Here is a 57671-nt window from a genome sequence, read left to right as displayed (position 1 = left end):
GGGCGTGATCTGCCAGATCCCCCGCAGCTGCTTGCCGTCCGGTGACTCCCAGAGCACCTTGCCGGTCACGACGGGCTCACCCGAGACGATCTGCGCGGGGTCGAGCGGTTCCGGTTCGAGGTCGGCGTCCGGGATGTGCACGGCGAAGGAAGTGGGAGCTTGATCAATTGTGGTCATGGTCGGTCACCCTAACGACCACATCGGGCGGTCGTGCCACCAGGACCGGTGGAAGGCGGCCGACCCGCCCGGCTCGCGCGGGTGCGCCGGTTGTTGCGGTGGTGTCGACGTGGGCCCGTGTCGAGGACGACGTCGAACCACGCGCCGCGGAAGGGCAGGCCCGCACGTCGGCGGCCGTTCGGATCCCGGGAAACGTTTGAGGCCGGGCCGCCCGCGACAGGGATGTGGACATGTCACCGAATCCGCCGCACCGCGCCCACCCGTACGCACCGGCCCTCTCCACCGAGGTACGGGAAGCTCTCGCCGCGCACCGCCCGGTCGTGGCACTGGAGTCGACGATCATCGCGCACGGTCTGCCGCGACCCCGGAATCTGCGGGTCGCGGAAGAGCTGGAAGAACTCGTACGGTCCGCGGGGGCCGTCCCCGCGACCATCGCCGTACTGGACGGAAGGGCCCATGTCGGCCTGGACAAGTCCCAGTTGAAGCGGGTCGCCGGGGATCCGACGATGCGAAAGCTCGGGCACCGGGACCTCGCTCCGGCGCTGGCGACGGGAGCGAGCGGGGCGACGACCGTGTCCGCGACGGCGTTCCTCGCGGCCCGCACCGGGCTGCGCGTCTTCGCGACGGGCGGCCTCGGCGGTGTACACCGGGAGTGGACCGAGACCCAGGACGAGTCCGCGGATCTCCGGCTGCTCGCACGGACCGGCATCACCGTGGTGTGCGCGGGCGTGAAGTCGATCCTGGACGTCCCGGCCACGCTGCAGCGCCTGGAGACGCTCGGGGTCGGAGTGCTCGGCTACCGCACGGAGCACTTCCCCGGCTTCTATCTCAGCAGCTCGGGCGAGCCGGTGGACTGGACGGTGCGTACGCCCGAGGAGGTCGCGGAAGTGATGCGGGCCGGGAAAGCGCTCGGCGGTCCCCCCGCGGCGCTGATCGTCGCCAACCCCGTACCGCACGAAGACCAGCTGGATCCCGCCCTGCACGACCGCGTCCTGGCGGAGGCGCTGGACGCATGCCGGGAGCGCGGCATCGTGGGCCAGGCCGTCACACCCTTCCTGCTTGATCACCTGATGCGGCAGACCGAAGGGGCGTCGCTGGAGGCCAACGTGGCGGCGGTACGCGGAAACGTATCGCTTGCGGCGCGGATCGCCGTCTCCTGGGCCAGGATCCACGAAGGACCGCTGGAGCGGGACCTGGCAGGATCCCCGTGACCGGCGGCGGCCTTCTCGTCGTCGGGGACGTGGTCACGGACGTGGTGGCCCGGCATGTCTCGCCACTCGTCCACGGCACGGACACGGTGGCGCGGATCAGCACGCTGCCGGGCGGGGCCGGCGCCAATGCCGCCTGCTGGGCGGCACGTTCGGGATGCCGGGACGTGCGGCTGGTGGCACGGGTGGGCGCGGACGCCGCGGCCTGGCACGAGAAGGTGCTGCGGCGGGCGGGGGTGCGTCCTCTGCTGGTGGTGGACGACGAGGCACCGACCGCCACCGTCGTCGCGCTCGTCGATTCCGCGGCCGAACGCACCTTCCTCACCGACAGCGGCGCCGTGCTGCGCCTCTCCCCCGCCGACTGGTCGCCGTCCCTGCTCGACGGCGTCGGGCATCTGCATCTCTCCGGCTACCTTCTCTTCGCCGCGACGAGCCGCGCGACGGCCCTGCTCGCCCTGCGGGAGGCCCGACGGCGGAACATCCCGGCGAGCGTGGATCCGGCCTCCGCGGGCTTCCTCGCCGCACTCGGCGTCGACACGTTCCTGACGGCCGTGCAGGGAGCACACCTGCTGCTGCCGAACGCGGACGAGGCCCGGCTGCTCACGGGACTCCCCGAACCGGCGGACGCCGCGTCCAAGTTGAGCCTGATGTTCCCTCAGGTCGTCGTGACCCTCGGCGAGGAGGGTGCCCTGCTCGCCACCGGAGGGACGGTGACCGGACGCGTTCCGGCCGTTCCGGTGCGCGCAGCGGTGGACTCCACCGGGGCGGGCGACGCGTTCACCGGAGGGTTCCTCGCGGCGCGGCTGGCGGGGGCGGACGAGGCCACGGCCGCGGCGGCGGGCTGCCGCTCGGGCGCCGAGGCGGTCGCAACGGTCGGCGGCCGACCCGGCGGGTGACCTACCCGCCCCCGGGCAACCCGGTCCAGGCGGGGTGGAGCGGATCGTCGGCCCGGACGACCGCGTCCGCACGCCCCGCGGGCTCCACCTCGTCCTCGTACCGCGCGAAGGCCGGCAGTGTCCACCGCTCTGTCTCCTCGGTGCGCCGCCGCAGCGCCCCCGGCGAGAGCCGAAGATGAAGACTCAGGTCGAACGGGAACCAGTGCCCCAGCAGCAACGGCCCGTGCATCACCAACACACCGCCTTCGGGCAGGTGTTGATACGGGCTGCGGGTGGCCCGGTCCGTCACCGGGTCCCACAGATCGGGCAGTACCCGCCCGCTGCCACCCGCCTCCAGCGGCCCGAAGACCTCACGCCAGAGCGCTCCCGTGTCGAACCAGCTGTCGACGTACGAGTCGGGGTCCTGCTTGCCGTACTCGTAGCGCAGGCTCGCCGGGCGCAGGAAACCCTCGGTGGACACGACGAGCACGGCACGGCCGCGGATCCGCAGCTCCTGGGCGACACGCCCGGCCACATCCCCGGTGCGCGCGGCCGGAGCGCCGTCGACGGCGACCTTCAGCCAGGGGCCGCCGTCGGCCGGTGTCAGCCCGTCGGCGTGCGCGGCAAAGGATTCGGCCAGCCGTTCCCAGGTGATCGCTTCATATCGCACCCGACCATCATCACTCCCGGCGCCGGTTGGTCAGCGCCGGTCCGTCAGCGTCGGCCGTCCCACCAGCGGGGCGCTTCGTCGTCGGGCACGCCGGGGCTCGCGAAGTGGAACGGGACGCCGAACCGCTCGGCGAGCACCCGGCCGGCGCGTGCCGCCTCATCGCTCCCCGCATCACCGATCCGGAAGTCCGCGAGGGTGGCCTCCTCCCACGGCTTCGCCAGCACGGCCGTCAGCACGACGATCCAGCCCCGGGTGTCGCCGTCCCGGACCGCCTCGAAGGCCACCGGCCTTCCGGCAGCGCGTCGGCGGCCGCGACGAGGGTGTCCACGTCATGGCTGGGCGGGGGCGGCATGCGGTCGGCGAGCGCGGTGTGCCGCGCGCTCAGTACATCCATGCAGTCGTGCGGCCCGGGCGTCGGCTCGATGCCGCACTCCCGCATCACGCGCACGGCCTGGATGTTCCGGCCCCGGACGACGAGGACGTCGACCTGCTCGCGCACGGCAGCGGGGAGTGACCGCCAGAGGAGCTGGGGAAGCTCCTCCGCGGCCAGGCACATCACCCGGTCGGCGAGCGGCCGCAGACCCGGTTCGCGGGCGGCTGCCGCCTCGGCGAGGCGTGTGATGACGGCGGCCCAGTCGCCGGGGCCGGTGGCCGAGACGGTCTCCGGTGCGTCGATGCGCCGGAAACCGCGCTCCAGCAGTCCCTGGGCGATCCGCGTCTGCCCGCGCAGTACGGCCTTCCTCGCGGCGACCGCATGGGCCGGCGCGCTCGCGGGCCGCGACCAGCCGTCACCGCGCGCCGCAGGATTGTCCCGGTCGTAGTCGGGCCGGTGGGCGACCGATGATGCGCCGATCTCCAGATCCACGCGCCAGAAGAGCGGAAGTCCGCGGAAGGCCGCGAAGAGCAGGCGGCGTTTACGGGAGTGCTGCAGATCGGGGTCGGAACGCAGCGATTCGAGTGGCCGCACCGCGGCAAGAATCTCCGGTGCGGCAGCGACAGCGGCGTCGAAGCGGTCGTCGGGCACGGTCCAGGCGATGTCGATGTCGCTGTAGGCGTCCGCCGTTCCGCAGGCGAGCGACCCCCGCAGTTCGGTGCGGGAGCCGGGGCACCGGGCGCCGAGCGCCCGCAGCAGTTCCTGCGCGAGGACCGCACGGCGCGCCGGGTCGGGAGCGCCCGTGTTCTCCTCGTCCTCCGCCTCCGGGTTCTCCGTCACAGCCCCTCGCTCCTGCCCTCGTGCGGGGAGACGCCCGCCGGCCGGCGTCGGCTGCGGGCGGGCCTCTCGCGCTACGTCACTTCTGCGCGCCGCAGTCCACCGCCTCGGCGTCCTCGGACAGCGCACTCCCCTCGGGCAGCAGATAGGTCACCCAGAGTACGACCGGCTCGGTGCCCAGGTTCCGTCCGATGTGGCGGTGGTTGGCCCCGGACGGTTCGATGAACGAGGTTCCCGCGGGTGTCACCTCGACCGAGCAGTCGTCCAGTGTGCGCGTCAGCGTCCCCGACTTGACGACGGCGATCAGCTGGCCGCTGTGGGTGTGCCAGCCGGTGGAGCCGCCCGGCTCCAGGGTGATCGTCCGGAAGGTCACGTCCGTACGGCCCTTGGGCGTCTTCACCTTCAGCTTGCCGACCGATGTGCCCTTCGCGACAACCGTGCCGCTCACCCCGCTGCCCGGGGTGGCGAGGGCCGCCGACGGTACGAAGCCGAGCGCCGCCACGCAGCCGCCGATGACCAGGGCCTTACCCATTCGCCCCTGCGGCCCCTGCTGTTCCTGCGCCCCTTGCCCGCCTTGCAGTTCCTGCTGCCCCTGCCGTCTGCCGACTCTCACGCGAATTCCCTCCGCCTCGGTGTCCCGACATCCCAAATGACCCGACGCTACCCGGGAGTTGTTCCTCGGAATCACCTCGATGCAGAGGTCTTCAAGAAGGTCGCCACGAAGGTCCTCGCCAAGACCGCCGCAACGGCCCCCGCAAGCGTCATGCGCCGCGCAGCTCAGCGGCCAGCGCTCCCTCGCCCGCGACCTCGATCCGCCCGTCCTCCACCGCTTCGGCAAGGGTGAATTCGCCTCGTCCGAGCGCGAGACAGACCTCGTCGTCGAGCACGATCCGGGCATCTGCGTGAGCGGCGGGTCCGTCCCCGTACGCCCCCTTGCCGTCGGCCGGTCCGCTCGATCCACCCACGCGCACGTGGAACTCCCCTTCATCGAGGCGGACTTCGACCACTCCCGCCTGGGTCAGCCCGTCCAGCGCGCACAGCAGAGGCAGTGCGAACCAGTGCGCCCGCACCGCATCCGTCGGCCGCCGCTCGCCGATCGCCGGCGTGCCCCACTCGGCAAGCGCGGCAAGGACCGGCAGCAATCCGTGCCCGCGCTCGGTCAGTTCGTACACCGAAGCGGCGGCGGGCGGCGGCAGCCGGCGGCGGGTGGCCAGGCCGCTCTGTTCCATGTCCTTGAGCCGGGAGGCGAGGACGTCCGTGCTGACGCCGGGAAGGTCGGCGTGCAGATCGGTGTAGCGGCGCGGCCCCGCCAGCAGTTCACGGACGATCAGCAGGGTCCAACGGTCACCCACGGAGTCGAGGGCCCGGGCGGTGGCGCAGAACTGGTCGTAACTTCGGCGGCGCGCGGGGCGTGCGGGCGGCTGCTGCGGACGTGGCATGCGACGCAGTCTAGACATGTTGTTGGACTTTCCAAGTCCGAGCTTGGTAAAACCAAGTATCACAATCGGGTCGGGGAGGCACCGCATGGAATTCCGGCAGTCCAGCAAGCTCAACGAGGTCTGTTACGAGATCCGAGGCCCGGTCATCGAGCACGCCAACGCCCTGGAGGAGGCGGGCCACAGCGTGCTCCGCCTCAACACGGGCAACCCCGCGCTCTTCGGATTCGAGGCGCCGGAGGAGATCGTCCAGGACATGATCCGGATGCTCCCGCAGGCCCACGGCTACAGCGATTCGCGCGGCATCCTCTCCGCCCGCCGCGCCGTGGCGCAGCGCTACCAGGCGATGGGGCTGACCGACGTCGGGGTGGACGACATCTTCCTCGGCAACGGGGTGTCCGAGCTGATCTCCATGTCCGTACAGGCGCTGCTGGAGGACTGCGACGAGGTGCTCATCCCGTCGCCCGACTATCCGCTGTGGACCGCGGTGGTCACCCTCGCGGGCGGCAAGGCCGTGCACTACACCTGCGACGAGGCGTCGGACTGGAATCCGGACCTCGCCGACATGGCAGCGAAGATCACCGACCGCACCAAGGCCGTCGTGATCATCAACCCGAACAACCCGACCGGCGCCGTCTATCCGCGCGAGATCCTGGAAGGCATCCTCGACCTGGCGCGCAGGCACGGTCTGCTGGTCCTCGCCGATGAGATCTACGACCAGATACTGTACGACGACGCCGAGCACCACAGCGTGGCAGTCCTCGCCCCTGACCTGGTCTGTCTCACCTTCAGCGGTCTGTCGAAGACGTACCGGGTGGCAGGGTTCCGCTCCGGCTGGATGGTGGTGTCCGGCCCGCAGCAGCACGCCCGCAACTATCTGGAGGGCCTGACGATGCTCGCCTCCATGCGGCTGTGCCCGAACGCTCCCGCGCAGTACGCCATCCAGGCCGCGCTCGGCGGCCGGCAGTCCATCCGGGAACTGGTGGCCCCGGGTGGCAGGCTGTACGAGCAGCGCAACCGGGCGTGGGAGAAACTCAACGAGATCCCCGGGGTCTCGTGCGTGAAGCCGAAGGGCGCACTGTACGCGTTCCCGCGCATCGACCCGAAGGTGCACAGCATCGTCGACGACGAGAAGTTCGTCCTCGATCTGCTGCTGCGGGAGAAGATCCAGGTGGTGCAGGGCACGGGCTTCAACTGGCCGCGTCCCGACCACTTCCGGATCCTGACCCTCCCGTACGCCGACGATCTCGACGCGGCGATCAGCCGCATCGGCCGCTTCCTGAACGGATATCGCCAGTGACCTGCCCCGCCTGCCGGTTCGCCGTGCATACGCAGTTCGCCTCGCCGGAGCTCGTGGGCCCGATCGTCGAGGGCGGACTCGATCCGGCCGCCGACCCGGGCTGGACGGACTCGGGCGCGGACTCGCCCGCCGAGTACGCGCGCTGGGCAGGTCACCTGTGCGGTGTGACCTGTCTGCGCATGGCGCTCGGCGCCGGCTCCCCGCCCCTGTTCGCCCTGCGTGACGGCGCGCTCAAGTACGGCGCGTACACGGAGGATGCGGAGGGAGTGATCCGAGGTCTGATCTACGCCCCGTTCGCGGAGTACGCACGGGAGGTGCACGGCCTCGACGCCGTCGTCCACCGGCACCTGTCGACGGACGAGATCGTGTCCCTGCTGGACGAGAGGCGGACGGTGATGGCGTCGGTGCACTACGGGATCCGGCATCCGGAGCGGCCGGCTCCGGGCCGGGGCGGTCATCTGGTGCTGGTGACGTCCCGTACGCCGGACGGCGACGGCGTCCACTTCCACAACCCGTCGGGCACGACGGCCACCACGCGGGCCGCGGAGCTGCCCCTGGCGGACTTCGAGCAATTCTTCGCCGGGCGCGGGGTATCGCTCGCCAACAACGCCCGACGGGGGCCGCAAACGGGAGCGGGCCCGGGGGCGTAGCCGGCCCCCGGGCCCTGAGTGATGCCGCCCATGCGGCACGCCGGCACTTTTAAGAGCCCGGGTCAGTCGTCATATCGCCGCGTCCTTCCTTTAGACGACCGCAGATCGAAGCTCCGCGGGTTGGAGTCGAACCAACATCTCGACGCGCATGGGCCCGAGCCCGTTTGATCCGGCGATCGGCGGCGAATGCTGAGTCTGGAGCAAGAGTCTGAGATTGATCGCGGTCTGCCTCTGCCATTTGGGCTACCCCGGCCCGTGCGGTCGCACCGACCGAATCGGTGCGGCCCGAATGCCGGGGGGAGGACTCGAACCTCCACTGGAACCGCGTCGTCACGACAAGCTTCAGTTTCAGCTTGCGCTCCTCGCGCACCCCGGCCGTGACAATGTGGCCGGGGAATCCATGGTCGGCTACCCGAAGAGGTAACCGAATACCGCATCACCCACCCGCTGGTCGGTGACTTCCACGCCGTTGGCCTCCTCGCGGGCGAACTTCACGGCCTGCTGGAGCTTCTCCACCCGGTCCAGGAGTTCATTGATGCGCCGCGCGGGAAGAGCCCCGGAGAACTTCACGGTCGTCCAGTACCCGATCGGGACGTCCTCGTAGTACACCTCGACCTGCGCCGGGTGCTTCTCGGTGGCCTCCGCCTTCACATGGTTGCGGGGCACCTTCTTCGTACGGAGGGTGCGGACCGGCTCGGTCTTCCAGGAGTCCGTCGACGGGTCCTGGGTCCACGCCTCGGCGGTGTCGAGCACCGGCAGCTTGCGCACGAACGTATTGATGTCCGTCAGCTGCTTCTCCAGGAAGAGCAGATACGACACCGGCACCTCGGCCACGAGCACCCGGCCGTCTACCTTCACGTCCGCGCGGGCCGCGCAGTTCGCCCAGTCCTTCGTGGCGGTCACATCGAAAAGCCGGGTCAGCGTCGCCGCGGTGTTCCGGAGCACGTCCTCGGCCTTGATCTGCACCAGCGTCGACTCGGGCGGAAGCTGCTCACCCTCTTCGTCCTTCGGCTGGTAGGTCCGGGAGATCCCGGCCAGCAGCCCGGCCTTCTGGAGGCCGTGATGCGCCGCCGTCAGGTCCTGGTGAGCCTTGGACTTGACGCCTTTCTCCACTGCGATGATCTGATTGAGTTTCGCCACGTCAGGGACGTTAGCACCGCCAACCCGTCCGGAACGAAGGGTTTTTGGCGTAGGGAAGTTCGCCGGCACCACTCCGTTTCCCACGCTGCCCCTCGACCGTACGGGTGGTTTCCCCCGCCTGGCCATGTCCTGCCGCTCTCCGGCGCGGGCCCCTTGTCACAGTGAGCCACGCGCGGTCCGCGCCCGCCCCCTCCTCCCGACGAAGGCCACCCCTTGTCGCTCCTCCCCCACTTGACCGGCCGCCTCAGCCGCCCGAGCCCGACCACCGGCGGCAACGACAGCCCGCACGGCCCTGGGCGGCACACCGCACTCACGGTGGCCGCCACTGCCCTTGCCGTACTGGCCACCGGCGTACCTGTCGCGTACGCCACCCTCGGCAGCGACACGCCCGCCGTCTCGCAGCCTGCCGCGTCGGCCGCCCTCGCCCGTGGCAAGGCCTACATCGAGACTCGGCTGCTCTTCGGTACGGAACGCCCGGACGGCGGACCCGCTGTGACCGACCGGCAGTTCCTCGCGTTCGTCGACAAGGAGGTCACCCCGCGCTTCCCGAACGGCCTGACCATCCAGGACGGCCGGGGCCAGTGGCGCAACTCCCACGGGGTGATCGAGCGGGAGCGCAGTTACGAGCTGATCCTGCTCTACCCGGCGACCGAGTCACGCGTGCGCGATGCGCAGATCGAGCGAATCCGCGACGCGTACGAGAAGGCGTACGCGCAGGACTCGGTGGGCCGCCTGGAGGAGCGTACGACCGCCGATTTCTGACGACATCGCCTGTCCTGGGCCGCACGCCCGGTCAGCCGCCCTGCCTCCGTCGCCGTACGGGCCCTGCGCGCGCGGGGCCGGCTGTTCCAGCAGGCCGGACCGTGGGACTCCCGCCGCGTCCCCCGGGAACAGCGCCGGCCGAACGGCCGCCGCGACGACTCCGGGCATGCAAACGATCAGGTCTTCACCGTCGTTGGGGGGCGGGACTTCCGGTACGACCCGTACCGCGACTCTCTTGTCTGCACACATGGCGACTGGTCGCCGTCGCCGCTGACCATGAAGAAGATCATCGAGTTGGCCTGAGAGCACCGGGTGGCGGCGCACGGCGCCGGCCGCGGGCCGACCCATCAGGAGACGGGTCGTTCCGGAAGGCGCGGCTGATCGTTCCGCCGGTCGCCGTTGTGCTGCTGATCGCTGTCCTCGGCCACCTGCGGAGCCGACGGACGGCCGGGAAGGCCGGCCGGAGCCGGTGTCAGCGGCCGAGCAGAGCCATGAGTGCCCCCACCGGGTCGGTGTCCGGCATCGCGCGGGGCCACCAGTCGTCCTTGTCCCGGTCCGATTCGTAGCCGTACCAGCGGCCGTCGTGGCCGAAGCGGAGCTGGAGCGTGCCCTCGGGGTGGGTGAGGTGGTTGCGCCAGGGCTGGAATCGGGGGAAGTCGCCGGCGGCGAGGGCGGGGCGGGCCCGGTCGAAGGGACCGGCCGGGGGGTCCCAGGGAGTCTCCAGGACGTCCAGCCCTTCGGCGCCGCCCTGGCGCCAGGCGGCCACGGCGCGGGCCAGGTCGGTGGTGGTGCGGCCGGTGGCGTAGGCGAGCTCGCGGTAGAGGGCGCGGGTGGTGGCGGTGAGCCCGGCGGTGGGACGGGCGGCGGCCAGCCGGACGGCGTCCTGCCAAGGTGTGAGCCCGGCGAGCGGATCGTGTCCGGTGGTCAGGAGCGTGAGTGCGCGGGCCGCCGCGTCGGTGGCGAGGTGGTCGAGGGCGAGCGGGTCGCGGGTGCCGGGCAGTTCGGGGTACGCGGGCGGCTGACCGGGATGCGCGGGTTCCGGGAGCGGGGAGGGCAGCGGCGGCAGGTATCGGTCGGCGAACGCTTCGCGGGCCGCCACGGAGGGGGTGGCGGCGGCCGTGGGCCGTTCCCGGGCGGAGTGCGCGGCGTTGCGCCGGCCCAGCTCCTCGACGAGTTCGCGCTCGCCCCGGCCGCGCAGCAGCAGCAGGACGAACGGGTCGGTGTCGAGCAGGCGGGCCATCTGGTAGCAGAGGGCGGCGACGTGCTTGCACGGCCAGCCGTGGTCGGGGCAGGAGCAGCTCGGGTCGAGGTCGTTCGCGGCGGGCAGCAGTCCGATGCCGGTCTCGGCCGCCGTGTCGACCAGGCCGTGCGGCATCTCCTTGGCGAGCAGCGCGGAGAGATGGCCGGGCCGTTCGGCGGCGGCGTCGAGGAAGGTGTCCCATCCGGTGTCGGTGAGGGTCCGCAGCCGCAGTTCGGTCCGGTACGGGCGGGGGCGGCTGCCCTGGACATAGGCGACGACGCGGCCGGGAGTCACGGTGATCGCGGCGACATGGCCACTGTCGGCGTACGTTCGGCCGCGGGCGAGGCGTCCCTCGTCCATCGACAGGGATTCCAGCGCCGCCACCCAGGACCGGCCCCACCAGCTGTCCGCGAACGGTTCGCCGCCGTCGGACGTGCGGGGCGGCACGGCGTCGAAGGTGCGCCGCAGGTCGTCGGGGCCGGGGCGGGCGCGGACGTACGACACGGGCTGGGAGCGGGGGCTCATGACGGCCTCCGGAGCGAGACGAGGTCGGCGAGGTCACGGTCGCTGAGTTCGGTCAGCGCGGTCTCTCCGGTGCCGAGCACCGCGTCGGCCAGGGCCTGCTTGGCCGCCAGCATCTCGCCGATCCGGTCCTCGACGGTGCCTTCCGCGATCAGCCGGTGCACCTGGACGGGCTGGGTCTGGCCGATGCGGTACGCGCGGTCGGTGGCCTGCTCCTCGACCGCCGGGTTCCACCAGCGGTCGTAGTGGATGACGTGGGCGGCGCGGGTGAGGTTCAGTCCGGTGCCCGCCGCCTTGAGGGAGAGCAGGAAGACGGGTACCTCGCCGGACTGGAAGCGGTCCACCATCCGTTCCCGTTCGGCCACCGGCGTACCGCCGTGCAGGAGCTGGGACGGGACGGCGCGCGAGGCGAGGTGGGCGGAGAGGATCCGGGCCATCGTCACGTACTGGGTGAAGATCAGCACGGAGCCGTCCTCGGCGAGGATCGTGTCGAGGAGTTCGTCGAGCAGGGCGAGCTTGCCGGAGCGGCCGATGAGGCGGGTCGGCTCCTCCTTCAGGTACTGCGCGGGGTGGTTGCAGATCTGCTTGAGCGAGGCCAGCAGCTTCATGATCAGACCGCGGCGGGCAATGCCTTCCGAGGCCTCGATGAACGTCATCGTCTCGCGTACCGCCGCCTCGTACAGCGTGGCCTGTTCGCGGGTGAGGAAGACGGGGTGGTCGGTCTCCGTCTTGGGCGGCAGCTCCGGGGCGATGCCCGGATCGGACTTCTTGCGGCGCAGCAGGAACGGCCTGACCAGCCGGGAGAGACGCTCGATCGCCTCCTCGTTCCCGAGTCCTGCCGCGGTGCCGGTGTTCTCGACGATCCGGGCGTGCCGGGCACGGAACGCCTGGAGAGGGCCGAGCAGCCCGGGGGTGGTCCAGTCGAGCAGGGCCCAGAGCTCGGAGAGGTTGTTCTCCACCGGGGTGCCGGTGAGAGCGATCCTGGCCGGGGCCGGGACGGTGCGCAGCGCCTTCGCGGTGGACGAGTGCGGATTCTTCACGTGCTGCGCCTCGTCGGCGACGACAAGTCCCCAGCTGTGCTGGGCGAGTTCGGCGGCGCTGGACCGCATCGTTCCGTACGTGGTGAGGACGAATCCGTCGTCGGGGTCGTCGAGCGTGCGGTCGGTGCCGTGGAAGCGGCGGACGGGAACCCCTGGGGCGAAGCGGTTGATCTCCCGGTGCCAGTTGCCCAGGAGGGAGGCGGGGCAGATCACCAGGGTGGGTGCGGGGTGCGCGCGGTGCAGATGCAGGGCGATCACGGTGATGGTCTTGCCGAGTCCCATGTCGTCGGCGAGGCAGCCGCCGAGTCCGAGCGATGTCATCCGGTCGAGCCAGGCCAGGCCGCGCAGTTGGTAGTCACGGAGCGTGGCGTCCAGTCCGGGCGGCGGCTCGATGGTCGTGTCGTCGGCGAGGATCCGGGTGCGGAGTTCGGCGAGGGCACCGGCGGGCACCGCCTCGACCTGTTCGCCGTCCACCTCCGCGCTGCCGGTCAGCACGACGGCGAGGGCGTCCACCGGGTCGAGCAGGCCCAGCTCACGCTTGCGCGCCCTGCGTACGAGCGCGGGGTCGACGACGACCCACTGGTCCCGCAGACGCACCACCGGGCGGTGGGCCTCCGCGAGGATGTCCATCTCCCGCTCGGTGAGCTGCTCGGCGCCCAGCGACAGCTGCCAGTTGAAGGAGAAGAGCTGCTCGGCGTCGAAGAACGAGGTGCCGTCGGTGGCCGAGCCGGGCGCGGGCCGTACGACGGCGGTGGCAGTGAGGGAGCGGACGAGTTCACGCGGCCAGTGGACGCTCACGCCTGCCGCAGCCAGCCGCGCCCCGGCGTCGCTCAGCAGCTCGTACAGCTCGCCTTCGGTGAGGGCGAGCACGTCAGGGACCGGCTGGTCCAGCAGCCGGTCAAGCGGTGCCCAGACGCGGGCGGCTCGGCGCAGCGCGAGCACGGCGTCGATCCTGGCCCGCGGCCCGAAGGGTTCTCCGCCGCCGCCGTTCCACAGTGCGGCGGCGTCGATGACGTACGTCGGGTCGGCCAGGCTGTGCACCTGCGTGATCGCCGCGGCGGCGTGCCGCGCGGCGCCGCCGCGGTGCACGTCCGCGGCGTTGGCCGCGGAGTCTTCGGTGGTGTCGTCGGCGTCCGGGCCGCCGTACGTGTCGGCGGTGTCGAAGAGTTCGTACGCCGACAGGTCGAGGCGGAGCGACACCCGTACGCCCGCGTCCAGACCGGCAGCGACCTCGGCGGCCCAGTCACGGGCGCGGGGCAGATGCTGGGCCTCGCGGGCCGCGAAGGGCGCCCCCATCGCATAGGCCGCCGCAGGTGTCCGGGGCAGGGTGTCGGCGACGGCGTCGAGGAACGCGCCGACCAGCGACTCGGGGTCCGGGACCCGAAGCGGTGTGCGGTCCGGGAGCGGGACGGCATGCGCCTCGGGTGGCATGGCCGCGGCGATCGCGCGCAGATGGGCGATGTCCTCCGCGTCGCGCGGACCGGCCCGCCAGGCGTCGTGGTCCCCGGCCGTCAGACCGGGGACCAGCCGGCCGCGCGCCACCAGGTTGAGCGCATGGAGTGCGGCCGTTCCCCAGCAGCGGGCGGCCGGATGAGCGGACTGCCGGTGCCGCACGCGGACCAGCAGGGGCAGTGCGTCGGCGACGGGCAGCAGGACGGCGGGCACGGCACGAACACGGACATCACCCCGCTGCCCGTGACGTCGCACGACAGTGATCTCGGCGCCCTCGGCCGACCCGGCCGAGGGCGCCGGAAGCGGGCCGTCGTCCGGGTCCCAGAAAGCGACTCGGCCGTCCCTCGGCAGCGACGCGGGCAGGAAGACGGCAGCGCAACGCAGGAAGCGGGCCGTGGCCGCGTCCTGCGCGTCCTGGTGCACACGTCCTGCCGAGGTCATCGCTCCCGTCCCGCGCTCGATCGTCCTGATCTCGCTGACTCCACGAGTCTAGGCGGGGGGTCTGACAGCCGGTCCTCGACCGGCATTCGCGCAGGTCAGTGCCTGGCGAGTGGCTTCGTGCCAGTGACCCGCGCGGGCCCGGACACCGGCGGAGCGGCGGCTGGTACAGGCGGCGGAGGCGGAGGCGCGGCCGCAGGCACCACGGGCGGCATCTGTTGCGGTTGAGCCTCCGGCTGCGGTTGCTGCTGCGGTTGCTGCTGCGGTTGTTGCTGCTGCGTCTGTCCGGGCTGCTGCGCCCGCTCCAGGAAGCGGAGCAGCTCCACCGGGAACGGCAGCACCAGTGTCGAGTTCTTCTCCGCCGCGACCGCGACCACGGTCTGCAGCAGTCGCAGCTGCAGCGCGGCCGGCTGGGTGGACATCTCGGCGGCCGCTTCCGCCAGCTTCTTCGATGCCTGCAGCTCCGCGTCCGCGTTGATGACCCGCGCGCGCCGCTCGCGGTCGGCCTCGGCCTGGCGCGCCATGGACCGCTTCATCGTCTCCGGCAGCGATACGTCCTTGATCTCCACCCGGTCGATCTGGACGCCCCAGCCCACCGCGGGGCTGTCGATCATGAGCTCCAGTCCCTGGTTCAGCTTCTCCCGGTTCGACAGAAGGTCGTCGAGGTCACTCTTGCCGATGATCGACCGCAGGGATGTCTGCGCCATCTGCGACACCGCGAACCGGTAGTCCTCGACCTCCACGACCGCGCTCGCCGCATCGACCACCTTGAAGTAGATGACCGCATCCACCCGCACCGTCACGTTGTCCCTCGTGATGCCGTCCTGCGCCGGCACGGGCATCGTCACGATCTGCATATTGACCTTCCGCAGCCGCTCGATGCCGGGAAGGATCATGGTGAATCCGGGGCCGCGCACATCGTTGCGCAGCCTGCCGAGCCGCAGCACGACGCCCCGTTCGTACTGCTTCACGACCCGCGCAGCGGCCATCGCGTAGACCACACCCACGGACGCCGTCGCCGCTATCGCGACCACCAGTTCTTCGACCATGACGGCCCCCTGAAAGCCGGAAATACCTGATTCACGCCGCTATTACCACGTTATGCCCATTAAGTACACCGGGCGAACCCTGACCCACGGGATGATCACCCGGCAGGCCCCGCACCGGATGCCGGGGCGGCCGGGAGAGGGCAGGGTGACCATCGTCAGCACCTGATGTACGGACGAGCCGGACGAGACAGACGAGGACCCGCCCATGCCCGTGATCGATCAACGACGCCGCCGTCTCGGCATCGCAGCCGGGACCGCGCTCCTGAGCCTCACCGTCGCCGGCTGTTCCGGCCTCGGTCGCACCGCGGTCGGGCCGGTCACCTACGTCACCGAGCGGGATGCCGTGATCAGTTTGAACAGCCCGTCGGTAAAGGGCTGCCACCGGCTCGTTCCGGGCGCCAAAGCAGTGCAGAACGGGACCCTGATCGACATCATCCTGTACCGGACACGGGACTGCACGGGCCCGGGGACGGCGTATCTCGCCACCACGTTCACCGATGTGAACGCAGCGGCCTCCCTCCCCTGGCGCAGCTTCAGCACGGTCCACTGACCGCGGTGGCGGCGAGCCGCCGCAGCCCGGCACCGAGGGGCGTCCGCGGGACGCTGTTCGGTGCCGGGCTGCGGCAGTGGACGTACGGAGGCCCGCTCGCCCTACGCGCGCCGGCGGACGAGCGCGACCAGCTGTGCCGTTCTGTCCCGCTGCTCCCGGGCGATCAGGACGACCAGCCCGATGAGCAGTGCGGGCATGATCGCGTTCACCGGGTCGAGCAGCGTCAGTTGGACGATGGAGGCGCCGGCCAGCAGTCCGGCGAAGGCCATCGCCGCGACGCCGGACAGCAGGGGTACCAGCAGGGCGATGGCGCCTGCCATCTCCAGGGCGCCGATGAGGTACATCGCGCCATGGCTCCACCCCATGCGGTCGAAGGACTCGATCGCGGTTTCATGGGCGATCAGCTTGGCGGACGCGCTGAAGGCGAAGAACAGGGCGAGTACGACCCGTGCGACGGTCAGCGCGACCGCACCGCGGCTGCGTGCCGTCTTCTCGGTCGTGGCGTCGGCGGTCGTCGTGGTCGTCGCCGTCGTGGTCTCGGACATCGGGGTCTCCTCGAAGAAGCGTCGCGTGAGAGTGCGTACGCAGGGGTAGACCCCACCGCCGTCCGGAACTCATCGCACCTCCGCGCCCAAGGGCTGTCCCGTCATCCCGGGTGGATCGGCGCGCGGCCTCGGATGCGGTGCGTCGCAAGGCGGAGGGACGTCCGTCCACTGGATGTATTCGGACGTTCCGGCAACGCGGCGAGGTGCCGCAGCTGTCGTCGTGCGCCCGCCGGGGATGACGGGGCAGCCCTTAGGTGGGCAGCGCCCGCACCCACACACCGTCAGCCGTGAGATACCGGTCGACGGTCAGTCCCGCCGCCTCCAGGTGTCCCTCGAACTGCTCCTTCGTCAGCTGCCGCGACAGGAAGGTCTGGGTCCATCGCGCATCGTCGAAGACGTACTCCGCGCGCACCGCGTTCACCTCGTCGCCGACGGGGTCCGCCGAGACGATCCGCACGATGCCGCCGGACGGATCGACACGCTCCCGCGGCAGATCGGTGCGGTAGTCGACGCCCTCACGCTGCAGCAGTACGACGCCTCCCTCCCTGACGTGCCGCCGGCAGGCGCGCAGCATTGCGTCGCGTACCCGGTGTTCGCTCGTGTGCACCAGGTACGACGCCAGCATCACCACGTCGAAGGTCTCGTCACCGAGGTCGAGGGACTCGATGGAGCTCTGCACCGTACGCGCGCCCCGTACGTGTTCCAGCATCTCCGGCGACTCGTCCACGGCCGTGACATCGAAGCCGCGCTCGACCAGCGCATGGGTCACGCGGCCCGCCCCGCAGCCGAGTTCGAGAATGCCTGCGCCGGCGGGCACCGCCGCAGCGATCACATCCGGTTCACTGCCGACGGACAGCCGTCTGTACAGCTCGACCGCGCAACCGTCCGGAGTGATCGAGCCGGGTCCCGTCCCTGAATATCCCTCACGCACCAGTCGTCCGCTCATATGCAGCCGAACGAACGGGGGTTGGGCGCGGTTCCCGGCACCCGGGCACCCTCCCGCTCCGGTCTCCTCTCACCGTCCGGCGTCCGTCAGCACACCGGGTAGCGTTCCTGCGGCCACGCCACCGCCTGCTCGAACTCGAGGCACAGATCATCGGCCAGCTCGGCGATCACGGCCCGTCCCTCCGTCAGGACGAGCCAGGACGCAGGGAGTTGCACGTCACCGTGGTGGGCGCCGAGCAGATTGCCGCAGACCGAGCCGGTGGAGTCGCTGTCGCCCGAGTGGTTGACCGAGAGCAACAGCGACTCCGCCACCTCGTCGGCGCCGGGCAGCACCAGGGCGCAGTACACGGCGATGGCGAGGGCCTCCTCGGCCACCCAGCCCGCCCCCAGCGACTCCACCTTCTCGGCGGTCGGTGCCCCGTGCGCGGCCAGGTCGACGGCCGCGCGCAGCACCGCCGTCGTCTCCTCGTGCCCCGGATGGCGGGCCAGCAGCTCCATGGCGCGCAGCACGGCCCCCGCCATCGAGTCGCCCTCCAGCAGATGGGCGATGATCGCGGCGAAGGCCCCGGCGGCGAACGCGCCGGTCGGATGCCCATGGGTGATCCGGGCACAGCGGGCAGCGAGCGCGAAGCCGGTCGCCGCTCCCTCGCCGATCAGGCCGAAGGGTGCGGACCTCATCACCGTGCCGCACCCCTTGGACCCGGTGTTGACCGGACCCGGCAGGCCGATCGGTCCCGTCGGGTCGGGGATGTGGCCGGCCCCGAGTCCGGTCAGGCAGGCGTTGCCGGGGGCCCGGCGGGCGTACAGGAAGCGCTGCTGCCGCAGCCACCCGGTCCGTACGAGGTCGTCCCCGCCGCGGGCCGGCGGTGCCGGGTGATTCTGGGTGTCGAGCCAGCGCAGATAGGCGTTGCGGACGATGGCGGTCTCGGCGCCGCCGATCCCCTTCGACATGGCCCGGGAGTGCGCCCTGATCAGCCCTTCCGCGGTGAACAGGGTCATCTGTGTGTCGTCGGTGACCCGGCCGACGACTCCGTCCCCGTCCGCGACGAGTCCCCGGACGCCCCGCTCCCCGTATGCCCGGCGGATACCGGAGAGCGACAGGAATTCCACCGGGTTTCCCAGTGCGTCCCCGATCGCACCGCCGAGCAGCGACCCGCGGACCCGGGCCCGGCGGGCGGCGCTGTTCCCCCGTGGTGTGCCGTTCACGGACGGTCCCCACATTCTGTCGTCGTCGTTGCTCGAAACCGCCGTCGCGGGTCCATCCTGGAAGGAGAGGCGATCGACATGCGTACCGGTAATGAACCGATGACCGCGCGTAGCCCGCTGCGCCTGCGGCTGTGCCTGAGTCTATGGGGCATGGCCTGGGCACTCTTCGGCCTGACGGCCTTCAGCCTGGTCGACCGCCCGGGTTGGGCCGCGGCCTGCGGTCTGCTGCTTCTGCTGACGCTGGTGGATCTGGTGGTGATCGTCCACCACATCCATCAGGGCCCGCACTACCAGCCGGGCCGCAACATCCCCCCGTACGAACCGGACCACGGCGGACGCGGCCGGTACGGGCACTGACCTTCCGGGCACCGGCGCAGAGGTCCGTCATCACGAACAGGCCAGTGGGGACAGACGTCGATGCCGCACGGCCCGAGCCCACGCGGGACACATTTGGCGGCCGGGGCCTGATCGCAGCTGCCGAGGGCCCTTGCCGAGAGCCGTGATCCCCATGGACGGGACCGCGGCGTCAGCGGTCCGTGTCGAAGCGGGCCGCCCGCAGGTACTCCGGGTTCGGGTCGAGTGCGGCGGCCAGCCGGAAGTGACGCACGGCCTGCTCGGAGCGGCCGGAGCGCTGGAAGGTGCGGGCCAGCGCGAAGTGCGCGAACGCGTTGTCCGGTTCGCGCTCCAGGACGAGTTCGAATTCGAGCTCGGCCGGGCGCAGTTGGGCGGCGGCAAAGAAGGCGCGGGCGCGCAGCAGCCGGGCGGCCGTGTTCTCCGGATGGGCCGCGATCACCGAGTCCAGCAGCTTGACCGCGCCCCGCGGATCGCGCGCGGCCAGCAGGCGTTCGGCCGCGCGGAAGTCGATGACATGGGTTTCCGGGGTCCTCTCGGGCACGGTCGCATCCTTCCCTTCGTCGACGCGTTTCCAACGTCCGGCCGGGTGCCGGTATTCCGGTCGGTGGACCGGCCCGCAGCGGCCCGCCGTGTCAGTCCCGTCCGGACGCGGCGGCGGCCCGCTGCGTCAGTTCCTCCCAGACCTTGCGCACCTGTGGCTCCAGCGCCTCCAGCGGTCCGTCGTTGTCGACGATCAGATCGGCGACGGCCCGTCGCTGCTCGCGGGTGGCCTGCGCGGCCATCCGGGCGCGGGCCTCGGACTCCGTCATGCCGCGCAGCCGTACGAGCCGGTCGAGCTGGGTCCCGGGGGCGGCGTCCACGACGACGACCAGGTCGTAGAGCGGGGCGAGTCCGTTCTCGGTGAGGAGGGGGACGTCGTGGACGACGACGGAGTCGGGGCCCGCCGCCCGCTCCAGTTCGGCGGAGCGGGCGCGGACCAGCGGGTGGACGATCGCGTTGAGCGTGGCGAGCCGGTCGGCGTCGGAGAAGACGATGGCGCCGAGCTTCGGCCGGTCCAGGGTGCCGTCGGCGGTGAGGACGCCGTCGCCGAAGGCCTCGACGACGGCCGCGAGTCCGGGGGTCCCGGGCTCGACGACCTCGCGCGCGATCCGGTCGGCGTCGATCAGGACCGCTCCGTACGAGACGAGCAGTCGTGACACTTCGCTCTTGCCGGCGCCGATCCCGCCGGTCAGGCCCACTTTCAGCATGGTCGGCAGCCTAGTCCGGCCTCCGGGGCAGGTCATGGCCCGGTCACGCCGTACGCACCGACGCTCAGCCGTCGCCCTCCCGCTCGGCGAGGAACCGTTCGAATTCGAGGCCGATCTCGTCGGCGGACGGCAGGTCGACCGGTTCCGCGACCAGGTTGCCGCGTGTCTCGGAGCCCGCGAGCGCGTCGTACTGGTGCTCGAGCCCCTCGACGAGCGAGACGAGCTCCTCGTCGCCCTGGTCGATCTGGCGGTCGATCTCCGTCTGCGTGCGGTGGGCCTCCGTACGCAGGGAGTGCGCGATGCCCGGCAGGACGAGGCCGGTCGCGGCCGTGATCGCCTCCAGCGCGGTGAGCGCGGCGTCCGGGTACGCCGAGCGGGCGACGTAGTGCGGCACATGGGCGGCCACACCGAGGACGTCGTGCCCGGCCTCCATCAGCCGGTACTCGACCAGTGCCTCGGCGGAGCCGGGAACCTGTGCCTCGTCGAAGGGACTGCGGTGGCCGGGCATCAGGTCCGTGCGGTTGCCGTGCGGCGTGATGCCGACCGGCCGGGTGTGCGGGACACCCATCGGGATGCCGTGGAAGTTGACGGCGAGACGCACCCCCAGCCGCTCGACGATCTGCTCGACGGCGGCGGCGAACCTCTCCCACTCCACGTCCGGCTCGGGCCCGGACAGCAGCAGGAAGGGCGCCCCGGTGGCGTCCTGGACCACCCGGACGTCCAGCGTCGGGGTCTCGTACGCCGTCCAGCGGTCGCGCCGGAAGGTCAGCAGCGGGCGCCGTGCGCGGTAGTCGACGAGCCGGTCGTGGTCGAAGCGGGCCACGATCTGGTGCGGCAGCGTCTCGAGGAGGCCGTCCACGATCTGCTCGCCGGTCTCACCCGCGTCGATGTACCCCTCGAAGTGGTAGAGCATGACCAGGCCGGCCGACTCCTGGGCGAGCGCCATGTCGACGACGGCCAGGCCCTTCGGCTCCCATTCGTACAAACTCTGCGGATCAGGCACGGTTACCGCTCCTCCTCGTATTCCCAGAGAAGAACGCCCGGCGGGGCACAGGCATTCCCTGCCTGTGCCCCTTAACAGGGTGGTTACGCCAGCACGCGCGCGTGCAGCGCGGTGACCGCCTTCCGTGCGGAGGTGAACGCTCCGTGCTGCCAGGCGCCGGTGTGGCTGAGGTAGCCACCCGCGAAACAGACGCGGCCCGCGGCCTGGTTGAGGGGGGCGAAGGCCGGGGCGTCGGGACCGCCGGACAGGGGGTGCCGGGCGGCCTCCAGGTGCGGGGTCTGGCGCCAGTGGCGGGAGAAGGACGAGGCGAGTTGCGTACGGTACTTCACGCCGTGGATCTTCACACCCTGCGCGACGGCGCGCGCCTCCCGATCGCGCGGGGTGAGCGCCGCATACGCGTCGGCCTGCGCGCCGTAGTTGTCGTAGCCGATGAGGGTGCCGCGCTCCCCGTGCTGCCCGTACGACGGGTACCGGATGTGCGCGAGGTCCATGTCCGTCTCGGTGATGCCGCCGTAGATCCGGTGGTCGGTCTCCCACCAGCGGCTGCGGTACTCCGGACCGAGCGCCGGCGCCGGCGCCGCCACGGTCATCGACGTGAGCACCGCCGCCCATCTCAAGACGGCCCTGGCCGCCGCGGTCCCCGGTGACACGATCCGGCTCGCCGACGGCGCGTACACCGGCAACTTCGAGGCGACGGGGGGGCGGCAGCAACACCGTCACCGGCGCCAAGGGCCTGACCGACATCACGGTCACCCCGTAGAACCGGACCCCGTACACGAGTGAGGCCCGCTCCCCCGAGGGGAGCGGGCCTCACTGTCAGCTACTGCGATCGATGACCGACCGGAGGGTCAGAGCGTCAGCTCTGGCCGCCCGCCAGCTTCTCGCGCAGGGCAGCCAGGGCCTCGTCCGACGCCAGGGCGCCGGAGTTGTCCGCGGACTCCGAGGAGTACGAGCCGCCACCGGTGCCGCCGGAGGCAGCCGGGGCACCGCCGGCCGGAGCAGCAGCGCCCTCGGCCGCAGCGGCCTCGTCGGCCTCGCGGGACTTGATGACCTGGGCGCGGTGCTGCTCGAAGCGCTCCTGCGCCTCGGCGTACTGCGTCTCCCACGCCTCGCGCTGGGTCTCGTAGCCCTCGAGCCAGTCGTTGGTCTCGGGGTCGAAGCCCTCGGGGTAGATGTAGTTGCCCTGGTCGTCGTAGGACGCGGCCATGCCGTACAGGGTCGGGTCGAACTCGACCGAGGCCGCGTCGGCGCCGAACGCCTCGTTGGCCTGCTTCAGCGAGAGGCTGATGCGACGGCGCTCGAGGTCGATGTCGATGACCTTGACGAAGATCTCGTCGTTGACCTGGACGACCTGCTCCGGGATCTCCACGTGGCGCTCGGCCAGCTCGGAGATGTGGACCAGACCCTCGATGCCCTCGTCGACGCGCACGAACGCACCGAACGGAACGAGCTTCGTGACCTTACCGGGAACGACCTGCCCGATCTGGTGCGTACGGGCGAACTGCTGCCACGGGTCTTCCTGCGTCGCCTTGAGCGACAACGAGACACGCTCGCGGTCCATGTCGACGTCGAGAACCTCGACGGTGACCTCCTGGCCGACCTCGACAACCTCGGAGGGGTGGTCGATGTGCTTCCAGGACAGCTCGGAGACGTGCACGAGACCGTCGACGCCACCGAGGTCCACGAAGGCACCGAAGTTGACGATCGACGAGACGACGCCGGAGCGGACCTGACCCTTCTGCAGGGTCGTGAGGAAGGTCTGACGGACCTCGCTCTGGGTCTGCTCGAGCCAGGCACGGCGGGACAGGACCACGTTGTTGCGGTTCTTGTCCAGCTCGATGATCTTGGCCTCGAGCTCCTTGCCCACGTAGGGCTGGAGGTCGCGGACACGACGCATCTCGACGAGCGACGCCGGGAGGAAGCCGCGGAGGCCGATGTCGAGGATGAGACCACCCTTGACGACCTCGATGACGGTACCGGTGACGATGCCGTCTTCTTCCTTGATCTTCTCGATGGTGCCCCAGGCACGCTCGTACTGAGCGCGCTTCTTCGAGAGGATCAGGCGGCCTTCCTTGTCCTCCTTCTGGAGAACCAGGGCCTCGATCTCGTCGCCGACCTTGACGACCTCGTTCGGGTCGACGTCGTGCTTGATCGAGAGCTCGCGGCTCGGGATGACGCCTTCGGTCTTGTAACCGATGTCGAGGAGAACCTCGTCCCGGTCAACCTTGACGATGACACCGTCAACGATGTCGCCGTCGTTGAAGTACTTGATCGTCTCGTCGATCGCCGCGAGGAACGCGTCCGCGTCGCCGATGTCGTTGACCGCAACCTGCGGAGTGGTGGCGGTGGTCTCGGTGCTGCTCGTCATGTGGGAAAGGGCTCCGGTACGGACAGTGAGTCGTAGGTACTGCTACGCCGAGAGCCCCTATCGCCTCTGCAGAAGCCGGACAGCCTGGGAAGCACCCGACCCGCGGAGCAGGAGGCGCCTCGTGAACCGAGGGGACATGCAACAGATGCGAGCGCGGCCTGCTAGGTCTGAGGCGCGCAGGCTCGCAGCGCAACTTGTAGCATACGGGGGCAGCCGGGCAGGGTCAATGCGCCAACGCGCACACGGGGGACGCAGGGGCCCAAACCCGGCACAATTCATGTTCTCCGAGGCCACATCAGTCCCGGCCGTGTTGCGCGACTACGGTTCCGTACCCACAGGTACCCCTAGGTACGTACCGCGCGCGGTGGGGTGAAGGCAAACTACAACGACGGACACGATGAGCCAAGAGATCTGCACCACCGAACCGGAAGCGACCCGCCGCAGCGCAGGGGAAGCGGAAAGCAGCCGGGCAAGTCGCGGCTGGTGGGACCGGAACGCCGACGAGTACCAGAGCGACCACGGCGCCTTTCTCGGCGACGACCGTTTCGTCTGGGGCCCGGAGGGTCTCGACGAGGCCGAGGCCGGCCTGCTCGGCCCCGCGGAGTCGCTGAGCGGCCTGGACATCCTGGAGATCGGTGCGGGCGCGGCGCAGTGCTCGCGCTGGCTGGCCGCGCGGGGCGCCCGCCCCGTCGCCCTCGACCTCTCCCACCGCCAGCTCCAGCACGCGCTGCGGATCGGCGACGAGGTCCCGCTGGTGGAGGCGGACGCCTGCCTGCTGCCGTTCCGGGACGGCTCCTTCGACCTGGCCTGCTCCGCCTATGGCGCGGTGCCGTTCGTCGCCGACCCCGTACAGGTCTTCCGGGAGGTGCACCGGGTGCTGCGCCCGGGGGGCCGCTGGGTCTTCTCGGTGACGCATCCGATCCGCTGGGCGTTCCCGGACGAGCCCGGACCCGAGGGGCTGTCCGTCGCGGCCTCCTACTTCGACCGCACCCCGTACGTCGAGCAGGACGAGCAGGGCAACGCCGTGTACGTCGAGCACCACCGGACCGTGGGCGACCGGGTGCGGGACGTGGTGGCCGGCGGGTTCCGCCTGGTCGACCTGGTCGAGCCGGAGTGGCCCGCCTGGAACACCCAGGAGTGGGGCGGCTGGTCCCCGCTGCGCGGAAACCTGATCCCGGGCACGGCGATCTTCGTCTGCGTGCGGGACTGAGCGCGGGCCCGGAGGACCGGCGTACGACACTGGGGGCGTGATCCGTACCGACGCCCTCGACCGGCTGCCCGTCCGTACCGCCGTGCCCGCGCTCCGGCAGGCACTCGACGACCGGGGTGTCGCGGTGCTCTGCGCACCGCCCGGCACCGGCAAGACGACGCTGGTCCCGCTGGTCCTCGCCGGCCTGGTCGGCGACGGCCCCGCGCGCCGCGTGGTGGTCGCCGAACCGCGCCGGATCGCGGCCCGTGCGGCGGCCCGGCGCATGGCGTGGCTCCTCGGGGAGCAGACCGGGGAGCGTGTGGGGTTCACGGTGCGCGGGGAGCGCGTGGTGGGGCGCGACACGGCGGTGGAGGTGGTGACCACCGGTGTGCTCCTGCAACGGCTCCAGCGCGACCAGGAGCTCGCCGGAGTCGATGTGGTGATCATCGACGAGTGTCATGAACGGCATCTGGACGCGGACACGGTCGCTGCCTTCCTCCACGACGTACGGGAGTCGCTCCGGCCCGATCTGCGGCTGGTCGCCGCGTCGGCGACGACGGACGCGGAGGGGTGGGCGCGGCTGCTCGGCGATGCGCCGGTGGTCGAGGCGCAGGGCGTGTCGCACCCGGTGGAGGTGGTGTGGGCGCCGCCGATGAGGCCGGTCGGGCCGCCGCACGGGATGCGGGTCGACCCGGCGCTGCTGACGCATGTCGCCTCGGTGGTGCGCCGGGCGCTCGCCGAGCGGGACGGCGACGTGCTCTGCTTCCTCCCCGGGGTCGGTGAGATCGGCCGGGTGGCGGGACAGCTGACGGGGGTGCCCGCCGAGGTGCTGCAGGTGCACGGGCGGGCACCGGCGGCGGTGCAGGACGCGGTGCTGGCGGGCTCGTCCGAGGGGCGCCGGGTGGTGCTGGCGACCTCCGTCGCGGAGTCGTCGCTGACGGTGCCGGGGGCGCGGATCGTCGTCGACTCGGGCCTGGCCAGGGAGCCGCGTACCGATCATGCCCGCGGACTGAGCGCGCTGACGACCGTGCGGGCCTCGCAGGCCACCGGGAGGCAGCGGGCGGGACGGGCGGGGCGTGAGGCGCCGGGCGCGGTGTACCGGTGCTGGGAACAGGCGGAGGACGGGCGGCTCGCCCGGTTCCCGTCACCGGAGATCAAGGTGGCCGATCTGGCGGCGTTCGCCCTGCAGGCGGCCTGCTGGGGCGATCCGGACGCGTCGGGTCTTGCGCTGCTCGACCCGCCGCCCGCCGGTGCGATGGGGGCGGCCCGCGAGGTCCTGACGGCCGTCGGCGCGGTGGACGCGGTCGGCCGGGTGACCGACCGGGGCGTACGGATGTCGCGGCTCGGCCTGCATCCCCGGCTCGCCCGTGCGCTGCTGGACGGTGCGGCCGAGGTGGGCGGGCGCCGGGCGGCGGAGGTGGTGGCGCTGCTGAGCGAGGAGCCGCCGCGGGAGTACGGGGACGACCTGGCGGTGGCGCTGCGTACCGCCCGGCGGGGCGGCGACGGCTACGCGGCGCGCTGGCGGCAGGAGGTGCGGCGGCTGTCGTCGTCCCTGGAAGGCGCCCGCGAGGGTTCCGGCGGGGACGACGCCGCCGTCGGCCTGGTGGCCGCGCTGGCGTTCCCGGAGCGGGTGGCACGGGCCCGCGGCGAAGGAACGTTCCTGATGGCGTCGGGGACGGGCGCGGAGCTGCGGGAGGGATCGCGGCTGCGCAGCGCACCCTGGCTGGCCGTCGCGGTCGCGGACCGCCCGGCGCACGCGGCGTCCGCACGGGTGCGGCTCGCAGCCGTCGTCGACGAGGACACGGCGCGGCTGGCCGCCGGGCATCTGCGGTTCGCGGGCGAGGAGGTCCGGTGGGACGGCCAGGACGTGGTGGCCCGCTCCGTAGAACGCCTGGGCGCTGTCGAACTGTCCGTGCGGGCGCTGAAGCAGCCGGACCCCGCGCTGGTGCGGGCAGCGCTCGTCGACGGGTTGCGGCGCGAGGGGCTCGGCCTGCTGCGCTGGACCCGGGAGACCGAGCAGCTGCGCGAGCGGCTCACCTTCCTGTACCGGGAGCTGGGGGTCCCGTGGCCCGATGTGTCGGACGGTGCACTGCTGTCGCGTACCGAGGAATGGCTGGAGCCCGAGTTGTCACGGGCCCGCCGCCGCTCCGACCTGGCCCGCATCGACGCCGGGCAGGCGTTGCGGCGGCTCCTGCCGTGGGCGACGGGCGAGGCGGCCCGGCTGGACGAGCTGGCGCCCGAGCGGATCGAGGTGCCGAGCGGGTCCCGGATCCGGGTCGAGTACGGCGGGGCGCAGCCCGTGCTCGCGGTGAAGCTCCAGGAGCTGTTCGGCCTCACCGAGACACCGGAGGTGGCCGGGGTGCCGCTCCTCGTGCACCTGCTCTCCCCCGCCGGCCGCCCGACGGCGGTGACCGCCGATCTGGCGTCGTTCTGGCAGGACGGATACCGGGCGGTACGAGCGGAGCTGCGCGGCCGCTATCCGAAGCATCCGTGGCCGGAGGACCCGACTTCGGTCGCGGCGACCCGGTACACCTCGGCGCGGCTCAGGCGGGAGTAGGCGCCGGATCCGGGGCGGGTGCGGTCCCCCCGTCCGGCTCCCGGCCGTCCCGCCGCCGGGAGCGCGCCTCCAGCCACAGGGCGAGCGCCAGCAGCCCGGCGGCAAGGTTCAGGAAACCCCGGGGCAGGTACGAGGTGAGCAGCAGGATCAGCGCACGCCCGGGGCCGGGGTGCGTGCGTCGCAAGGCGGAGGGCCGTCCTCGTACTGGACGTACGTGGGCGAGCCCGACAACGCAGCGAGCGTGCGTGCCGGGCGTCGCGGGGCAGGCGGGACTTCCGGCACACGCCCTGAAACAGCCCCTGTGCCGGGCGGTGGCACAGGGGCTGCTTGAGGAGGCGGTACGACTCCGGGCCTGTCGTCAGGCGGCGGGCGCCTCGACGTCGAGCTCGATGACGACGGTGGCGCCGCCCTCGGTGGTCAGGCGGAGCCTGTACGTGCCCGTGGTGTCGTCGGCGTAGATCTTCGGGAGCGTCAGAGTGCCGTCGGCGCCGGTCTTCAGGTCCGTCAGGGTGCGGACCGTGTTGCCGTCCGCGTCCATGAAGTACGGGCCCTTGTCGTTCTCCACCGGCGCGTCCCCGTCGGTGATCATCGTGGCGGTGACGGCGACACCGGACGCGACCGCACCCTTGTACGTGGCCCTGACCGCGACGGTGTCCGCGAACTCGGCGCCGGGGGCGGTGGTCAGCGCCTTGTCGTCGGTCCTGGCGATCGCGTCGGCCTGCCGCGCCGTCACGGTCGCGGTGTACGCGACAGCCGGCAGCGAACGGCCGGTGGCGATGGCCCGGACCGTGAACCGGCCTGTCTTCTCGCCCGCTTGCAGCACCGGAGCCGTCACCGTGCCGTCGGCGCCGGTGACCAGGGTGACCGAGCTCTTCCCGCCCTCGAAGCGGGCGTCGGTGTCACCGGCGATGGTGAACGTGACGGACACCTTGGCGAGCGGGCCGCCCAGGCTGTTCTTCGCCCGCACCGTGATCCGTTCGGCGAACGCGTCGCCCGCGGTGGCGGTCAGCTTGCCGGTGCCCGCGTTCTCCATGGAGCCGAGGGTCTGCGGCGGCTTCGGCTCGGGGCTCGTCGAACCGCCGCCCGGCTTCGAAGGCTTCGAGTCCGGCTTCGAGTCCGGCTTCGAAGGCTTCGTGTCCGGCTTCGGCGGGGGCGGGGTCGGCGACGGGGATGTGCCGGGGTTCGGGCTCGGGTCCGTACCACCGCCGAGGGGCGGCGGGACGACACCGGTGCCGTCGGGGATCTCGTGCGTGCCGCGCCTGTAGTAGTCGAACCAGGAACGGACCGTACGGAGGTATTCGTTCGAGTGGTTGTAGCTGAGGACCGCCCGGTCGAGATCGGCCGCCACCGCGAGGTCGCGCGAGCCGGCGCAGAGATAGCGCCCGGCGGCGAGCGCGGCGTCGTAGATGTTGTTGGGGTCCTTGCGGCCGTCGCCGTTGCCGTCCTGACCCCATGTCGCCCACGTCGACGGGATGAACTGCATCGGGCCGACCGCACGGTCGTGCGTCGAATCCCCGTCGTACGCCCCGTTGTCGGTGTCCTTGATCATGGCGAAGCCCTGGCCGTTGAGGACCGGGCCGAGAATCGGGGAGAACGTGGTGCCGTTCGCGTCGACGCGGCCGCCGCGGGCCTGGCCGGACTCGACCTTCCCGATCGCGGCGAGGAGCTGCCACGGCAGCCGGCAGGCCGCGTCGGTGTCCGCGAGAGACCGCTCGGCCCTCTTGTACGCGGCCAGAACCGAAGCCGGTATACCCGATTGCCCACCGCCGGTGATCGGCAGATTCGTCGACGTACCAGGCTTGTCGGGGCTGACCAGCGGGGGCAGGTCCGTGTAGTACGGCGAGTTGCCGGTGGCCGCGGGGTCGTCGGACGATGCGGAACCGGCGGACGGCTGGTCACCACCGGTGCCGCCGCCGTCCGATGCGAGGACCGCGCCGGGGCCCTGCGAGGCGGCGAGCGCCGCCACAGCAACCGCGGCCACCGCAGTGGTGGTCGCCCCTCGGCGCAGTCGGCGGCCGAATTGCGCTGCCATACGTCTGGTCCCTCCCCGTCGACGGCTGCCCGCGCTCCCCAGCGCGAGGACTCAGGCGACCCTACGGCAACTTGTGCCGCTCGAACACAGGGACCTGACCGATCCTTACCGGTATTTCACGTTGTGGACCGCAAGTTGTACGGCCCGCGTCGACTGTGCATCGGAAGGGCACGGGATCAGCGCCCACGTACTCGCGCATACTTGCCGCCATGCCGTTCACCCTGAGCCATGCCGCCGCCGTCCTCCCGGCGATCCGCCGGAACGGCACCGCGCGCGGGCCGCTCCTCGCCTCGGCGCTGGTCGCCGGTTCGTTCGCCCCCGACATGACGTACTACGCGGACACGGCGGTCCCCGGCGCGATGGAGTTCGGGGAGGTCACCCATGCGGCGTGGGGTGTGTTCACGGTGGACGTGCTCATCACCGCGGCGCTCGTGACGCTGTGGCTGCTGCTGCGCGAACCACTGGTGGCACTGCTCCCGCGGCCCTGGCAGGGGCGCGTGCACACCTTCGTACGACGAGAGCGGCGGGGCCCACGGGGCGCACGGGACGGCGCCTGGTTCGTCCTGTCGGCGGTCCTCGGGGCGGGCAGCCATGTGGTGTGGGACGCGTTCACCCATCATGACCGGTGGGGCACCCGGCTGGTCCCGGCACTCAGTGGGAGCGCCGGTGGATTCCCGGTGTTCCAGCTTGTGCAGTACGGCAGTTCGGCCGTGGCGCTGACCGTCCTCGCCTGGTTCACCGTGTCCGGGCTGCGGCGGACCGGGACCCGGCCCGTCCCGCCGTCCGTCCCCGTCCTCGACCGCCGGGACCGGTGGTACGCGGGCGCTCTGCTGAGCCTCTGCGTGCTGCTCGGCGTCGTCCACCGGTGCGCCCGCTGGTACGCCTGCTTCGGGCACATCGACACACCATTGGACATCATCCCGACCGCCTGCTTCGGCGCCGGAGCCGGGCTGGCGGCCGGCCTGGTGCTGTACGGGGTGTGGATCCGGCTCCGCGAACGGAAGGGGAACCGGCCGCACCCCGGAACCGGGGAGCCGGGCCGCCGGACGGACCTGATATCGAGCCCGCCCGGCGACTGAGCACCGTACGACCGCCGGGACCACCCCGCTCGCGTCAGTGCGCGGCGGACTCCCAGTCCGTCCCCACGCCGACCGACACATCCAGCGGGGCACGCAACCGCACCGCCGTCGACATCTCGTGGCGCACGATCTCCTCCACCCGCTCCCGCTCGCCCTTGGCGATCTCCAGCACGATTTCGTCATGGACCTGGAGCAGCATCCGGGACTTCAGCCGCGCCTTCGTCAGCGCCCGGTCGACCTGGAGCATGGCGACCTTGACGATGTCCGCCGCCGTGCCCTGGATCGGCGCGTTCAGCGCCATCCGCTCCGCCATCTCACGACGCTGCCGGTTGTCGCTGTTCAGGTCCGGAAGGTAGCGGCGGCGCCCGAAGACCGTCTCCGTGTAACCGGTGGACCGCGCCTCCTCCACCACCCGGTGCAGATAGTCACGGACTCCGCCGAACCGCTCGAAGTACGTGTCCATCAAACCGCGCGCCTCACCCGCCTCGATGTTCAGCTGCTGCGACAGACCGAACGCGGACAGTCCGTACGCGAGCCCGTAACTCATCGCCTTGATCTTGCGGCGCATCTCCGCGTCGACCGCGGACTTGTCGACACCGAAGACCTGCGAGGCGACCGTGGTGTGCAGGTCCTCACCGGACATGAACGCCTCGATCAGCCCCGCGTCCTCGGACAGGTGGGCCATCACCCGCAGTTCGATCTGGCTGTAGTCGGCCGTCATCAGCGTCTCGAACCCGTCGCCTACGACGAACCCGCGACGGATCGCCCGGCCCTCGTCCGTCCGGACCGGAATGTTCTGCAGATTGGGGTCGGTCGACGACAGCCGGCCGGTCGCCGCCACCGTCTGGTTGAACGTGGTGTGGATACGGCCGTCCGCCGCGATCGTCTTGACCAGACCCTCGACCGTGACCCGCAGCTTCGCCTGCTCACGGTGGCGCAGCATGATGAGCGGCAGGTCGTGCTCCGTCTGCACCGCCAGCCACGCCAGCGCATCCGCGTCCGTCGTGTAGCCCGTCTTCGTCTTCTTCGTCTTCGGCAGCCCCAGCTCACCGAAGAGAACCTCCTGAAGCTGCTTGGGCGACCCGAGGTTGAACTCGCGGCCCACCGCCGCGTGCGCCTCCTTGACCGCCTGCTGCACCGCACCGGCGAACTGCTGCTCCATGCCTTCCAGATGCTCCCGGTCCGCCGCGATGCCGTACCGCTCCAGGCGGGCCAGCAGCGCGGACGTCGGCAGCTCCATGTCGTGCAGCAGATCGGCGGCGCCGACCTCCTTCAGCCGCACGGTGAACGCGTCGCCCAGATCCAGGACCGCACGGGCCTGCGCCATCAGCGCCTCGGCCTCCGCCTGGTCGTCCGCACCGAACGCCAACTGCCCGTCGGACGCCGCCGCGGGCGCCAGCTCCCGGCCCAGGTACTCCACCGACAGGGCGTCCAGCGCGAAGGAACGCCGGCCGGGCTTGACCAGATACGCGGCCAGCGCCGTGTCCATCGTGACGCCGCCGACCTGCCAGCCGTGCTCCGGGAAGACCCGCATCGCACTCTTCGCGTTGTGCATGACCTTCGGCTGCCCGGCATCCGCGATCCAGGCGGCGAACGCCCGCTCGTCCGCCTCGTCGAGCCGCGCCGGGTCGAACCACGCCGCCGCCCCGTCCCCCGCGGCCAGCGCGATCTCCGTGACACTGCCGGTGCCCAGCGCCCACGTGTCCACCGGGGCGACACCCAGCGGCTGCCCGCTGTGCTCGGCCAGCCACGGCGCGAGCTCCCCCGCACCCAGCACCGCACCGTCCAGCTCGATGCCCGCGGCAGGCGCCGGCGCCTCGTCCTCCGCAGCCCCCGGGTCCACGGCCAGCAGCCGCTCCCGCAGACTCGGGTTACGGATCTCCAGCACATCCAGCACACCCGTGACCGCCGAGCGGTCGTACGGGGCACGCTCCAGATCCTGCGGAGCCTTCGACAACTCCACATTCCGGACCATTTCGGTCAGCCGCCGGTTCAGCTTCACGGACTCCAGATGGTCCCGGAAATTCTGCCCGGCCTTCCCCTTGACCTCGTCGGCACGCGTGACCAGCTCGTCGAACGAACCGAACTGGTTGATCCACTTCGCGGCGGTCTTCTCACCGACCCCCGGGATACCCGGCAGATTGTCCGACGGGTCCCCGCGCAGCGCCGCGAAATCCGGATACTGCTGCGGCGTCAGCCCGTACTTCTCCTCGACCTTCTCCGGAGTGAACCGCGTCAGCTCCGACACACCCTTCGTCGGGTACAGCACCGTGACGTTGTCCGTGATCAGCTGGAACGAATCCCGGTCACCGGTGACGATCAGCACCTCGAAGCCGGCCGCCTCCGCCTGCGTCGCCAGCGTGGCGATCACATCGTCCGCCTCGAAACCGTCGACCGCGAAACGATCGGCACGCATCGCGTCCAGCAGCTCGCCGATCAGCTCGACCTGCCCCCTGAACTCGTCCGGCGTCTTCGAACGGTTCGCCTTGTACTCAGGGAACTCCTGCGAACGCCACGTCTTGCGCGAGACATCGAAAGCCACCGCGAAATGCGTGGGCGCCTCGTCGCGCAGCGTGTTCGCCAGCATCGACGCGAAGCCGTACACCGCGTTCGTCGGCTGCCCCGCCCCGGTCGTGAAATTCTCCGCAGGCAGCGCAAAGAACGCCCGGTACGCCAGGGAATGCCCGTCCATCAGGAGCAGGCGCGGTCGGTTGTCTGCCGTCTTCTTCGATGCCGTCTCAGCCACGCCCCCGATCCTGCCACGGACCACCGACAATCCGGACCGCGCACAGCTCACCGAGTACCCGTCCCACGCCGCGTGACACGATCGACGGCGAAGGAAGCACAGGAACACACGCAGCGACACCCCGCAGGTTCGCAGCTGGCTCAAAGGGGAGCAGACATGGCCACCAAGCCGCCCACCAGTGACCCGGTCCAGGACGCACCGCACGTCGAACCGGCCCAGCACGCCGCCGCCGGACTGCCCGCCGTCGCCCACAGTCTGCGCATCGCCCAGCAGCAGATGGGCGTCCGCCGCAGTGCCCGGACCCTCCTCAAGGTCAACCAGAAAAACGGCTTCGACTGCCCCGGCTGCGCCTGGCCCGAGGGCGACGAACGCCACACCGCCGAATTCTGCGAGAACGGCGCCAAGGCCGTCGCCGAGGAAGCCACCCTGCGCCGCGTCACCCCCGGCTTCTTCGCCGCCCACCCCGTGGTCGACCTGGCCACCCGCAGCGGCTACTGGCTCGGCCAGCAGGGCCGCATCACCCAGCCGATGTACCTGCCCGAAGGCGCCGACCGGTACGAGGCAGTGACCTGGGAGCACGCCTTCGAGATCATCGCCGGGGAAATGCGCGCCCTCGGCTCCCCCGACGAGGCGCTCTTCTACACCTCGGGCCGCACCAGCAACGAGGCCGCGTTCCTGCTGCAGCTGTTCGCCCGCGAATTCGGCACCAACAACCTGCCGGACTGCTCCAACATGTGCCACGAGTCCTCCGGCTCCGCCCTCACGGAGACCATCGGCATCGGCAAGGGCAGCGTCTCCCTCGAAGACCTCCACCAGGCCGACCTGATCATCGTCGCCGGACAGAACCCCGGCACCAACCACCCCCGGATGCTCTCCGCCCTGGAGAAGGCCAAATCCGCAGGCGCCAGGATCATCTCGGTGAACCCGCTGCCCGAAGCCGGCCTGGAGCGGTTCAAGAACCCGCAGACACCCCAGGGAATGATCAAGGGCACCGCCCTCAACGACCTCTTCCTGCAGATCCGCATCGGCGGCGACCAGGCCCTCTTCCGGCTCCTCAACAAGATGATCCTGGAGACCGAAGGCGCCGTCGACGACACCTTCGTACGCGAACACACCCACGGATACGAGGAATTCGCCGCCGCCGCCCGCGCCGCCGACTGGGACGAGACCCTCACCGCCACCGGACTCGACCGCGCCACCATCGAGCAGGCCCTCACCATGGTCCTCGCCTCGAAGCGCACCATCGTCTGCTGGGCCATGGGCCTCACCCAGCACAAACACTCCGTCCCCACCATCCGCGAAGTCGTCAACTTCCTCCTGCTCCGGGGCAACATCGGACGGCCCGGCGCCGGAGTCTGCCCCGTCCGCGGCCACTCCAACGTCCAGGGCGACCGCACCATGGGCATCTTCGAACGACCCGCCCCCGAATTCCTCGACGCCCTCGACAAGGAATTCGGCATCACCTCACCACGCCACCACGGCTACGACGTCGTCCGCTCCATCCAGGCCCTCCGCGACGGCGACGCCAAGATCTTCTTCGCCATGGGCGGCAACTTCGTCGCCGCCACCCCCGACACCACCGTCACCGAAGCCGCCATGCGCCGCGCCCGCCTCACCGTCCACGTGTCGACCAAGCTCAACCGCTCGCACGCCGTCACCGGCACCCGCGCCCTGATCCTGCCCACCCTCGGCCGCACCGACAAGGACACCCAGGCAAGCGGCAAGCAGTTCGTCACCGTCGAGGACTCCATGAGCATGGTCCACGCCTCCCGCGGCAACCTCACCCCCGCAAGCCCCCACCTGCTCTCCGAACCCGCCATCGTCGCCCGCCTCGCCCGCGCCGTCCTCGGCCCGGAATCCACCACCCCCTGGGAAGAGTTCGAAAAGGACTACGCGACGATCCGCGACCGCATCTCCCGCGTCGTCCCCGGCTTCGAGAACTTCAACGCCCGCGTCGCCCGCCCCGGCGGATTCACCCTCCCGCACCCCCCGCGCGACTCCCGCCGCTTCCCCACCGCCACCGGCAGGGCCAACTTCACCGCGGCACCCGTCGAGTACCCCGAACTCCCCGAAGGCAGACTGCTGTTGCAGACCCTGCGCTCCCACGACCAGTACAACACCACGATCTACGGCCTCGACGACCGCTACCGCGGCATCAAGGGCGGCCGCCGCATCGTCATGGTCAACCCAGACGACGCCCGCACCCTCGGCCTCACCGACGGCGCCTCCACCGACCTCGTCAGCGAATGGAAGGACGGCGTCGAACGCCGCGCCGCCGGCTTCCGCATCGTCCACTACCCCACCGCCCGGGGCTGCGCCGCCGCCTACTACCCCGAGACCAATGTGCTGGTCCCGCTCGACTCCACCGCCGACACCAGCAACACCCCCGCGAGCAAGTCCGTCGTCGTCCGCTTCGAGAACATCAAGGGGTAGAACGTCCAACGTCCGGGGACGGAACATCCGGGTGCGGAACGTCCGGGTGCGGAACGTCCGGGTGCGGAACGTCCGGGAGCAGGACATCCGGAGAGAATCCGCACACCCAACCCACTAAGCGTTCGCTCAGTCGTCTGATAAGAACGATATGCACACAGCAAGAGAACGACGAACCACCGCAGACGATCGGAGCCGGACCCCATGGGCGAGCACACCGCACCCAAGTTCCCCCAGGAGATCATCGACGAGTACGCCACCCTCGGCGTCGACCTGCCCGCGCTCTTCTCCGCCGGACACCTCGGCGAACGCATGGGCATCCAGATCGTCGAAGCCTCCGCGGACCGCGTCGTCGGCACCATGCCCGTCGAAGGCAACACCCAGCCCTACGGACTCCTGCACGGCGGCGCCTCCGCCGTCCTCGCCGAAACCCTCGGCTCCGTGGGCACCATGCTCCACGGCGGCGCCACCAGGCTCGCCGTCGGCGTCGACCTGAACTGCACCCATCACCGAGGGGTACGAAGCGGACTCGTCACCGGCACCGCCACCCCCGTACACCGCGGCCGCTCCACCGCCACCTACGAGATCGTCATCACCGACGAACAGGACAAGAGGGTCTGCACCGCCCGCCTCACCTGCCTGCTCCGCGACGCCCCCAAGGCTGCCGCCGCCTGACCCATCGACACCGAAACACACCCCTGCCCGGCCGGACCACAAATCCGGTCGGGCAGAGTCATATCCACCCACAACAACCCGCCTGCACAAGACCGTTGAACAACATCCACACCCAACGCCCTTGACCCCGCAACCCCTTGTATGGCCCACTCGGCAGCCACACGCAGCCCACGGACAGCACAGGGCGTCGACCACACACCCCTTCGGCGTAACACTGCGTAACAAGCGCGCAATACCGGAGCGCCGCCGGGCAGCACACAGAACCCGGCCCCGCAGACACCGGGCGCCCCGTCGCGCCCTCACACCCCCCACCGCGTGACAGCACCAAGATCGCTTCAAGCCCCTTAGCAGAGCTGCGCGTTCTCAGAATGCGGTCACTTCACCGTCCAGCAAAAAGCCGTACATGTCCCCACAGCCACCTCAAGCCTTCCTCAACGGCATAACAAGACAGTCACATCCTCCGCCGACCCATCCCCGACCCCGCCACCTGCGCCTAGAGTCACGGCCAGTCACCGCGCCGCCGGGCGCGTCTGCAGCACGGCCCTGTACCAACCCAGTACGGCCCGGCGAACGACACGGCACCTCAAGCAGAGGAGGCCGCGCCAGGGAAAGGACTTTTCGTGCGACACCGTTCTTTGCTCATCCTCACCACAGTGCTCACCACAGGAGCACTGACGCTCACCGCCTGCGGGTCGCGCGACGACAGCAAGAACAGCAGCAGCGGCGGCGGCGGCAACCAGACCGTCGTCATCGGCGTCGACGCGCCCCTGACCGGCGACCTCTCCGCCCTCGGCCTCGGCATCAAGAACTCCGCCGACCTCGCCGCCAAGACGGCCAACAAGGACAAGACCGTCCCCGGCATCACCTTCGAGGTCCAGCCGCTCGACGACCAGGCGCAGCCCTCCGTCGGCCAGCAGAACGCCACCAAGTTCATCGACAACAAGAAGGTCCTCGGCGTTGTCGGCCCCCTGAACTCCGGCGTCTCCCAGTCGATGCAGAAGCCGCTCAACGACGCCGGCCTCACCCAGATCTCCCCCGCCAACACGGGCACCGAGCTGACCCAGGGCGACAACTGGAAGACCGGCGACAAGAAGCGCCCCTACAAGACCTACTTCCGCACCGCCACCACGGACCAGATCCAGGGCGCCTTCGCGGCGAAGTACCTCTTCAACAACGCGAAGATCAAGCAGGTCTACCTGATCGACGACCAGAAGCCCTACGGCGCCGGTCTCGCCGCCTCCTTCAAGGCGACGTTCACCGAGCTCGGCGGCAAGATCGCCGGCTCCGACCACGTCAACCCCGACGACCGCGACTTCAACGCCGTCGTCACCAAGGTCAAGAAGTCCGGCGCCAAGGCCGTCTACTACGGCGGTGAGTACCCCGCCGGCGCACCCCTGAGCCAGCAGCTCAAGGACAGCGTCCAGATCCCCCTCATGGGCGGCGACGGCATGTACAGCGCCGACTTCATCAAGCTCAACAAGAAGGCCCAGGGCGACATCGCCACCTCCGTCGGCAAGCCCGTCGAGGAGCTCGACTCCGCCAAGAAGTTCATCGCGGACTACCAGGCGGCCGGCTACAAGGACGCCTACGAGGCCTACGGCGGCGGCACCTACGACGCCACCTGGGCCATCATCGAGGCCGTCAAGGCCGTCGTCGCCGCCAACGACGGCAAGCTCCCCGACGACGCCCGCGCCAAGGTCCTCGAGGCCGTCGGCAAGGTCAGCTTCGACGGCGTCACCGGCCCCGTCTCCTTCGACGAGTTCGGCGACACCACCAACACCATGATGACCGCCTACCAGGTCGACGGCGGCAAGTGGGTCTCCAAGCTCAGCGAGGCCTACAAGAAGGACTGACCAAGCCCTCCCGGTCACACAAAACAAACCAGGCCGCGCGGGAGCGCTACCAGCGCTCCCGCGCGGTGCCATATCCGAACCACTCCACGGAGGCCCTGCGGTGAACGAACTGCCGCAACAGCTGGCCAATGGACTCATCCTCGGCGCGATGTACGGTCTCATCGCGATCGGCTACACGATGGTCTACGGAATCATCCAGCTCATCAACTTCGCCCACGGCGAGATCTTCATGATCGGAGGCTTCGGAGCTCTCACCGTGTACCTCTGGATGCCGGCCGGCTCCAACCTCCTCGCAATCGTCCCCCTCATGATCATCGGCGGCGTCATATGCTCCGTCGCCATCAGCGTCGCAGCCGAACGCTTCGCCTACCGGCCCCTGCGCACCGCCCCCAGACTCGCCCCGCTGATCACCGCGATCGGACTCTCCCTCGCACTCCAGCAGGCCATCTGGAAGTGGTACCCCGACGCCACGAAGGACCACCCCTTCCCCCAGTTCAAGGGCGACGCCTTCGACATCCTCGGCGCCAACATCCAACGCGGTGACCTCTTCGTCCTCATCGCCGCACCCGTCTGCATGATCGCCCTCGGCCTCTTCGTCTCCAAGACCCGCTCCGGCCGCGGCATGCAGGCAACCTCGCAGGACCCCGACACCGCCAAGCTCATGGGCATCAACACCGACCGCATCATCGTCATGGCCTTCGCCATCGGCGCCGCGTTCGCAGCCGTCGCAGCCGTCGCCTACGGGCTCAAGAACGGCCAGATCGGCTTCCGTATGGGCTTCCTCATGGGCCTCAAGGCGTTCACCGCAGCCGTACTCGGCGGCATCGGCAACATCTACGGCGCCATGCTCGGCGGAGTCGTACTCGGCGTCGCCGAATCCCTCGCCACCGGCTACATGAGCGACGTCCCCGGCATGGACCTCTTCGGCGGCGGCGCCTGGAAGGACGTGTGGGCCTTCGTCCTCCTCATCATCGTCCTGCTGCTCCGGCCCCAGGGCCTGCTCGGCGAACGCGTCGCGGATCGGGCGTGATACGGATGACCACCCACACCACACCGGCCCGGGACACGCTCATCCCACTGCCCACCCCCGTCGCCCGCGCCCTCACCGCCGCAGGCGCCGCCATCGCCCTCGTCGGCACCTTCCTCGCCTGGACCTGGACCAGCGACTTCCCCGGCGACCTCACCGTCACCGGCTACCCCGGCGGCCTCCAGATCCTCACCCTCACCAGCGCCGCCCTCACCCTCCTCTTCGTACTCAGCGGATACGGAATCCGAGGACTCGGCTGGCTCACCCCCGGCGGCACCAACAGCCCCGTCCGGCTCCTCGCCCTCGGCACCCTCGGCACCACCGGCTACACCATGGGAGCCATCGCCTACGAGCTCGGCGGCGTCGTCAACCTCGAACCCGGCGCCTGGGTCAGCGGCATCGGCGCACTCATCGCCACCATCGCCGCACTCGCACTCCCCAGCGACGAACCGCTCCCCCAGCACGAACCCCGGCCCGGCGCCTGGCAGCGCTTCCGCAACAGCCTCAACGCACCCGCGGCACCCCGCGCCAGAACACTCCCCGCCTGGGCCGAAATCCTCATCATCACCGCGGCCTTCGGCGCCATGCTGTACGTCTTCACCTACGGCATCGACATCCCCACCGAAGAATCCGAACAGTTCATCGGCTTCCTCATCACCGCAGCCTTCGCGTTCACCGCAATCACCCGCGCCGGACTCATCTCCCGCATCACCGCGCTGACCACGAAGCACCGCAACGTCGCCCTCACCGCAGCCCTGGTCGCAGCACTCTGCTTCCCCTTCACCCAGGACACCGCGGAATACGCCCTCATCGGCGTCAACATCCTCATCTTCGCGACCGTCGCCCTCGGCCTCAACGTCGTCGTCGGCCTCGCCGGCCTCCTCGACCTCGGCTACGTCGCCTTCCTCGGCGTCGGCGCCTACGCCGCGGCCCTGGTCTCCGGCGCACCACTCTCCGCCATCGGCGTCCACTTCCCCTTCTGGGCCGCCGTCCTCACCGGAGCCGCAGTCTCACTCGTCTTCGGCGTCCTCATCGGAGCCCCGACCCTCCGACTGCGCGGCGACTACCTCGCCATCGTCACCCTCGGCTTCGGAGAGATCTTCCGCGTCACCGTCAACAACCTCAACGGCAACAGCGGACCCGACCTCACCAACGGCTCCCAAGGCATCCCCAGCATCCCGGACCTCAACCTCCTCGGGATCGACTTCGGACTCAGCCACGACATCGGCCCCTTCACCCTCAGCAGGCCCGCCAACTACTACCTGCTGATGCTCGTCGTCACCGCCGTCGTCGTCCTCGTCTTCCGCCGCTCCGGAGACTCCCGCATCGGCCGCGCCTGGGTCGCCATCCGCGAAGACGAAACCGCCGCCACCGCCATGGGCATCAACGCCTTCCGGCTCAAGCTCCTGGCTTTCGCCCTCGGCGCCACCCTCGCCGGCCTCGCCGGCACCGTCCAGGCACACGTCAACTACACCGTGACACCCGAGCAGTACCAGTTCGCCGGCTCCGTGCCCCCGAACTCCGCCTTCCTGCTCGCCGCCGTCATCCTCGGCGGCATGGGCACCCTCAGCGGACCCTTCGTCGGCGCGGCACTGCTCTACCTCATCCCGGCCAAACTGCAGTTCATGAAGGACTACCAGCTGTTCCTCTTCGGCATCGCGCTCATCCTCCTGATGCGCTTCCGCCCCGAAGGCCTCGTCGCCGACCGCAGGAAACAGCTCGAATTCCACGAGAACGACCCGATCGACGTACCGGAACCACGGCAGTCCGAAGAAACCGGCGCCGGCATCGCCAAGGCGGGGGCGTGACCACCATGACCACCACCACGAAAACCGCCACCACCGTCCTCGACGCCAGCGGCGTCACCATGCGCTTCGGCGGACTCACCGCCGTACGCAACGTCGACCTCACCGTCAACACAGGCGAAATCGTCGGCCTCATCGGACCCAACGGCGCCGGCAAAACCACCTTCTTCAACTGCCTCACCGGGCTCTACGTCCCCACCGAAGGCAAAGTCAGCTACAAAGGCACCGTCCTGCCGCCCAAGCCCCACCTCGTCACCCAGGCAGGCATCGCCCGCACCTTCCAGAACATCCGGCTCTTCGCCAACATGACCGTCCTGGAAAACGTCCTCGTCGGACGCCACACCCGCACCAAAGAAGGCCTCTGGTCCGCGCTCCTGCGCCTCCCCGGCTTCACCAAGGCCGAGAACGCCAGCCGCGAACGCGCCATGGAACTCCTCGAGTTCATCGGCCTCCAGGACAAGGCCGACCACCTCGCGCGCAACCTCCCCTACGGAGACCAGCGCAAGCTGGAAATCGCCCGCGCCCTCGCCAGCGACCCCGGACTCCTCCTCCTCGACGAGCCCACCGCCGGCATGAACCCCCAGGAAACCCGCGTCACCGAAGAACTCATCTTCGCCATCCGCGACCAAGGCATCGCCGTCCTCGTCATCGAGCACGACATGCGCTTCATCTTCAACCTCTGCGACCGAGTCGCCGTCCTCGTACAGGGCGAAAAGCTCGTCGAAGGCACCTCCGACGTCGTCCAGAGCGACGAGCGCGTCGTCGCCGCCTACCTCGGCACCCCCTTCGAAGGCGCCCCCGGCGCCGAAGAAGTCGCCGAAGTCGAAGCAGCGGAAGCCGAAGCACAGGCCGAAGCCGAAGCCACGGAGGCGGAACCCGCCGAAGCCGAAGCCGCCACCGACGACGACACCAGCACCACCCGCACCGAAGAGGAGGACACCCGATGACCGCACTGCTCCAGGTCGAAGACCTCCGCGTCGCCTACGGCAAGATCGAAGCCGTCAAAGGCATCTCCTTCACCGTCGAAGCCGGCCAGGTCGTCACCCTCATCGGCACCAACGGCGCAGGCAAAACCACCACCCTGCGCACCCTCTCCGGCCTCCTCAAGCCCATCGGCGGCCAGATCCTCTTCGAGGGCAAACCCCTCACCAACATCCCCGCCCACAAGATCGTCTCCCTGGGCCTCGCCCACTCCCCCGAGGGACGCCACATCTTCCCCCGGCTGACGATCACCGAGAACCTCCTCCTCGGCGCCTACCTCCGCAACGACAAAGCAGGCATCGAAAAGGACGTCCAGCGCGCCTACGACCTCTTCCCCATCCTCGGGGAACGACGGAAGCAGGCCGCAGGAACCCTCTCGGGCGGCGAGCAGCAAATGCTCGCCATGGGCCGCGCCCTCATGTCCCAGCCCAAACTGCTCATGCTCGACGAGCCCTCCATGGGCCTCTCCCCGATCATGATGCAGAAGATCATGCAGACCATCGTCGAGCTGAAGGCCCAGGGCACCACCATCCTGCTCGTCGAGCAGAACGCCCAGGCCGCACTCTCACTCGCCGACCACGGCCACGTCATGGAGGTCGGCAAGATCGTCCTCTCCGGCACCGGCCAGAACCTCCTCCACGACGAATCCGTCCGCAAGGCGTACCTCGGCGAGGACTGACCCACCCCGTACTGATGAGGCCCGCACCCCGATCGATCCGGGGTGCGGGCCTCATCAGTACGTACGCAGACGGCTACTCGCCGTCCTTCGCCGCCCTCTTCTTCTCCTCGGCATCCTCGATCAACGCCTCGGCGAGCTGCTGCATCGACAGCCGACGATCCATCGACGTCTTCTGGATCCACCGGAACGCCGCCGGCTCCGACAGCCCGTAATCCGTCTGCAGAATGCTCTTCGCCCGGTCCACCAGCTTCCGCGTCTCCAGCCGCTGCGCGAGGTCCGCGACCTCGCTCTCCAGCGCCTTCAGCTCCGCGAACCGGGACACGGCCATCTCGATGGCCGGCACCACGTCGCTCTTGCTGAACGGCTTCACGAGGTACGCCATCGCCCCGGCGTCCCGGGCCCGCTCGACCAAGTCGCGCTGCGAGAACGCCGTGAGCATCAGGACGGGTGCGATGGACTCCTCGGAGATGCGCTCGGCGGCGGAGATGCCGTCGAGGATCGGCATCTTCACATCGAGGATGACCAGGTCGGGCCGGTGCTCCCGGGCGAGCTCGACCGCCTTCTCGCCGTCACCGGCCTCGCCGACGACCGCGTAGCCCTCTTCCTCGAGCATCTCTTTGAGGTCGAGGCGGATGAGAGCCTCGTCCTCGGCGATGACGACGCGGGTCGTCAGCGGCGGGACGTGCGACTTGTCGTCGTCGGCGACGGGCTGGGGCGACTCGGGCGTGGTCACGGGGCTCCTCGTTCAAGACAGGGGTACTGCTGCCAAGAGCCTACCTAGTTACGGTATGTTTGAGGCACGGAGGTTCTTCGAGGTCCTTCGTTTCGAAGGGGCCCCGGTAGCCCAGCGGTAGAGGCCATGGATTCAAAACCCATCCAGCGTCGGTTCGAATCCGACTCGGGGCACTTCTCCTTCGATTCCAAGGCGGAGTAGCCGTTGGCGATCTTCACCCTTGATGGTGAACGAACCTTCGATCCGAGCACGCGCAAGCGAAGCATGGACGAAACTCCGCCCCATGGCACAGCACAACCCTTCAAAACGTGAAGAAGCTCTCGTCCTGTTGCGGCGTGGAGCAACCAATAGAGCGGTTGCAGAGCAGCTGAACGTGCCCCGCGGGACGGTCGGCTGGTGGCGTCACGAAGATCGCAAGAAGCGCGGGGAAAAATACGAGCAGCCCACGGACTGCCCGATATGTACGGGCCGGGCCTTCGACCACGCCGCCTACGCATACCTACTGGGGCTGTACCTCGGCGACGGGCACATCATCTCGAAGCCCAAGCAAAACCACTTGTCGATCTTCTGCGCAGACGCCTGGCCCGGTCTGCTCGATGAGGCCGAATCGGCAATGCGCAAGGTGATGCCCATGCCCCGGACCGGACAACGCCAGAAGAAGGGCTGCGTCGAGGTCAAATCCTATACGAGGCACTGGACTTGCATGTTCCCCCAGCACGGCCCCGGAAAGAAGCACGACCGTCCGATCATCCTCGACGACTGGCAGCAGAAGATCGTGGACGCGTACCCCTGGGAACTCATCCGCGGCCTCATCCACTCGGACGGATGCCGGAACATGAACTGGACAACCCGTCTCGTAGGCGGCGAGCGGAAGCGGTACGAGTACCCGAGGTACTGGTTCACCAACGTCTCGGACGACATCAGGCAGCTCTACACCGACACCCTCGACAAGCTGGGCGTCGAGTGGAAGCACTGCACGCGCGCGGGCAGGAAATACAACATCTCCGTCGCCCGACGGGCGTCCGTCGCTCTCATGGACGCTCACGTCGGGCCGAAGTACTGACGACCGATCTACTGGGGGCTGTCGTCCTCGCCGATGTGGTGCACGCGTACCAGGTTCGTCGATCCCGCGACGCCGGGCGGGGAGCCGGCCGTGATGACCACGATGTCGCCCTTCTCGCAGCGGCCGATCCGGAGGAGCTCCTCGTCGACCTGGGCGACCATCGCGTCCGTGGAGTCGACGTGCGGGCCGAGGAACGTCTCGACGCCCCACGTGAGGTTCAGCTGGGAGCGGGTGGCCTGGTCCGGGGTGAAGGCCAGCAGCGGGATCGGTGAGCGGTAGCGCGAGAGGCGCTTGACGGTGTCGCCGCTCTGGGTGAAGGCGACGAGGAACTTCGCGCCGAGGAAGTCGCCCATCTCGGCGGCTGCCCGGGCGACCGCGCCGCCCTGGGTGCGGGGCTTGTTGCGGTCGGTGAGCGGGGGCAGGCCCTTGGCGAGGATGTCTTCCTCGGCGGCTTCGACGATGCGGGACATCGTGCACACCGTCTCGATGGGGTACTTGCCGACGCTCGTCTCGCCGGAGAGCATCACCGCGTCGGTGCCGTCGATGACGGCGTTGGCGACGTCGGACGCTTCGGCCCGGGTGGGGCGGGAGTTGTCGATCATCGAGTCGAGCATCTGGGTGGCGACGATGACCGGTTTGGCGTTGCGCTTGGCGAGTTTGATGGCGCGCTTCTGCACGATGGGGACTTGTTCGAGGGGCATTTCGACGCCGAGGTCGCCGCGGGCGACCATGATGCCGTCGAAGGCGGCGACGATGCCGTCGATGTTCTCCACGGCCTGGGGTTTTTCCACCTTGGCGATGACGGGGAGGCGGCGGCCTTCCTCGTCCATGATGCGGTGGACGTCATCGATGTCGCGTCCGCTGCGTACGAAGGAGAGGGCGATGATGTCGGCGCCGGTGCGGAGGGCCCAACGGAGGTCTTCGATGTCCTTGTCGGAGAGTGCGGGGACGGAGACGGCGACGCCGGGGAGGTTGAGGCCTTTGTTGTCGGAGACCATGCCTCCTTCGATGACGGTGGTGTGGACGCGGGGGCCGTCGACGTGGGTGACTTCGAGGGTGACGCGGCCGTCGTCGACGAGGATGCGTTCGCCGGTGGTGACGTCGGTGTGGAGGCCGTCGTAGGTGGTGCCGCAGGTGTTGCGGTCTCCTTCGGTGGGTTCGACGGTGATGGTGAAGGTGTCGCCGCGTTCAAGGAGTACGGGGCCTTCGCGGAAGCGGCCGAGACGGATCTTCGGGCCTTGAAGGTCGGCGAGGATGCCGACGCTGCGTCCGGTTTCGTCGGAGGCTTTGCGTACGTGGCGGTAGCGCTGTTCGTGTTCGACGTAGGAGCCGTGGCTGAGGTTGAGGCGGGCGATGTCCATTCCGGCTTCGACGAGTGCCTTGATCTGCTCGTATGAGTCGGTGGCTGGGCCCAGGGTGCAGACGATTTTTGCTCGGCGCATGGTTGGAGCCTAGACCTTACCTACGGGTAGCGATTTGGCTCTGCGCGTCGTCTCAACAACCTTTGGGTGAAGGGTTATTGACAAGTGTTGAATTGTGCAGCGGGGCGCTCTGATGAGCATTCTTTTCAGAGTTTTGGGGGTGCCATGGTGAAGCGGGCGTTCACCTGGGCGTAGACGGTCTGCCGTTGGGGTTCGAGTCGAGGGCGGGGGCTGTTTCGGGTTCCGCTCCGCCGTATGCGGCGCGGCCGCGGAAGCTGCCGGGTGCGGCGGGCATGGGTGGGAGGGGGGGTGGTGCGGCGCCGAGGTCGGTGAGTTCGAGGAGGGCGGTGAGGTGGGTACCGAGGGCGTCGGCGTATTCGCGGGCGCGTTGGAGGGCTTCTCGTACGGCTTGGCGGCGGGCCTCGGCATGGGCGGGTGAGTGGGGGCGCAGCGCCCGTCGGGGGCCGTTGATGTGGGTCGTGCCGAGGTCGGCGATGCGGGTGGTGAGTTCGCCGAGTGCGGTGAAGTCAGGTGCCTAGGGGGCTGGTGTGTGGGTCATGGGTCCACTGTCGTATCGGGGTGTGACCCATGTGGTCATCAGATAGAAACCTGCAAGGGGTGTTGCACGGCGTGGCTGGTGGGTCATTATCTACGCGCGTTGTGTACTGCACGATCTGATTTGTGGGAGACGAGATGTCGCTGAACCGTAGGACGTTCCTGGGCGCATCGGCTGCGGCCGGGGCCGGTGTGGCGATGGCTGGGGGTGTGACTGTGCCTGCCGAGGCCCAGGGTCGTGGTCTTGGGGGTCTGCCGAAGCGGTATGCGTTCACGGTGATGGGCACGACCGATCTGCATGGGAATGTCTTCAATTGGGACTATTTCACGGACAAGGAGTTCGACGACAAGGCGCACAACGATGTGGGTCTGGCGAAGATCTCGACGCTCGTGGAGCAGGTCCGTGCGGAGAAGGGCCGTCAGAACACCCTGATGATCGATGCGGGTGACACGATCCAGGGCACGCAGCTGTCGTACTACTACGCGAAGGTCGATCCGATCACGGCGAAGCGTGGTCCGGTGCATCCGATGGCGCAGGCGATGAACGCGATCGGGTACGACGCGGCGGCGCTGGGCAACCATGAGTTCAATTACGGCATCCCGGTGCTGCGGAAGTTCGAGGAGCAGTGTGATTTTCCGCTGCTGGGTGCGAACGCGCTGGATGCGAAGACGTTGACGCCGGCGTTCGCTCCGTATGTGATCAAGCGGTTGCGTACGCCGCACGGTCCGGATGTGAAGGTGGCGATTCTGGGTCTGACGAACCCGGGGATCGCGATCTGGGACAAGGCGAATGTCAGCGGCAAGATGGTGTTCCCGGGGTTGGTGGAGCAGGCGGCGAAGTTCGTGCCGCGGCTTCGGTCCATGGGGGCGGATGTGGTGATCGTGTCGGCGCACTCGGGGACCAGTGGGACGTCGTCGTACGGTGATCAGGTTCCGTATGTGGAGAACGCGGCGGCTCTGGTGGCGGAGCAGGTGCCGGGTATCGATGCGATTCTGGTCGGTCATGCTCACCTGGAGATCCCCGAGTACTTCGTGGAGAACAAGGGGACGGGCAAGAAGGTGGTGCTCTCCGAGCCGTTGAAGTGGGGGCAGCGGTTGACGCTGTTCGACTTCGATCTGGCGTGGGAGGAGGGCCGCTGGGTGGTGGAGAGTGCGGGTTCGCAGGTGTTGAACTCGAACACGGTGGCGGAGGATCCGAAGATCACGGGGTTGCTGGCGGATGAGCACAAGAAGGTTGTGGCGTACGTCAATCAGGTGATCGGTACGTCGACGGCGGCGATGACGACGGCGGAGGCGGCCTGGAAGGACGAGCCGATCATTGATCTGATCAATGTGGTTCAGGCGGAGACGGTGAAGGCGGCTCTGGCGGGTGGCGCGTATGCGGCGTTGCCCGTGCTGTCGCAGGCGTCGTGTTTCTCTCGTACGGCGCAGATCCCGGCGGGGAATGTGACGATCAAGGATGCGGCGGGGTTGTATCCGTTCGAGAACACGCTTGAGGCGCGGTTGCTGACGGGTGCGCAGATCAAGGATTATCTGGAGTTCTCGGCGCGGTATTACGTGCAGACGGCGGCGGGCGTTCCGGTGGATACGGCGAAGTTGACGAATGCGGGCAACACGCCGGACTACAACTATGACGCGGTGTCGGGCCTGACGTATGAGATCGATATTGCGAAGCCGAATGGTTCGCGGATTGTGAATCTGTCGTTCGAGGGCAGGGCGATCGATCCGGCGGCGGAGTTCGTGCTGGCGGTGAACAATTATCGGGCGAGCGGTGGGGGTAACTTCCCGCATGTGCCGGGTGCGAAGCAGCTGTGGGCGAATTCGGAGGAGATCCGGAACACGATCATTGGCTGGGTGCAGGCGAAGGGTTCGGTGGATGGTGCGCAGTTCGCTTCGGTGGACTGGCGGCTGACGCGGGATGGTGTGCCGGTGTTCTAGTGCCCCTCACGGCACCAGCGGTTGGGTGGGTGTGGCGGCCGTCTCCTCTTTGAGGGGGCGGCCGCTTTTTTGTCTGTGGGGTGTCAGTTGCCTCGGGCGAGCGGGATGAGGGCGGGGTGCTGGTGGGGGATGTGGGGGGTGTTCTGGGGGGTGAGGCCGAAGGTGGTGAAGGCGGTGCGTTGTGGGAGGGGGTAGGCGTTGGTTCGGGTGAGGTTGTTGAGGATGGTGGCGCTGCGCCAGGCGGCGAGTCCGAGGTCGGGGGCTCCGACGCCGTGGGTGTGGCGTTCGGCGTTCTGTACGTAGATGTTGCCGGTGACGGTGGGGTCGAGTTCGAGGCGGAATTGGTCGTCGATGCGGGGTCGTCCGGCGGTGTCGCGGCGGATGTGGGGGGTGAGGCCGGTGAGGAGGCGGTCGAGGGGGCGTTCGCGGTAGCCCGTGGCGAGGATGACGGCGTCGGTGGTGAGGTGGGTGCGGGTGTTCTGTTGGGTGTGTTCGAGGTGGAGTTCGACGCGGGTGCCGGCGAGGCGGCCTGCGGTGCGTACGTGGACGCCGGGGGTGAGGGTGGTGTCGGGCCAGCCGCCGTGGAGGGTGCGGCGGTAGAGCTCGTCGTGGATGGCGGCGATGGTGTCGGCGTCGATGCCTTTGTGGAGTTGCCATTGGTGGGGGATGAGTTCGTCGCGTACGGATTCGGGGAGTGCGTGGAAGTAGCGGCTGTAGTCGGGGGTGAAGTGTTCGAGGCCGAGTTTTGAGTACTCCATGGGGGCGAAGGCGCCGGTGCGGGCGAGCCAGTGGAGTTTTTCGTGTCCGGCGGGGCGGGCGCGGAGGAGGTCGAGGAAGATTTCGGCGCCTGATTGGCCGGAGCCGATGACGGTGATGTGTTCGGCTTGGAGGAGTTGTTCGCGGTGGTGGAGGTAGTCGGCGGAGTGGATGACGGGGACGGATTCGGCTTCGGCGAGGGGTTTGAGGGGTTCGGGGATGAAGGGTTCGGTGCCGATGCCGAGGGCGATGTGGCGGGTGTAGGCGCGGCCGAGGGCTTCGGCTTCGCCGTCGGTGTCGAGTTGGGTGAAGTCGACTTCGTAGAGGGTGCGTTCGGGGTTCCAGCGGATGGCGTCGACTTGGTGGCTGAAGTGGAGTCCGGGGAGTTGGTCGGTGACCCAGCGGCAGTACGCGTCGTATTCGGCGCGTTGGATGTGGAAGCGCTCGGCGAAGTAGAAGGGGAAGAGGCGGTCGCGGCTGCGTAGGTAGTTGAGGAAGCTCCAGGGGCTTGTGGGGTCGGCGAGGGTGACGAGGTCGGCGAGGAAGGGGACTTGGAGGCTGGAGCCGTCGATGAGGAGTCCGGGGTGCCAGTGGAAGGCGGGGCGTTGTTCGTAGAAGGTCGCGGCGAGGGGGTGGATGCCGTGGGCGAGGGCGGCGAGGGAGAGGTTGAAGGGGCCGATGCCGATGCCGACGAGGTCGTGTGGCTGGCCGGGGTCGGGGGTGGGTCGGTCGGTCATCGGGGTGGGTTGCCTTTCTGGACTGTGTGGGTGAGGTGGGTGATGAGGTCGAGGAGGGTTTGGAGGTCGTGGCGGGTGGTGTGGGGGTTGAGGAGGGTGGCTTTGAGCCAGAGGCGGTTGTCGGCGTGGGCGCGGCCGAGGACGGCTTGGCCGGTGGTGAGGAGGGTGCGGCGGATGGTGGCGACGGTGTGGTCGGTTGCGTCGGTGGGGCGGAAGAGGACGGTGGTGATGGTGGGTGGTTGGTAGAGGTCGAGGGTGGGGTTGTGGGTGATGAGGTCGGCGAGTTGGTGGGCGGTGTTGATGGTGTGGTCGATGAGGTCGGCGAGTCCGGTGCGGCCAAGGGCTTGGAGGGTGACGGCGATTTTGAGTGCGTCGGGTCGGCGGGTGGTGCGCAGTGAGCGGCCGAGGAGGTCGGGGAGGCCGGCTTCGGTGTCGTCGTGGGCGTTGAGGTAGGGGGCGTGGTGGTGGAGCGGGTGGAGGTGGTGGTGGTCGGGGACGGCGAGGATGCCGGCTGATGCGGGTTGCCAGCCGAGTTTGTGGAGGTCGAGGGTGACGCTGTGGGCGCGGTCGAGGCCGTGGATTTTGGTGCGGTGGGTGGGGCTGAAGAGGAGTGGTCCGCCGTAGGCGGCGTCGATGTGGAGTTCGGCGCCGTGGGTGGTGCAGAGGTCGGCGATGTCGTCGAGGGGGTCGATCTGGCCGGTGTCGGTGGTGCCTGCGGTGGCGGTGACGAAGAGGGCACGGTGGGGGCTGTGGAGCCGGGTGAGGGCTTCTTCGAGTGCGGTGAGGTCGATGACTCCGGTGGGGGCGGGGATGGTGTGGGGTTCGGGGAGGCCGAGGAGCCAGGCGGCGCGGGTGATGCTGTGGTGGGCGTTGGCGCCGGTGAGGGTCTGTACGGGGCCGTGGCGTTCACGGGCGAGGAGGAGGGCGAGTTGGTTGGCTTCGGTGCCGCCGGTGGTGATGAGGGCGTCGGGGTGGGGTTGGTGGGGGTAGATCTCGGCGGCGAGTGCGTTGGTGGTGTCGGTTTCGAGGGTTGAGGCTGCGGGTGCTTGGTCCCAGGAGTCCATGGAGGGGTTGAGGGCGGAGGCGGCGAGGTCGGCGGCTGCGGCGAGGGCGAGGGGTGGGGTGTGGAGGTGGGCGGTGCAGTGGGGGTGTGCGGGGTCTGCGGCGCCTTGGGTGAGTGCGGTGATGAGGGTGCGCAGGGCGTGGTGGGGGCCGGTGCCGTGGTCGGGGATGAGGGGGTGGGTGGCGTGGTGTATGTGGTCGGTGACGGTTTGGGGTCCGCCGGCGGGGAGGGGGCCGTGGCGTTGTTGGGCTCCGTCGTGGAGTGCGGTGAGGACGGTGTCCAGGAGGGGGCGTAGGGCGGCGGGGCCGGTGGTGCCTCCGGCGAGGGGTGGGGTGGGCATGGTGGTGGGGTCCTTCGGGCGCGCGTGGGTGGACGTGTCAGCTTGTCCGGGTTTCTGGTGGCGCGGCCGGTGACTGGGTGATCTGAACTCGAAAGGGGGACGGATGGTGGCTGTGGGGGTGGTGGTGGTGGGCGGTGGTGGTATGGGTGTGCCCGGCTTCCCCTCCGTGGTGAGGGTGGGCCGGGCACGGGTGGTGTGGTGTGTGGTTGTGGGTGTGGTGCGGGGTTGTGGGGTCAGTGGGCGTTGCGTATGGCGAGGGCGCGGCGGAGGTCGTCGATCTGGTCGGCGAGCCTGCGGCGCAGGGCGGGGGTGAGGGTGTTGCCGCTCAGTGCTTGTTCGCCGAGGTGGAGGTTGTCGGCGGTGATGGCGTAGTTGGGGAAGGCGTGGCGTCCTGCGGCTTCGGCGATGGCGGGGCCCCGGCGGGTGGCGAGTTGGGTGGCGTCGGGGTAGTAGCGGGGGACGTAGTCGCTGGTGAGGTCGGTTTGTTCGGCTTGCCAGAAGCCTTGTGCGGTGGCGGTGAAGAGGTAGTTGGAGAGGGTGTCGTCGTTGAACAGGGCGTCCCAGGCGGCGGCTTTGGCTTCGGGGGTGGGGAGGGCGGCGCGGCAGCGGGCGGCGCCTTCCTGTCCGGTGGCGCTGGGGTCGTTGTCGAGTTCGGTGGCGATGGTGGCTTCGTCGGTGGCGCCGAGGGTGGCGAGGCGGGTGAGGATGCGCCAGCGGAGTTCGGGGTCGAGTTCGGGTCCACCGGGGACGGTGCCGTCGGTGAGCCAGGTCTGGATGGTGTCGGGTTGGGTGGCGGCGTCGATGAGGTGGCGTACGGCGGTGAGGCGGAGGCCGGGGTTGGTGCCGTCTTCTGTGCGGCGGATGAGGTCGCGGCAGAGGGCGGTGACGGTGGCGAGGGCTGCGGGGCGGTTTTCGGGGGTGACGTAGCGTGCGGTGATCTGGGTGCCGGCGAAGGCGAGGACGCCTTGGAGGAGGGCGAGGTCGGTTTCGTACGGGAGGTGGGCGCGGGCGGTTTCGAGGTAGGTGGTGGGGTCGAGTTCGCCGTCGCGGACCATGTCGCGGGCGGTGTTCCAGATGACGGCGCGGGTGAGTGCGTCGGGGATGCCGGAGAGGCTGCTGACGACGGTGTTCCAGGAGGGGGCGTCGGGGCGGATCTTGGCGTAGGTGAGGTCGCTGTCGTTGAGGACGAGGAGGGCGGGGCGGCGGCCGGGGTGGGTGCTGGGGGTGCCGTCCTGGGGGATGTCGAGTTCGAAGCGGTCGCGGAGGACGAGCTGGTCGGGGCCTGGCTGGGTGTCGAGGGTGTGGTCGTAGGCGCCGACGGCGATGCGGTGGGGGCGGGTGCCGTGGTGGTCGACGGTGAGGGACCAGCTGTTGCCGGTTTCTTCGACGTGGGGGGTGAGGGTGTCGACTCCGGTGGTGCGGAGCCATTGGTCGGCCCAGGCGTGGACGTCGCGGTCGGTGGCCGATGCGAGGTTGTCGATGAAGTCGGCGAGGGTGGCGTTGCCGAATTTGTGGCGGGCGAAGTGGGTGTTGATGCCTGCGAGGAAGTCTTTTTCGCCGAGCCAGGTGACGAGCTGGCGGAGGGCGGATGCGCCCTTGGCGTAGGAGATGCCGTCGAAGTTGAGCATCGCGGATGCGGTGTCGGGGACGGCTGCGGGGTCGGGGGCGACGGGGTGGGTGGTGGGGCGCTGGTCGGCGTCGTATCCCCAGCCCTTGCGGGCGACGCCGAAGTCGACCCAGGTGTCGGTGAAGCGGGTGGCTTCGGCGAGGGTCTGGTAGCCCATGTATTCGGCGAATGACTCGTTGAGCCAGATGTCGTCCCACCAGGCGAGGGTGACGAGGTCGCCGAACCACATGTGGGCCATTTCGTGGGCGATGACCATGCCGCGGGTCTGGCGTTCGGTGTCGGTGACGGCGGAGCGGTAGATGAATTCGTCGCGGAAGGTGACGAGTCCGGGGTTCTCCATGGCGCCGGCGTTGAATTCGGGGACGAATGCCTGGTCGTAGGAGTCGAAGGGGTAGGGCTCGTCGAATTTTTCGTGGAAGCGGTCGAAGCAGGCGCGGGTGATGTCGAGGATTTCGTCGGCGTCGGCGTCGAGGTGGGGGGCGAGGGAGCGGCGGCAGTGGATGCCGAAGGGCAGGCCGGCGTGCTGCGTGGTGACGGAGTGCCAGGGGCCGGCGGCGACGGCGACGAGGTAGGTGGAGATCAGGGGGGTGGGGGCGATGGTCCACTGGCCGTTACCGGTGTGTTCGGCGATGCCGTTGCCGAGGACGGTCCAGTTTTCGGGCGCGGTGACGGTGAGGGCGAAGACGGACTTGAGGTCGGGCTGGTCGAATGCGGCGAAGACGCGTTGGACGTCTTCCATGAAGAGCTGGGTGTAGACGTAGGTCTCGCCGTCGGTGGGGTCGGTGAAGCGGTGCATGCCTTCGCCGGTGCGGGAGTAGCGCATGGCGGCGTCGATGCGGAGTTCGTGTGCGCCGGGGGTGAGTGCGGTGAGGGGGAACCGGTTCTCGGTGAGGTCGGCGGGGTCGAGGGGCTGTCCGTCGAGGGTGATGGAGCGCAGGGTGGCGGGCTTGAGTTCGACGAAGGTGTCTCCGGCCGCGAGTGCGGTGAATTGGATGACGGTGCGGGAGTCGAAGGTGTCTTCTCCCGTGGTCAGATCGAGGTCGATCGTGTACCGGTCCACGTCGAGAAATTGGGCTCGGGTCTGCGCTTCGTCGCGCGTCAGTACGGACATGGATCCACTCTGCCGCATGGGGTGGGGGGTGCACAGGTGGGTTCTCGCAGGGCTGAGCCGGGGTGTGCGCGCGGGCGTGCGGGTGGGGTGTGTGCGCGGGGCGGGCGCTGTGGGGCGGGTTCGTGGGAGTGGATGCACGGAGCGGTTCCACGAGGCGGGTCCGCGGGGTCAGTGTCCTGGGGTGGTTTCCGGCTGGGTGGGGTCGGTGCGCCGGTGGTGGAGGAGGACGACTCCGTTGCCGAAGGTGCGGGTCCCGGCGAGGCGGAGGCCGGTTCTGGTGTCGGATGCCTGGAACAGGGGTGTGCCGCGTCCGATGAGTACGGGGTGTACGTAGATCCGGTATTCGTCGATCAGGTCGTGCCGGCGGAAGGCCGCTGCGAGACCGGCGCCGCCGAGGGCCAGGTCGCCGCCGGGCTGTGCGGTGAGTGCCCGGATCTGTTCGGGGTCGACCTCGCGGAGGACGGTGGTGTTCCAGTCGGTGGTTTTCAGGGTCCGGGAGAACACGGTTTTGGGCATGTCCCGCCAGATTCGGGCGTAGTCCGCGACGGGTCCGTCGTTGGCGGGGTCGGCGTCGGCGGTCGGCCAGAAGTCCGCCATGAGCTCGTGGGTGACGCGTCCGGTGAGGAAGCCGCCCATGGTGCTGAGCTGTTCGTTGAAGTGGTGGTGCAGTTCGTCGTCGACGAGGTGCCAGCCGATGTCGCGGTCGGGTCCCTCGATGAATCCGTCGAGGGACACCGACATCATCAGGACGATCTTCCTCGTCACCTGTGTGCGGGATTCGGTCACGGGCGGGACGATACCGTTCCTGGGCAGTGAGCAGGAGTGAGTCCTGGCTCACCGGCACGCCCCGAACGGTCTTGGGCGCACTGGTCCTCCGCTTTCGCGTCCCGGTCGGCGACGCATATCCCGTATGCGGTCCGTCCCGGGCGGGCGGAATCCCTACGACCCGGCCATATGGGTGTGGCCGGAGGCGACGGGGAGGCCCCGAACCATCTCGCTGGTGATACGGGGGCCCCGACTGCTGACGCCACACCCGGCGTCCCGGATCGCACCGAGAACGTTACGCACACCCCGCGGGGCATGCCCGCAGCTCGTCGCGCCGTTCACCCCATCGTGTCCATGCTCGCCACAACGATGTGCTTGCTCAGCAGTTGTGAACCCCTGCGCTGTCGGCGTGGATCGGTGTCAGGAGGACATGACCGAAATCTCCCCCGCTCGATCACGGTGGGGCTCCGGTCGGCGGCCGGGCACGGGTGCGCGGCTCCTTCTCGGCCTTCGCCGCCGCCTCGGCGAACGGATCCGTGGTGGCCCTGCCGACGGGGCCGCGCCAGGGCGGTGGGGGTCAGCGCGCAGGGCGTACGGGTCCGGCCGGCCCGCTTCAAGGCCCCCGAGCACGTGGTGTTCGGGGAGCTGTCCAAAACCTCCACCGGCAGGATCCAGAAGTTCGTCCTGCGTGAGCGGGCACGGGCCGGGGCGGAACGCAGGATTCAGTAGCGCTCCGGGCGGCCCCACTTTCAAGGCGCGGTACGTCGCGGGTCTGTCTCCGCACGGGGCCGCCTCAGCGCGGGTTCCGCCTCAGCACGGGTTCCGGCCGCGTATCGAGGCGTCAGGCCGGCGAGAAGATGTTGTTGCTGATCAGCCGGGCGGCGCCGACGACGCCGGCGACCTGGCCGAGTTCGCCGAGCACGATCGGCAGGTTGCCGGTCGCCAACGGCAGCGACTGGCGGTAGACCTGGGTGCGGATGCTCGCCAGGAGGTTGTGGCCCAGTCCGGTGAGCCCTCCTCCGATGACCACCAGGCCGGGGTTGAAGAAGCTGACCAGGCCGGCGATGACCTGACCGGTACGGTTGCCTCCCCAGCGGATCAGATCCAGGGCCGCGGCGTCCCCGGCGCTCGCGGCGGCCGACACGTCCTCGGGGGTCAGCCTCCCGGCCGATGCGAGCCGTCCGGCCAGATCCGTCGAGCGGCCGGACTGGGCGAACGCGGTCGCGTCACGTACGAGGGCGTTCCCTCCGAAGTAGGCCTCCAGGCAACCGGTGTTGCCGCAGGCGCACCGCGGCCCGTCCGGGTCCACCTGGATGTGACCGATGTCGCCGGCACTGCCGGTGATACCGCGGTGGACCTCGCCGCCGACGACGATGCCGCAGCCGATGCCGGTCCCGAGCTTCACGCACAAGAAGTCACGTACGGACCGGGCGACGCCGGCCTGCTGCTCGCCCAGTGCCATCAGGTTCACGTCGTTGTCGACGAGAACGGGGCAACCGAGCTCCTGGCTCATCGCCTCGCGGACGGGGAAGCCGTTCCACCCGGGCATGATCGGCGGCGCGACGGGGACCCCCTCCGGGAACCGGACAGGTCCCGGCACGCCGATCCCGGCACCGTCGAAGTGTTCCGCCGACGTCGCCTCGCGCAGTTTGCGGACCAACGCCAGCACCCGCTCGAAGACCGCGACCGGGCCGTCGCGCACGTCCAGCGGCTCGGCCACGTGGCCGAGGATCTCCAACTCGGCGTTGGTGACCGCGACGTCCACGGAGGTGGCGCCGATGTCCACGCCGAGGAACCGCAGCGACGGGGCGACCCGGACGTTGTGCGAGCGGCGGCCGCCGCGGGAGGCGGCGAGGCCGTCCGGGACGACCAGACCCGTTTCCAGCAGCCGGTCGATCTCGAACGCGAGCTTGGAGCGCGACAGCTCGACCAGGTCCCCCAGGGCGACCCGGGACTGCGGGCCGAGGTCGCGCAGGAGGCGGAGCAGCCGGGCCTGATGCATATTGGCCGGTCGAACCGTCGTACTCCTCACGGCGCCCCCGTCGTGGTCAGAGCCGCTCGCATGCCCGGTGCTTGGGGGCGCGACTTCCACCGGACCGTAGCACCGTGCCGTCGACGGCAAAAGAAACGTGTGCGCCGAGTCACAGGACTTTCATCGGCAGATGGAAAAAGTCGGCTCGAAGCAGCACAGTCTCGTTGCCGCCCAGGCTCTTGCAGAGGCGGCCAGGCCCGATGGGGTGGAGCCGTCCAGCTCTCCACCCCATCGGTTCTGGTGCGCTGTCCGGTTCGCTCGGCGGGCCGCTGCCGCAGCCGGCCGAGGCACACGGCTCAGGCGGCGTCACCGCCCGGCCGTGACTCAGCGACCGGTGCCCGGCCGTGACTCAGCGACCGGTGGGACCGTGGTTCGGCATGCCGACGTCGGACTGGCCGGCCGCCTTCTTGATCAGGGCAGCCTCCCGCTGGTCGAGGACCCCTTCCTTCCGCAGCGTCGTGACGATCTCCCCGACGTGGGACACGAACGCGCCGTGGTTCTTCCAGGCCCGGTGATCCTCGATCAGCTCGTTGACCGTGCAGCCGTTGGTCGTGACGCGGTTCGGGACACCAGTGTTGATCGAGCCGAGGAACACGGTGGAGCGGTCGTCCCTTTCAGGACAGTCGGTCGGCGGCGTGCTGTCGACGATGGTGAGGGACAGCGACTGCGGCGTGGCCGTGTTGCCGGCCTTGTCGGTGGCCCGATAGAGCAAGGTGTGTGTCCCGGCTCTGTCGATCACCACCGGTGCGGAGTACTGCAGGTAGGGGCCGCCGTCGAGGGAGTACTCGATCCCGGCCACACCCGACCCCGTGTCCGAAGCCGTCACCGTCACCGTCGCACTGCCGACGTAGTCACCGGAGTCGTCCTTCGTGCCGGAGACGGAGGCCGACACCTGCGGCGGCGTCCTGTCCTCGGGCGGAGCCGCCACGACGGTGAAGTCGACCGATTTCACCGGCGAGGTGTTACCTGCCTTGTCAGTCGCCCGGTAGGTCAGCGTGTGCCGGCCCACACCGCTCACCGCAACCGGCGCCGTATAGGCGCCGTATGACGCACCATCGAGCGAATACTCGATTCCAGCCACGCCCGACTC

General features: G+C 69.7%; 47 protein-coding genes, 1 tRNA gene and 5 pseudogenes (1 of these 53 only partly in view). 22 read left to right on the top strand and 31 right to left on the bottom strand.

Translation table 11 applies throughout. The features are described 5' to 3' along the window. Positions 1-177, bottom strand: partial view of a cupin domain-containing protein gene (locus tag AB0I23_RS10785; protein ID WP_359108808.1) — the beginning only. It extends 186 nt beyond the left edge of the window; the window shows 177 of its 363 coding nt (coding positions 1-177); the start codon lies at positions 175-177; the stop codon falls past the left edge of the window. A 230-nt stretch (positions 178-407) separates the two neighbouring features. Between AB0I23_RS10785 and AB0I23_RS10780 the strand changes: the two genes are divergently transcribed. Together AB0I23_RS10780 and AB0I23_RS10775 are read left to right on the top strand one after the other, a co-directional pair. After that, on the top strand, positions 408-1388 hold the full coding sequence (locus AB0I23_RS10780) for a pseudouridine-5'-phosphate glycosidase (protein WP_359108807.1): 981 nt from the start codon (positions 408-410) through the stop codon (positions 1386-1388). Further along, complete coding sequence (locus AB0I23_RS10775) at positions 1379-2281, top strand: carbohydrate kinase family protein (RefSeq protein ID WP_436846918.1); 903 nt, start codon at positions 1379-1381, stop codon at positions 2279-2281. Before AB0I23_RS10780 ends, AB0I23_RS10775 begins: the two co-directional genes overlap by 10 nt. 1 nt (position 2282) lies before the next feature. Here the strand turns inward: AB0I23_RS10775 and AB0I23_RS10770 are convergent, their stop codons facing one another. From AB0I23_RS10770 to AB0I23_RS10750, 5 genes are all read right to left on the bottom strand, one after another. Then, positions 2283-2930, bottom strand: a complete 648-nt coding sequence (locus tag AB0I23_RS10770; protein WP_359108803.1) for a uridine kinase — start codon at positions 2928-2930, stop codon at positions 2283-2285. Between the two features lie 44 nt (positions 2931-2974). After that, positions 2975-3214, bottom strand: a complete 240-nt coding sequence (locus AB0I23_RS10765; RefSeq protein WP_359108801.1) for a hypothetical protein — start codon at positions 3212-3214, stop codon at positions 2975-2977. Next, positions 3160-4143, bottom strand: a complete 984-nt coding sequence (locus AB0I23_RS10760; RefSeq protein ID WP_359108799.1) for a hypothetical protein — start codon at positions 4141-4143, stop codon at positions 3160-3162. The genes AB0I23_RS10765 and AB0I23_RS10760 overlap by 55 nt, the downstream gene beginning before the upstream one ends. Positions 4144-4219: 76 nt before the next feature. Beyond that, positions 4220-4672 carry a cupin domain-containing protein gene (locus AB0I23_RS10755; protein WP_359108844.1) on the bottom strand — a complete coding sequence of 151 codons (453 nt, stop codon included), beginning with the start codon at positions 4670-4672 and terminating at the stop codon, positions 4220-4222. 229 nt (positions 4673-4901) lie between these two features. Next, the gene (locus AB0I23_RS10750; RefSeq protein WP_359108797.1) at positions 4902-5579 is read right to left on the bottom strand and encodes a winged helix-turn-helix transcriptional regulator; all 678 of its coding nucleotides are present in this window, start codon (positions 5577-5579) and stop codon (positions 4902-4904) included. A gap of 85 nt (positions 5580-5664) precedes the next feature. Between AB0I23_RS10750 and AB0I23_RS10745 the strand changes: the two genes are divergently transcribed. Both AB0I23_RS10745 and AB0I23_RS10740 read left to right on the top strand, forming a co-directional pair. Next, positions 5665-6876, top strand: a complete 1212-nt coding sequence (locus AB0I23_RS10745) for a pyridoxal phosphate-dependent aminotransferase (protein WP_359108795.1) — start codon at positions 5665-5667, stop codon at positions 6874-6876. Then, entirely contained in the window at positions 6873-7526 is a 654-nt protein-coding gene (locus AB0I23_RS10740) for a peptidase (RefSeq protein WP_359108793.1), read from the top strand. Before AB0I23_RS10745 ends, AB0I23_RS10740 begins: the two co-directional genes overlap by 4 nt. A 290-nt stretch (positions 7527-7816) precedes the next feature. Here AB0I23_RS10740 and AB0I23_RS10735 read toward each other — a convergent pair. Together AB0I23_RS10735 and AB0I23_RS10730 are read right to left on the bottom strand one after the other, a co-directional pair. Continuing rightward, positions 7817-7902 (bottom strand): annotated as a pseudogene (locus AB0I23_RS10735). A 32-nt stretch (positions 7903-7934) separates the two neighbouring features. Then, positions 7935-8666, bottom strand: a complete 732-nt coding sequence (locus AB0I23_RS10730; RefSeq protein ID WP_359108792.1) for a DUF7873 family protein — start codon at positions 8664-8666, stop codon at positions 7935-7937. Positions 8667-8897: 231 nt separating this feature from the next. Between AB0I23_RS10730 and AB0I23_RS10725 the strand changes: the two genes are divergently transcribed. Further along, positions 8898-9428 carry a DUF3574 domain-containing protein gene (locus AB0I23_RS10725; protein ID WP_436846912.1) on the top strand — a complete coding sequence of 177 codons (531 nt, stop codon included), beginning with the start codon at positions 8898-8900 and terminating at the stop codon, positions 9426-9428. Positions 9429-9900: 472 nt separating this feature from the next. On the opposite strand, the gene AB0I23_RS10720 is transcribed toward AB0I23_RS10725, so the two are convergent. The 3 genes from AB0I23_RS10720 to AB0I23_RS10710 form a co-directional block, all read right to left on the bottom strand. Further along, positions 9901-11193: an SWIM zinc finger family protein gene (locus tag AB0I23_RS10720; protein ID WP_359108790.1), complete on the bottom strand. Its 1293-nt coding sequence runs from the start codon at positions 11191-11193 to the stop codon at positions 9901-9903. Further along, complete coding sequence (locus tag AB0I23_RS10715; protein ID WP_359108788.1) at positions 11190-14123, bottom strand: DEAD/DEAH box helicase; 2934 nt, start codon at positions 14121-14123, stop codon at positions 11190-11192. Before AB0I23_RS10715 ends, AB0I23_RS10720 begins: the two co-directional genes overlap by 4 nt. Positions 14124-14218: 95 nt before the next feature. After that, a complete protein-coding gene (locus AB0I23_RS10710; RefSeq protein ID WP_359108786.1) occupies positions 14219-15169 on the bottom strand; it encodes a slipin family protein in 951 nt (316 codons plus the stop codon). Positions 15170-15374: 205 nt separating this feature from the next. On the opposite strand from AB0I23_RS10710, the gene AB0I23_RS10705 reads away from it, so the two are divergent. After that, positions 15375-15719, top strand: a complete 345-nt coding sequence (locus AB0I23_RS10705; RefSeq protein ID WP_359108785.1) for a hypothetical protein — start codon at positions 15375-15377, stop codon at positions 15717-15719. Positions 15720-15820: 101 nt separating this feature from the next. Here the strand turns inward: AB0I23_RS10705 and AB0I23_RS10700 are convergent, their stop codons facing one another. From AB0I23_RS10700 to AB0I23_RS10690, 3 genes are all read right to left on the bottom strand, one after another. Further along, positions 15821-16264, bottom strand: coding sequence for a DoxX family protein (locus AB0I23_RS10700; RefSeq protein ID WP_359108783.1), 444 nt, complete (start codon positions 16262-16264; stop codon positions 15821-15823). 250 nt (positions 16265-16514) lie between these two features. Further along, the gene (locus tag AB0I23_RS10695) at positions 16515-17210 is read right to left on the bottom strand and encodes a class I SAM-dependent methyltransferase (protein ID WP_359108781.1); all 696 of its coding nucleotides are present in this window, start codon (positions 17208-17210) and stop codon (positions 16515-16517) included. A gap of 86 nt (positions 17211-17296) precedes the next feature. Continuing rightward, positions 17297-18430 carry an ADP-ribosylglycohydrolase family protein gene (locus AB0I23_RS10690; RefSeq protein WP_436846911.1) on the bottom strand — a complete coding sequence of 378 codons (1134 nt, stop codon included), beginning with the start codon at positions 18428-18430 and terminating at the stop codon, positions 17297-17299. A 63-nt stretch (positions 18431-18493) separates the two neighbouring features. Here AB0I23_RS10690 and AB0I23_RS10685 point away from each other — a divergent pair, with 63 nt between their 5' ends. Continuing rightward, positions 18494-18772: a DUF6343 family protein gene (locus tag AB0I23_RS10685; RefSeq protein WP_037691836.1), complete on the top strand. Its 279-nt coding sequence runs from the start codon at positions 18494-18496 to the stop codon at positions 18770-18772. A 169-nt stretch (positions 18773-18941) separates the two neighbouring features. Here the strand turns inward: AB0I23_RS10685 and AB0I23_RS10680 are convergent, their stop codons facing one another. The 4 genes and pseudogenes from AB0I23_RS10680 to AB0I23_RS10665 form a co-directional block, all read right to left on the bottom strand. Beyond that, entirely contained in the window at positions 18942-19310 is a 369-nt protein-coding gene (locus tag AB0I23_RS10680) for a tetratricopeptide repeat protein (RefSeq protein ID WP_359108776.1), read from the bottom strand. 91 nt (positions 19311-19401) lie between these two features. After that, positions 19402-20016, bottom strand: a complete 615-nt coding sequence (gene coaE / locus AB0I23_RS10675; protein WP_359108775.1) for a dephospho-CoA kinase — start codon at positions 20014-20016, stop codon at positions 19402-19404. Positions 20017-20080: 64 nt separating this feature from the next. Further along, the gene (locus AB0I23_RS10670) at positions 20081-21019 is read right to left on the bottom strand and encodes a PAC2 family protein (RefSeq protein WP_359108773.1); all 939 of its coding nucleotides are present in this window, start codon (positions 21017-21019) and stop codon (positions 20081-20083) included. A gap of 83 nt (positions 21020-21102) precedes the next feature. Beyond that, positions 21103-21582: pseudogene (locus tag AB0I23_RS10665) on the bottom strand (flavin monoamine oxidase family protein); the annotation flags it as partial. Here AB0I23_RS10665 and AB0I23_RS10660 point away from each other — a divergent pair. Continuing rightward, positions 21536-21715: pseudogene (locus tag AB0I23_RS10660) on the top strand (hypothetical protein); the annotation flags it as partial. The pseudogenes AB0I23_RS10665 and AB0I23_RS10660 sit on opposite strands and share 47 nt — an antisense overlap. 160 nt (positions 21716-21875) lie before the next feature. Here the strand turns inward: AB0I23_RS10660 and rpsA are convergent. Continuing rightward, on the bottom strand, positions 21876-23387 hold the full coding sequence (rpsA, locus tag AB0I23_RS10655) for a 30S ribosomal protein S1 (protein ID WP_359108771.1): 1512 nt from the start codon (positions 23385-23387) through the stop codon (positions 21876-21878). Positions 23388-23784: 397 nt separating this feature from the next. Between rpsA and AB0I23_RS10650 the strand changes: the two genes are divergently transcribed. Together AB0I23_RS10650 and hrpB are read left to right on the top strand one after the other, a co-directional pair. Next, positions 23785-24597 (top strand): class I SAM-dependent methyltransferase, encoded by an 813-nt coding sequence (locus AB0I23_RS10650; RefSeq protein WP_359108769.1) that lies wholly within the window; start codon positions 23785-23787, stop codon positions 24595-24597. Between the two features lie 37 nt (positions 24598-24634). Next, a complete protein-coding gene (gene hrpB, locus AB0I23_RS10645; RefSeq protein WP_359108767.1) occupies positions 24635-27133 on the top strand; it encodes an ATP-dependent helicase HrpB in 2499 nt (832 codons plus the stop codon). Here the strand turns inward: hrpB and AB0I23_RS10640 are convergent. Further along, positions 27120-27290, bottom strand: a pseudogene (locus tag AB0I23_RS10640) (DUF3068 domain-containing protein); the annotation flags it as partial. The gene hrpB and the pseudogene AB0I23_RS10640 sit on opposite strands and share 14 nt — an antisense overlap. A gap of 201 nt (positions 27291-27491) precedes the next feature. Then, positions 27492-29165 (bottom strand): lytic transglycosylase domain-containing protein, encoded by a 1674-nt coding sequence (locus AB0I23_RS10635; protein ID WP_359108765.1) that lies wholly within the window; start codon positions 29163-29165, stop codon positions 27492-27494. Positions 29166-29374: 209 nt separating this feature from the next. Between AB0I23_RS10635 and AB0I23_RS10630 the strand changes: the two genes are divergently transcribed. Beyond that, entirely contained in the window at positions 29375-30244 is an 870-nt protein-coding gene (locus AB0I23_RS10630) for a DUF4184 family protein (RefSeq protein ID WP_359108763.1), read from the top strand. A gap of 34 nt (positions 30245-30278) precedes the next feature. On the opposite strand, the gene polA is transcribed toward AB0I23_RS10630, so the two are convergent. Then, positions 30279-32990, bottom strand: a complete 2712-nt coding sequence (polA, locus tag AB0I23_RS10625) for a DNA polymerase I (protein ID WP_359108761.1) — start codon at positions 32988-32990, stop codon at positions 30279-30281. 156 nt (positions 32991-33146) lie between these two features. Between polA and AB0I23_RS10620 the strand changes: the two genes are divergently transcribed. The 7 genes from AB0I23_RS10620 (at position 33147) to AB0I23_RS10590 (ending at position 42440) form a co-directional block, all read left to right on the top strand. Beyond that, positions 33147-35423, top strand: a complete 2277-nt coding sequence (locus AB0I23_RS10620; RefSeq protein WP_359108759.1) for an FdhF/YdeP family oxidoreductase — start codon at positions 33147-33149, stop codon at positions 35421-35423. A gap of 201 nt (positions 35424-35624) precedes the next feature. Next, positions 35625-36095 (top strand): PaaI family thioesterase, encoded by a 471-nt coding sequence (locus AB0I23_RS10615; RefSeq protein ID WP_359108758.1) that lies wholly within the window; start codon positions 35625-35627, stop codon positions 36093-36095. Positions 36096-36730: 635 nt separating this feature from the next. Next, on the top strand, positions 36731-37948 hold the full coding sequence (locus tag AB0I23_RS10610; RefSeq protein WP_359108840.1) for a branched-chain amino acid ABC transporter substrate-binding protein: 1218 nt from the start codon (positions 36731-36733) through the stop codon (positions 37946-37948). Positions 37949-38048: 100 nt separating this feature from the next. Then, a complete protein-coding gene (locus AB0I23_RS10605) occupies positions 38049-38978 on the top strand; it encodes a branched-chain amino acid ABC transporter permease (RefSeq protein ID WP_359108756.1) in 930 nt (309 codons plus the stop codon). A gap of 5 nt (positions 38979-38983) precedes the next feature. After that, entirely contained in the window at positions 38984-40783 is a 1800-nt protein-coding gene (locus tag AB0I23_RS10600) for a branched-chain amino acid ABC transporter permease (protein ID WP_359108754.1), read from the top strand. A 5-nt stretch (positions 40784-40788) separates the two neighbouring features. Next, positions 40789-41727, top strand: coding sequence for an ABC transporter ATP-binding protein (locus AB0I23_RS10595; RefSeq protein ID WP_359108838.1), 939 nt, complete (start codon positions 40789-40791; stop codon positions 41725-41727). Continuing rightward, positions 41724-42440 (top strand): ABC transporter ATP-binding protein, encoded by a 717-nt coding sequence (locus AB0I23_RS10590; protein WP_266986825.1) that lies wholly within the window; start codon positions 41724-41726, stop codon positions 42438-42440. Before AB0I23_RS10595 ends, AB0I23_RS10590 begins: the two co-directional genes overlap by 4 nt. 73 nt (positions 42441-42513) lie before the next feature. Here AB0I23_RS10590 and AB0I23_RS10585 read toward each other — a convergent pair whose 3' ends face one another. Next, positions 42514-43173, bottom strand: a complete 660-nt coding sequence (locus tag AB0I23_RS10585) for an ANTAR domain-containing response regulator (protein ID WP_359108752.1) — start codon at positions 43171-43173, stop codon at positions 42514-42516. Between the two features lie 100 nt (positions 43174-43273). Here AB0I23_RS10585 and AB0I23_RS10580 point away from each other — a divergent pair. Continuing rightward, positions 43274-43346: transfer RNA gene (locus AB0I23_RS10580), tRNA-Leu, on the top strand. Positions 43347-43456: 110 nt separating this feature from the next. After that, entirely contained in the window at positions 43457-44236 is a 780-nt protein-coding gene (locus AB0I23_RS10575) for a helix-turn-helix domain-containing protein (RefSeq protein WP_359108750.1), read from the top strand. A gap of 8 nt (positions 44237-44244) precedes the next feature. On the opposite strand, the gene pyk is transcribed toward AB0I23_RS10575, so the two are convergent. Both pyk and AB0I23_RS10565 read right to left on the bottom strand, forming a co-directional pair. Then, a complete protein-coding gene (gene pyk, locus AB0I23_RS10570) occupies positions 44245-45678 on the bottom strand; it encodes a pyruvate kinase (protein ID WP_359108748.1) in 1434 nt (477 codons plus the stop codon). A 125-nt stretch (positions 45679-45803) separates the two neighbouring features. Further along, a pseudogene (locus tag AB0I23_RS10565) lies at positions 45804-46186 on the bottom strand (SIMPL domain-containing protein); the annotation flags it as partial. 164 nt (positions 46187-46350) lie between these two features. On the opposite strand from AB0I23_RS10565, the gene AB0I23_RS10560 reads away from it, so the two are divergent. Next, on the top strand, positions 46351-48150 hold the full coding sequence (locus AB0I23_RS10560; protein ID WP_359108836.1) for a bifunctional metallophosphatase/5'-nucleotidase: 1800 nt from the start codon (positions 46351-46353) through the stop codon (positions 48148-48150). An 83-nt stretch (positions 48151-48233) separates the two neighbouring features. Here the strand turns inward: AB0I23_RS10560 and AB0I23_RS10555 are convergent, their stop codons facing one another. The 4 genes from AB0I23_RS10555 to AB0I23_RS10540 all read right to left on the bottom strand — a co-directional run bounded on the left by AB0I23_RS10555 (position 48234) and on the right by AB0I23_RS10540 (position 54570). Further along, complete coding sequence (locus AB0I23_RS10555) at positions 48234-49643, bottom strand: lysine N(6)-hydroxylase/L-ornithine N(5)-oxygenase family protein (protein ID WP_359108747.1); 1410 nt, start codon at positions 49641-49643, stop codon at positions 48234-48236. Further along, complete coding sequence (locus tag AB0I23_RS10550; RefSeq protein ID WP_359108745.1) at positions 49640-51046, bottom strand: pyridoxal phosphate-dependent decarboxylase family protein; 1407 nt, start codon at positions 51044-51046, stop codon at positions 49640-49642. The genes AB0I23_RS10555 and AB0I23_RS10550 overlap by 4 nt, the downstream gene beginning before the upstream one ends. Before the next feature lie 233 nt (positions 51047-51279). Beyond that, positions 51280-53784, bottom strand: coding sequence for an aminopeptidase N (gene pepN / locus AB0I23_RS10545; protein ID WP_359108743.1), 2505 nt, complete (start codon positions 53782-53784; stop codon positions 51280-51282). 168 nt (positions 53785-53952) lie between these two features. Beyond that, positions 53953-54570: a dihydrofolate reductase family protein gene (locus AB0I23_RS10540; protein WP_359108741.1), complete on the bottom strand. Its 618-nt coding sequence runs from the start codon at positions 54568-54570 to the stop codon at positions 53953-53955. Positions 54571-55119: 549 nt separating this feature from the next. Here AB0I23_RS10540 and AB0I23_RS10535 point away from each other — a divergent pair. Continuing rightward, positions 55120-55278 (top strand): hypothetical protein, encoded by a 159-nt coding sequence (locus AB0I23_RS10535; RefSeq protein WP_359108739.1) that lies wholly within the window; start codon positions 55120-55122, stop codon positions 55276-55278. Positions 55279-55390: 112 nt separating this feature from the next. Here the strand turns inward: AB0I23_RS10535 and AB0I23_RS10530 are convergent, their stop codons facing one another. Together AB0I23_RS10530 and AB0I23_RS10525 are read right to left on the bottom strand one after the other, a co-directional pair. Beyond that, on the bottom strand, positions 55391-56551 hold the full coding sequence (locus tag AB0I23_RS10530) for an ROK family protein (protein WP_359108737.1): 1161 nt from the start codon (positions 56549-56551) through the stop codon (positions 55391-55393). 379 nt (positions 56552-56930) lie between these two features. Continuing rightward, positions 56931-57671: OmpL47-type beta-barrel domain-containing protein (locus tag AB0I23_RS10525; protein ID WP_436846910.1), on the bottom strand; the 741-nt coding region annotated here is incomplete at its 5' end.

This window comes from Streptomyces atratus (assembly GCF_040655115.1).
In the GTDB taxonomy this organism is placed as follows: Bacteria; Actinomycetota; Actinomycetes; order Streptomycetales; family Streptomycetaceae; genus Streptomyces; species Streptomyces atratus_D.
This window is presented reverse-complemented; position numbering and strand designations above follow the sequence as displayed.

Coding starts and splice junctions, on each gene's coding strand:
- rpsA (WP_359108771.1), bottom strand. CDS start 23,387: ATGACGAGCAGCACCGAGACCACCGCCACCACTCCGCAGGTTGCGGTC.
- AB0I23_RS10615 (WP_359108758.1), top strand. CDS start 35,625: ATGGGCGAGCACACCGCACCCAAGTTCCCCCAGGAGATCATCGACGAG.
- AB0I23_RS10650 (WP_359108769.1), top strand. CDS start 23,785: ATGAGCCAAGAGATCTGCACCACCGAACCGGAAGCGACCCGCCGCAGC.
- AB0I23_RS10720 (WP_359108790.1), bottom strand. CDS start 11,193: ATGAGCCCCCGCTCCCAGCCCGTGTCGTACGTCCGCGCCCGCCCCGGC.
- AB0I23_RS10560 (WP_359108836.1), top strand. CDS start 46,351: ATGTCGCTGAACCGTAGGACGTTCCTGGGCGCATCGGCTGCGGCCGGG.
- AB0I23_RS10635 (WP_359108765.1), bottom strand. CDS start 29,165: ATGGCAGCGCAATTCGGCCGCCGACTGCGCCGAGGGGCGACCACCACT.
- AB0I23_RS10600 (WP_359108754.1), top strand. CDS start 38,984: ATGACCACCCACACCACACCGGCCCGGGACACGCTCATCCCACTGCCC.
- AB0I23_RS10715 (WP_359108788.1), bottom strand. CDS start 14,123: ATGACCTCGGCAGGACGTGTGCACCAGGACGCGCAGGACGCGGCCACG.
- pyk (WP_359108748.1), bottom strand. CDS start 45,678: ATGCGCCGAGCAAAAATCGTCTGCACCCTGGGCCCAGCCACCGACTCA.
- AB0I23_RS10705 (WP_359108785.1), top strand. CDS start 15,375: ATGCCCGTGATCGATCAACGACGCCGCCGTCTCGGCATCGCAGCCGGG.
- coaE (WP_359108775.1), bottom strand. CDS start 20,016: ATGCTGAAAGTGGGCCTGACCGGCGGGATCGGCGCCGGCAAGAGCGAA.
- pepN (WP_359108743.1), bottom strand. CDS start 53,784: ATGTCCGTACTGACGCGCGACGAAGCGCAGACCCGAGCCCAATTTCTC.
- AB0I23_RS10595 (WP_359108838.1), top strand. CDS start 40,789: ATGACCACCACCACGAAAACCGCCACCACCGTCCTCGACGCCAGCGGC.
- AB0I23_RS10530 (WP_359108737.1), bottom strand. CDS start 56,551: ATGCATCAGGCCCGGCTGCTCCGCCTCCTGCGCGACCTCGGCCCGCAG.
- AB0I23_RS10745 (WP_359108795.1), top strand. CDS start 5,665: ATGGAATTCCGGCAGTCCAGCAAGCTCAACGAGGTCTGTTACGAGATC.
- AB0I23_RS10590 (WP_266986825.1), top strand. CDS start 41,724: ATGACCGCACTGCTCCAGGTCGAAGACCTCCGCGTCGCCTACGGCAAG.
- AB0I23_RS10555 (WP_359108747.1), bottom strand. CDS start 49,643: ATGACCGACCGACCCACCCCCGACCCCGGCCAGCCACACGACCTCGTC.
- AB0I23_RS10700 (WP_359108783.1), bottom strand. CDS start 16,264: ATGTCCGAGACCACGACGGCGACGACCACGACGACCGCCGACGCCACG.
- AB0I23_RS10575 (WP_359108750.1), top strand. CDS start 43,457: ATGGCACAGCACAACCCTTCAAAACGTGAAGAAGCTCTCGTCCTGTTG.
- AB0I23_RS10750 (WP_359108797.1), bottom strand. CDS start 5,579: ATGCCACGTCCGCAGCAGCCGCCCGCACGCCCCGCGCGCCGCCGAAGT.
- AB0I23_RS10630 (WP_359108763.1), top strand. CDS start 29,375: ATGCCGTTCACCCTGAGCCATGCCGCCGCCGTCCTCCCGGCGATCCGC.
- AB0I23_RS10780 (WP_359108807.1), top strand. CDS start 408: ATGTCACCGAATCCGCCGCACCGCGCCCACCCGTACGCACCGGCCCTC.
- AB0I23_RS10685 (WP_037691836.1), top strand. CDS start 18,494: ATGCGTACCGGTAATGAACCGATGACCGCGCGTAGCCCGCTGCGCCTG.
- AB0I23_RS10550 (WP_359108745.1), bottom strand. CDS start 51,046: ATGCCCACCCCACCCCTCGCCGGAGGCACCACCGGCCCCGCCGCCCTA.
- AB0I23_RS10695 (WP_359108781.1), bottom strand. CDS start 17,210: ATGAGCGGACGACTGGTGCGTGAGGGATATTCAGGGACGGGACCCGGC.
- AB0I23_RS10620 (WP_359108759.1), top strand. CDS start 33,147: ATGGCCACCAAGCCGCCCACCAGTGACCCGGTCCAGGACGCACCGCAC.
- AB0I23_RS10755 (WP_359108844.1), bottom strand. CDS start 4,672: ATGGGTAAGGCCCTGGTCATCGGCGGCTGCGTGGCGGCGCTCGGCTTC.
- AB0I23_RS10690 (WP_436846911.1), bottom strand. CDS start 18,430: ATGTGGGGACCGTCCGTGAACGGCACACCACGGGGGAACAGCGCCGCC.
- AB0I23_RS10710 (WP_359108786.1), bottom strand. CDS start 15,169: ATGGTCGAAGAACTGGTGGTCGCGATAGCGGCGACGGCGTCCGTGGGT.